General features: G+C 70.6%; 52 protein-coding genes and 1 other RNA gene (2 of these 53 cut by a window edge). 17 read left to right on the forward strand and 36 right to left on the reverse strand.

Annotated elements, in window-relative coordinates; genetic code table 11:
- On the forward strand, positions 1–209 hold the 3' portion of the coding sequence (locus CI089_RS13710; protein WP_094262027.1) for an NUDIX domain-containing protein. Its footprint begins 331 nt before the window's first position; only the last 209 of its 540 coding nucleotides appear in the window; its start codon lies beyond the left edge, outside the window; its stop codon occupies positions 207–209.
- Between the two features lie 30 nt (positions 210–239).
- Here the strand turns inward: CI089_RS13710 and thyX are convergent, their stop codons facing one another.
- Positions 240–992, reverse strand: coding sequence for an FAD-dependent thymidylate synthase (gene thyX / locus CI089_RS13715; protein ID WP_094262028.1), 753 nt, complete (start codon positions 990–992; stop codon positions 240–242).
- 74 nt (positions 993–1,066) lie between these two features.
- Between thyX and CI089_RS13720 the strand changes: the two genes are divergently transcribed.
- The 3 genes from CI089_RS13720 (at position 1,067) to CI089_RS13730 (ending at position 2,955) form a co-directional block, all read left to right on the forward strand.
- A complete protein-coding gene (locus tag CI089_RS13720) occupies positions 1,067–1,501 on the forward strand; it encodes a TlpA family protein disulfide reductase (RefSeq protein ID WP_179223362.1) in 435 nt (144 codons plus the stop codon).
- 121 nt (positions 1,502–1,622) lie between these two features.
- Positions 1,623–2,048 carry an OsmC family peroxiredoxin gene (locus CI089_RS13725; protein WP_023951786.1) on the forward strand — a complete coding sequence of 142 codons (426 nt, stop codon included), beginning with the start codon at positions 1,623–1,625 and terminating at the stop codon, positions 2,046–2,048.
- Complete coding sequence (locus tag CI089_RS13730; RefSeq protein WP_094262030.1) at positions 2,041–2,955, forward strand: TIGR01777 family oxidoreductase; 915 nt, start codon at positions 2,041–2,043, stop codon at positions 2,953–2,955. The genes CI089_RS13725 and CI089_RS13730 overlap by 8 nt, the downstream gene beginning before the upstream one ends.
- A gap of 1 nt (position 2,956) precedes the next feature.
- Here CI089_RS13730 and CI089_RS13735 read toward each other — a convergent pair whose 3' ends face one another.
- From CI089_RS13735 to CI089_RS13765, 7 genes are all read right to left on the reverse strand, one after another.
- The gene (locus CI089_RS13735; protein ID WP_094262031.1) at positions 2,957–3,406 is read right to left on the reverse strand and encodes a tetratricopeptide repeat protein; all 450 of its coding nucleotides are present in this window, start codon (positions 3,404–3,406) and stop codon (positions 2,957–2,959) included.
- The gene (dapB, locus tag CI089_RS13740) at positions 3,403–4,218 is read right to left on the reverse strand and encodes a 4-hydroxy-tetrahydrodipicolinate reductase (RefSeq protein ID WP_094262032.1); all 816 of its coding nucleotides are present in this window, start codon (positions 4,216–4,218) and stop codon (positions 3,403–3,405) included. The genes CI089_RS13735 and dapB overlap by 4 nt, the downstream gene beginning before the upstream one ends.
- A gap of 10 nt (positions 4,219–4,228) precedes the next feature.
- Complete coding sequence (locus CI089_RS13745; RefSeq protein WP_094262502.1) at positions 4,229–5,050, reverse strand: sulfite exporter TauE/SafE family protein; 822 nt, start codon at positions 5,048–5,050, stop codon at positions 4,229–4,231.
- Between the two features lie 63 nt (positions 5,051–5,113).
- Entirely contained in the window at positions 5,114–5,689 is a 576-nt protein-coding gene (locus CI089_RS13750; protein WP_094262033.1) for a GrpB family protein, read from the reverse strand.
- A gap of 4 nt (positions 5,690–5,693) precedes the next feature.
- Positions 5,694–6,293 carry a histidine phosphatase family protein gene (locus CI089_RS13755; protein ID WP_094262034.1) on the reverse strand — a complete coding sequence of 200 codons (600 nt, stop codon included), beginning with the start codon at positions 6,291–6,293 and terminating at the stop codon, positions 5,694–5,696.
- Between the two features lie 85 nt (positions 6,294–6,378).
- On the reverse strand, positions 6,379–7,392 hold the full coding sequence (locus CI089_RS13760) for an aldo/keto reductase (protein WP_094262035.1): 1,014 nt from the start codon (positions 7,390–7,392) through the stop codon (positions 6,379–6,381).
- Positions 7,393–7,591: 199 nt separating this feature from the next.
- A complete protein-coding gene (locus tag CI089_RS13765; RefSeq protein ID WP_071918366.1) occupies positions 7,592–9,871 on the reverse strand; it encodes a polyribonucleotide nucleotidyltransferase in 2,280 nt (759 codons plus the stop codon).
- A gap of 289 nt (positions 9,872–10,160) precedes the next feature.
- Between CI089_RS13765 and CI089_RS13770 the strand changes: the two genes are divergently transcribed.
- Positions 10,161–10,343 carry a DUF5302 domain-containing protein gene (locus tag CI089_RS13770; RefSeq protein WP_036304634.1) on the forward strand — a complete coding sequence of 61 codons (183 nt, stop codon included), beginning with the start codon at positions 10,161–10,163 and terminating at the stop codon, positions 10,341–10,343.
- A gap of 125 nt (positions 10,344–10,468) precedes the next feature.
- Positions 10,469–11,917: an HNH endonuclease signature motif containing protein gene (locus CI089_RS13775; protein WP_094262036.1), complete on the forward strand. Its 1,449-nt coding sequence runs from the start codon at positions 10,469–10,471 to the stop codon at positions 11,915–11,917.
- A gap of 134 nt (positions 11,918–12,051) precedes the next feature.
- Here CI089_RS13775 and CI089_RS13780 read toward each other — a convergent pair whose 3' ends face one another.
- Complete coding sequence (locus CI089_RS13780) at positions 12,052–13,500, reverse strand: cation:dicarboxylate symporter family transporter (protein WP_094262037.1); 1,449 nt, start codon at positions 13,498–13,500, stop codon at positions 12,052–12,054.
- Between the two features lie 156 nt (positions 13,501–13,656).
- Here CI089_RS13780 and CI089_RS13785 point away from each other — a divergent pair, with 156 nt between their 5' ends.
- Both CI089_RS13785 and CI089_RS13790 read left to right on the forward strand, forming a co-directional pair.
- A complete protein-coding gene (locus CI089_RS13785; RefSeq protein ID WP_094262503.1) occupies positions 13,657–14,919 on the forward strand; it encodes a sensor histidine kinase in 1,263 nt (420 codons plus the stop codon).
- Complete coding sequence (locus tag CI089_RS13790) at positions 14,916–15,596, forward strand: response regulator (protein WP_094262038.1); 681 nt, start codon at positions 14,916–14,918, stop codon at positions 15,594–15,596. The genes CI089_RS13785 and CI089_RS13790 overlap by 4 nt, the downstream gene beginning before the upstream one ends.
- Before the next feature lie 104 nt (positions 15,597–15,700).
- On the opposite strand, the gene CI089_RS13795 is transcribed toward CI089_RS13790, so the two are convergent.
- A complete protein-coding gene (locus CI089_RS13795; protein WP_094262039.1) occupies positions 15,701–17,689 on the reverse strand; it encodes a GDSL-type esterase/lipase family protein in 1,989 nt (662 codons plus the stop codon).
- A gap of 150 nt (positions 17,690–17,839) precedes the next feature.
- Here CI089_RS13795 and CI089_RS13800 point away from each other — a divergent pair, with 150 nt between their 5' ends.
- Positions 17,840–18,523 carry a DedA family protein gene (locus CI089_RS13800; protein WP_094262040.1) on the forward strand — a complete coding sequence of 228 codons (684 nt, stop codon included), beginning with the start codon at positions 17,840–17,842 and terminating at the stop codon, positions 18,521–18,523.
- Here CI089_RS13800 and CI089_RS13805 read toward each other — a convergent pair.
- Positions 18,435–19,079 carry a CE1759 family FMN reductase gene (locus CI089_RS13805; protein WP_023951815.1) on the reverse strand — a complete coding sequence of 215 codons (645 nt, stop codon included), beginning with the start codon at positions 19,077–19,079 and terminating at the stop codon, positions 18,435–18,437. The two genes, CI089_RS13800 and CI089_RS13805, sit on opposite strands and share 89 nt — an antisense overlap.
- Positions 19,076–20,272: an LLM class flavin-dependent oxidoreductase gene (locus CI089_RS13810; protein WP_036305013.1), complete on the reverse strand. Its 1,197-nt coding sequence runs from the start codon at positions 20,270–20,272 to the stop codon at positions 19,076–19,078. The genes CI089_RS13805 and CI089_RS13810 overlap by 4 nt, the downstream gene beginning before the upstream one ends.
- 147 nt (positions 20,273–20,419) lie before the next feature.
- Between CI089_RS13810 and CI089_RS13815 the strand changes: the two genes are divergently transcribed.
- Together CI089_RS13815 and CI089_RS13820 are read left to right on the forward strand one after the other, a co-directional pair.
- Positions 20,420–21,583 (forward strand): acyltransferase family protein, encoded by a 1,164-nt coding sequence (locus CI089_RS13815; RefSeq protein ID WP_094262041.1) that lies wholly within the window; start codon positions 20,420–20,422, stop codon positions 21,581–21,583.
- A gap of 9 nt (positions 21,584–21,592) precedes the next feature.
- Positions 21,593–22,606, forward strand: a complete 1,014-nt coding sequence (locus CI089_RS13820; protein WP_094262042.1) for an isopenicillin N synthase family dioxygenase — start codon at positions 21,593–21,595, stop codon at positions 22,604–22,606.
- 190 nt (positions 22,607–22,796) lie between these two features.
- On the opposite strand, the gene rpsO is transcribed toward CI089_RS13820, so the two are convergent.
- Complete coding sequence (gene rpsO, locus CI089_RS13825; protein WP_023951820.1) at positions 22,797–23,066, reverse strand: 30S ribosomal protein S15; 270 nt, start codon at positions 23,064–23,066, stop codon at positions 22,797–22,799.
- Positions 23,067–23,184: 118 nt separating this feature from the next.
- Between rpsO and CI089_RS13830 the strand changes: the two genes are divergently transcribed.
- Positions 23,185–24,489 (forward strand): MFS transporter, encoded by a 1,305-nt coding sequence (locus CI089_RS13830; RefSeq protein WP_094262043.1) that lies wholly within the window; start codon positions 23,185–23,187, stop codon positions 24,487–24,489.
- Positions 24,490–24,563: 74 nt separating this feature from the next.
- On the opposite strand, the gene CI089_RS13835 is transcribed toward CI089_RS13830, so the two are convergent.
- The 6 genes from CI089_RS13835 to CI089_RS13860 form a co-directional block, all read right to left on the reverse strand.
- Positions 24,564–25,118: a YceI family protein gene (locus CI089_RS13835; RefSeq protein WP_094262044.1), complete on the reverse strand. Its 555-nt coding sequence runs from the start codon at positions 25,116–25,118 to the stop codon at positions 24,564–24,566.
- Positions 25,119–25,280: 162 nt separating this feature from the next.
- A complete protein-coding gene (locus tag CI089_RS13840) occupies positions 25,281–25,649 on the reverse strand; it encodes an FKBP-type peptidyl-prolyl cis-trans isomerase (RefSeq protein ID WP_023951826.1) in 369 nt (122 codons plus the stop codon).
- A gap of 202 nt (positions 25,650–25,851) precedes the next feature.
- Positions 25,852–27,021, reverse strand: coding sequence for a PrsW family intramembrane metalloprotease (locus CI089_RS13845; RefSeq protein ID WP_094262045.1), 1,170 nt, complete (start codon positions 27,019–27,021; stop codon positions 25,852–25,854).
- 57 nt (positions 27,022–27,078) lie between these two features.
- On the reverse strand, positions 27,079–28,017 hold the full coding sequence (locus CI089_RS13850; RefSeq protein ID WP_094262046.1) for a TAXI family TRAP transporter solute-binding subunit: 939 nt from the start codon (positions 28,015–28,017) through the stop codon (positions 27,079–27,081).
- Positions 28,008–29,378, reverse strand: a complete 1,371-nt coding sequence (locus tag CI089_RS13855; protein WP_094262047.1) for a sensor histidine kinase — start codon at positions 29,376–29,378, stop codon at positions 28,008–28,010. The genes CI089_RS13850 and CI089_RS13855 overlap by 10 nt, the downstream gene beginning before the upstream one ends.
- On the reverse strand, positions 29,375–30,034 hold the full coding sequence (locus CI089_RS13860) for a response regulator transcription factor (protein WP_094262048.1): 660 nt from the start codon (positions 30,032–30,034) through the stop codon (positions 29,375–29,377). The genes CI089_RS13855 and CI089_RS13860 overlap by 4 nt, the downstream gene beginning before the upstream one ends.
- A 173-nt stretch (positions 30,035–30,207) precedes the next feature.
- On the opposite strand from CI089_RS13860, the gene CI089_RS13865 reads away from it, so the two are divergent.
- Positions 30,208–31,572 (forward strand): MFS transporter, encoded by a 1,365-nt coding sequence (locus tag CI089_RS13865; RefSeq protein WP_094262049.1) that lies wholly within the window; start codon positions 30,208–30,210, stop codon positions 31,570–31,572.
- Positions 31,573–31,581: 9 nt separating this feature from the next.
- Positions 31,582–32,451, forward strand: coding sequence for a fumarylacetoacetate hydrolase family protein (locus CI089_RS13870; RefSeq protein ID WP_094262050.1), 870 nt, complete (start codon positions 31,582–31,584; stop codon positions 32,449–32,451).
- On the opposite strand, the gene CI089_RS13875 is transcribed toward CI089_RS13870, so the two are convergent.
- From CI089_RS13875 to CI089_RS13920, 10 genes are all read right to left on the reverse strand, one after another.
- The gene (locus tag CI089_RS13875; RefSeq protein WP_094262051.1) at positions 32,441–33,595 is read right to left on the reverse strand and encodes a LacI family DNA-binding transcriptional regulator; all 1,155 of its coding nucleotides are present in this window, start codon (positions 33,593–33,595) and stop codon (positions 32,441–32,443) included. The two genes, CI089_RS13870 and CI089_RS13875, sit on opposite strands and share 11 nt — an antisense overlap.
- A gap of 37 nt (positions 33,596–33,632) precedes the next feature.
- Positions 33,633–35,477 (reverse strand): glycoside hydrolase family 3 protein, encoded by a 1,845-nt coding sequence (locus CI089_RS13880; protein WP_094262052.1) that lies wholly within the window; start codon positions 35,475–35,477, stop codon positions 33,633–33,635.
- Between the two features lie 56 nt (positions 35,478–35,533).
- Complete coding sequence (locus tag CI089_RS13885; RefSeq protein WP_094262053.1) at positions 35,534–36,418, reverse strand: carbohydrate ABC transporter permease; 885 nt, start codon at positions 36,416–36,418, stop codon at positions 35,534–35,536.
- 4 nt (positions 36,419–36,422) lie between these two features.
- Complete coding sequence (locus tag CI089_RS13890) at positions 36,423–37,373, reverse strand: carbohydrate ABC transporter permease (protein WP_036305017.1); 951 nt, start codon at positions 37,371–37,373, stop codon at positions 36,423–36,425.
- A gap of 5 nt (positions 37,374–37,378) precedes the next feature.
- Positions 37,379–38,644, reverse strand: a complete 1,266-nt coding sequence (locus CI089_RS13895; RefSeq protein ID WP_094262504.1) for a sugar ABC transporter substrate-binding protein — start codon at positions 38,642–38,644, stop codon at positions 37,379–37,381.
- Positions 38,645–38,818: 174 nt separating this feature from the next.
- Positions 38,819–39,226 carry a DUF4190 domain-containing protein gene (locus tag CI089_RS13900; RefSeq protein WP_094262054.1) on the reverse strand — a complete coding sequence of 136 codons (408 nt, stop codon included), beginning with the start codon at positions 39,224–39,226 and terminating at the stop codon, positions 38,819–38,821.
- Between the two features lie 77 nt (positions 39,227–39,303).
- Positions 39,304–40,764 carry an aspartate ammonia-lyase gene (locus CI089_RS13905; RefSeq protein ID WP_094262505.1) on the reverse strand — a complete coding sequence of 487 codons (1,461 nt, stop codon included), beginning with the start codon at positions 40,762–40,764 and terminating at the stop codon, positions 39,304–39,306.
- A gap of 54 nt (positions 40,765–40,818) precedes the next feature.
- Positions 40,819–41,766, reverse strand: a complete 948-nt coding sequence (locus CI089_RS13910) for a phosphodiesterase (protein ID WP_094262055.1) — start codon at positions 41,764–41,766, stop codon at positions 40,819–40,821.
- A gap of 23 nt (positions 41,767–41,789) precedes the next feature.
- On the reverse strand, positions 41,790–42,125 hold the full coding sequence (locus tag CI089_RS13915; RefSeq protein ID WP_094262056.1) for a peptidase: 336 nt from the start codon (positions 42,123–42,125) through the stop codon (positions 41,790–41,792).
- The gene (locus tag CI089_RS13920; RefSeq protein WP_094262057.1) at positions 42,122–43,366 is read right to left on the reverse strand and encodes an inorganic phosphate transporter; all 1,245 of its coding nucleotides are present in this window, start codon (positions 43,364–43,366) and stop codon (positions 42,122–42,124) included. Before CI089_RS13920 ends, CI089_RS13915 begins: the two co-directional genes overlap by 4 nt.
- A gap of 200 nt (positions 43,367–43,566) precedes the next feature.
- Between CI089_RS13920 and CI089_RS13925 the strand changes: the two genes are divergently transcribed.
- A complete protein-coding gene (locus CI089_RS13925; RefSeq protein ID WP_373441600.1) occupies positions 43,567–45,726 on the forward strand; it encodes a S9 family peptidase in 2,160 nt (719 codons plus the stop codon).
- A gap of 21 nt (positions 45,727–45,747) precedes the next feature.
- Here the strand turns inward: CI089_RS13925 and recR are convergent, their stop codons facing one another.
- Both recR and CI089_RS13935 read right to left on the reverse strand, forming a co-directional pair.
- Positions 45,748–46,341 (reverse strand): recombination mediator RecR, encoded by a 594-nt coding sequence (gene recR / locus CI089_RS13930; protein ID WP_094262058.1) that lies wholly within the window; start codon positions 46,339–46,341, stop codon positions 45,748–45,750.
- 3 nt (positions 46,342–46,344) lie between these two features.
- Complete coding sequence (locus CI089_RS13935; protein ID WP_094262059.1) at positions 46,345–48,639, reverse strand: DNA polymerase III subunit gamma and tau; 2,295 nt, start codon at positions 48,637–48,639, stop codon at positions 46,345–46,347.
- Between the two features lie 89 nt (positions 48,640–48,728).
- Between CI089_RS13935 and CI089_RS13940 the strand changes: the two genes are divergently transcribed.
- Positions 48,729–49,868: an NAD(P)-binding domain-containing protein gene (locus CI089_RS13940; RefSeq protein WP_094262060.1), complete on the forward strand. Its 1,140-nt coding sequence runs from the start codon at positions 48,729–48,731 to the stop codon at positions 49,866–49,868.
- Between the two features lie 30 nt (positions 49,869–49,898).
- On the opposite strand, the gene CI089_RS13945 is transcribed toward CI089_RS13940, so the two are convergent.
- From CI089_RS13945 to ffs, 5 genes are all read right to left on the reverse strand, one after another.
- Positions 49,899–52,478, reverse strand: coding sequence for a glycoside hydrolase family 65 protein (locus CI089_RS13945; RefSeq protein ID WP_094262061.1), 2,580 nt, complete (start codon positions 52,476–52,478; stop codon positions 49,899–49,901).
- A gap of 65 nt (positions 52,479–52,543) precedes the next feature.
- Positions 52,544–53,272, reverse strand: a complete 729-nt coding sequence (locus tag CI089_RS13950) for an HAD family hydrolase (RefSeq protein WP_094262062.1) — start codon at positions 53,270–53,272, stop codon at positions 52,544–52,546.
- A 26-nt stretch (positions 53,273–53,298) separates the two neighbouring features.
- Positions 53,299–54,528, reverse strand: a complete 1,230-nt coding sequence (locus CI089_RS13955; RefSeq protein WP_094262063.1) for an acetate/propionate family kinase — start codon at positions 54,526–54,528, stop codon at positions 53,299–53,301.
- Complete coding sequence (gene pta, locus CI089_RS13960) at positions 54,525–56,642, reverse strand: phosphate acetyltransferase (protein ID WP_094262064.1); 2,118 nt, start codon at positions 56,640–56,642, stop codon at positions 54,525–54,527. The genes CI089_RS13955 and pta overlap by 4 nt, the downstream gene beginning before the upstream one ends.
- A gap of 92 nt (positions 56,643–56,734) precedes the next feature.
- Positions 56,735–56,831, reverse strand: an RNA gene (gene ffs / locus CI089_RS13965) — signal recognition particle sRNA small type.
- A gap of 107 nt (positions 56,832–56,938) precedes the next feature.
- Here ffs and CI089_RS13970 point away from each other — a divergent pair.
- Positions 56,939–57,170: the start of an AAA family ATPase gene (locus CI089_RS13970; RefSeq protein ID WP_094262065.1), read on the forward strand. The gene runs 761 nt beyond the window's last position; the window shows 232 of its 993 coding nt (coding positions 1–232); it begins with the start codon at positions 56,939–56,941; its stop codon lies off the right edge, out of view.

Here is a 57,170-nt window from a genome sequence, read left to right on the forward strand (position 1 = left end):
TCGCGGTAGCGCCCGAGCACGTCTTTCTCGCGCGCGGCCTCGCGCCGGCGGAGGATGCCACGACGTCTCAGCTCGAAGAGGGCATCGAGCGCGTCGTGTGGATCCCGTTCGCCGAGGCGCTGCGTCAGGTCGCCGAGGGGCGGATCGACGACGGCGAGACGGTCGCCGCCCTCGCCTATGCAGGCATCAGCCTCGGCAGGTTCGTCTGAGTCGAGCCCGGGCCGCCGCCCTCCGACGTGTCAGGGGGCGACGCGGCCGTTGGCGTTGAACGCCGCGTGCGTCAGCGGCATGAGCTCACGCCAGAAGGTCTCCATCTTCTCGGCGCACATCTCGATCTCGCGCTGCGGGAACGAGGGGAAGTGCGTTCCCTCGACCTTGGTCCGCAGCGACAGGAAGTTCATCAGCGAACGGGCGTTGACCGTGACGTACATCGACGAGTAGATGTTCAGCGGCAGCACGATGCGTGCGACCTCGCGGGCGACCCCGGCGTCCAGCATCCGCCGGTAGGCCTCGTACGCCTGGATCGACGCCTGCCGCGTGCTCTCGTCGACGACGGCGAACTGCTCGTCGGTGCCGGGGAGGAACTCGTACGCGCCGGGCTTGCCGACCTGGTTGAGGTTGCGCTCACGGGCGGGAACGTAGAACACCGGGCGCAGCTCGCGGTAGCGGCCCGACTCCTCGTTGTACGAGGCCATGCGGTGCCGCATGAACTCGCGGAACACGAAGATGGGCGCCTGCACGTAGAAGGTCATCGAGTTGTGCTCGAAGGGCGAGCCGTGTCGGTCGCGCATGAGGTAGTTGATGAGGCCGCGGTCGCGACCGGATGCCTCGGTGCCGGCGGCAGCGGCGTCCAGGGTCTGCTCTCCCTGCGTCGACACGCGAGCCGCGAACAGGACGTCCGAGTCGGCGGCGCTCGAGCGGATGAGCTCGACCGTCACATCGCTGCGGAACTCGATCTCGGGATTGGTCGGGGTCTGCTCGGCGTCGCTCACAGCTTCAGATTACCCCCGGCGCCCGAGTGCTCCCGGCCGCTCGCGACGGTCTACTGTGGGCTGTTGTGGAACTCATGGCGGTGGCGGTCGTCCTGGCCTGCCTGTTAGCGGTAACAGGTGGGATCGGAGTCTTCCTGCGGTGGCGTGCCTCGCAGCCCTACCCCATCCCCCGTTTCGACGTCGTCGACCCGCGTCGGCTCGGCGCTGCTCCCGATGCGCTGGGCCGGACCGCGACGCTCCTGCAGTTCAGCACCGAGACCTGTCATCGCTGCCCGGCCGTGCACCGCACGCTCGCGGAGATGGCGCGCGACTGCGACGACGTCGTCCACCTCGACATCGACGTGACCGACCGCCCCGACATCGCGCGTCGGTTCCAGATCGCGCAGACGCCCACGACGCTGGTCCTCGACGGGCGAGGCGTCGTGCGCACGCGTTTCGGCGGTGCACCTCGCCGGGATGTCGTGCAGCTCGAGATCCTGAGGCTGCGAGCCGACTCCGCCTCGGTCTGAGCGCGCGGACGGAAGCTGTCAAGACGTTCCGGCGAGGGGCGGGCCGACCTAGGCTCGACGCAAGCGCACACCGCGCCGTCTCGATGCGGCACCTCAGCTGCCGCCTGTGAAGAGGAGAGTCATGAGCGTCACGAGCGAAGCAACCACCAGCTGGAAGGGCAGCCTCACGGAGGGGTCCGGTCAGATCGCCCTGGAGAGCTCGAACCAGGGACCGTTCGAGGTCAACTGGAAGGCACGCAGCGAAGGCTCCAGCGCAGTGACCACTCCCGAGGAGCTGATCGCCGCCGCGCACTCCTCGTGCTTCTCGATGGCGCTCTCCCACGCCCTGGCCGAGAACGGCACGCCGCCCGAGTCGGTCGAGACCACGGCATCGGTGACCTTCATCCCGGGCACGGGCATCACCGGTTCCCACCTCAACGTCAACGCCGTCGTCCCGGGACTGTCCGCCGAGGACTTCGACCGGCTGGCGCAGGAGGCCAAGAGCGGATGCCCCGTCTCGGCCGCCCTCGCCGGCATCGAGATCACCCTCGAGGCCACGCTTGGCTGATCAGGGCTCCGCGGGCCGCGTCGTCGTCGCGGGTGCGTCCGGTCTCATCGGACGCGCCCTCGTCGACGCGCTGCGCGAGGACGGGATCGAGGTCACGCGCCTCGTCCGCCGCTCCCCCGTCGCGGCCGACGAGGTCCAGTGGTTCCCCGGGGAGCGTCCGCTCGACCCCGGCGTCCTCGACGGCGCCCGCGCCGTGGTGGGACTCAACGGCGCGAGCATCGGCCGCTTCCCGTGGACCCGTTCGTACAAGCACGAGCTCGTGTGGTCGCGCCTGCTCCCGACGGAGACCCTCGCGACGGCCGTCCGCGCGCTCGGGTCGGATGCTCCGGCGTTCCTGTCGTCATCGGCCGTCGGCTACTATCCGACCCGTCCCGGGGTCCGCATGACCGAGACCGCGCCGCGCGGCGATTCCTTCCTCGCCGATCTGTGCGGCGAGTGGGAGACGGCCGCCCTGACCGCGCGCGAGCGCGCGCGGGTCGTGCTGCTGCGGACGGCGCCGGTCGTGCATCCCGAGGGCGTGCTGAAGCCGCTCATGCTGCTGACCCGCGCCGGCTTGTCGGGGCCGATCGGCCGAGGCACGCAGGTGTGGCCCTGGATCTCGCTCGTGGACGAGGTCGCGGCCATCCGCCACCTCATCGACGCCGACGTCGCCGGCCCGGTGAACCTCACGGGGCCGACGCGCGCGACGGCCAACGACCTGGGCTTCTCCCTGGCCATGAGGATGAACCGCCCGTACCTGGTCCGCGCTCCCGAGTGGGGGCTGCGGCTCGTGCTCGGGCGCGATGCCACCGAGGCGTTGCTGACCAACGACACCGACGTCGCTCCGGCGGTGCTGCAGAAGTCGGGCTTCGTCTTCACGCACGAGCGCGTCGAGGACGCCATCCGCGCCGTCGTCCCGCCCCGCTGAGTCAGACGCGCCGCTCGGCGCGCTCGAGAGAGATCGCCGTGCGCACCGCCTGACGCGCGCGTCGCCGGTCGCCCGCGCCGTCATAGGCGAGCCCGAGCCGGAACCAGGCGCGCCAGTCCTCGGGCGCCTCCTCGACGGCTTCGCGGTACCGCGGGAAGAGAGCGTCGGCCTCGACGCGATCGGGGCGACCGCTCGGTGACAGGTCGATGCTCTCCTCCGGCAGCGCCGACTCCTGCTCGAGGCGCCGGCCGAGCCGCGACGCGCTCGCGCCGAACGCCAGCTCGCGCCAGAGCGCCCAGGCCGCGATGACCGGCAGCACGATGAGCGCCACGCCCATCACGACCCCCATGGGCTCGCCCGTCATGACCAGCAGCACGGCGCGCTGCGCGACGAAGACGATGTACAGCGCGAGGAGCGCTGCCATGATCAGCGTCAGGATGCGAGTGCTCATGCTCCGGTGACGCGCGCGACCTGGCCGGGGACGTCGCCTTCGTCGCCCGGACCCGGCGCCGCCGCCGCCGACGGCGGACGGATGCCGATGTCGATGAAGCTGTCGAGACCGACCGTGATCCCCCGAGCCTCTCGTGCGGCATCGAGAGCGATACGGATGCCGGGCTCGTACGCACGGGCGGGATCGATCGTGTCGTGCACGATCGACAGCGCCTCGCCCGGGCCCGAGAGGATGGTCTCCTGGCGGGCGACGACGCCGGGCCGGCGCAGCGAGTGGATCGGGACGCTCGCGACCTTCTGTCCGCGGGCGCGCTGGTCGGCGTGCGGCGACTCGACGGGGCCGACCCCGGCGCGGGCTGCGGCGATGAGCTCGGCCGTGCGGACCGCGGTGCCACTGGGCGAGTCGACCTTCGTCTCGCGATGGGCCTCGATGATCTCGATCGACGGGAAGAGCGCGGCTGCCGCGGCGGCGAGAGCGCTGCCGACGACCGAGCCGAGCGAGAAGTTGGGGATGAAGACGACGCCGACGCCGGCAGCCTCGACCGCGGGCCGGACCTGGGCGATGCGTTCCTGGGACCAGCCCGATGTGCCGACGAGCACGTTGATGCCGCGCTCGACGGCCGCTCGGACGACATCCGTCGACACGGCGGGGGTCGACGCGTCGACGACGAGGTCGGCGCCTTCGAGCTCGTCGAGACTGCTGCGACTGGTCAGGACCGCGGAGATCTCGAAGCCGTCGGATGCCTCGATGACGTCTCGGATGATGCCGCCGAGCTTTCCGGTGCCGCCCACGAGGGCCACGCGCGTGGTCATGACCACCAGCCTACGCGGGCGCGAACTGCACGAACGTGTCCCAGGCGAGCTTGACGACCAGGATCGACAGGACGACGAGGAACACGATGCGCACGAAGCCGCTGCCGTTCCTCGTCGCCATGCGCGCGCCGATGAACCCGCCCGTCATGTTCGCCGCGGCCATCACGACGGCCAGGAGCAGCAGGATCTCGCCGTGCACCCCGTAGACGAGGAGCGCCGCGAGGTTCGTGGTGAGGTTGGCGATCTTCGCGTTGACGCTCGCCTGCAGGAAGCCGTACCCGAGCACGGCGACGAGGAGGATGACGAAGAACGAACCGGTGCCGGGACCGAGGATGCCGTCGTAAAAGCCGACGACGAGTCCAATGAGTGCCGAGCGCCACACGATCGCCGCCCGGGACTCGTGGCGCGGCTCGTGATGCAGGCCCATCTTGGGCTTGAGCAGCGTATAGATCGCGACCGCGACGACCGCGACGAGGACGATCGGGGTCAGGAGCTCCCGGGGGACGTAGCGCGACAGCGCGGCCCCCACGGCCGATCCGGCGAAAGCTCCGGCCACGAGCGGCACGAGCAGCACCAGCTGCACCCGGATGCGACGCAGGTAGACCCAGCTCGCCGAGAGCGTGCCCGCGAAGGACGACAGCTTGTTCGTCCCGAGGATGAACGGCGTCGCGACATCCTTCGGCACGCCGATGACGAGCGCGGGAAGCTGGATCAGCCCTCCCCCGCCGACGACCGCGTCGACCCATCCAGCCACCCCGGCTGCGACGACGAGGAAGATCAGCGCTGAGACGGAGACGGGGAGCCAGTCGGCGAGCAGAGGACCATCGAGCACCGATCGATTCTCCGGTTCGGTGAGCGCCGCGTCCAATCGGCGGAGCCGGGCTCGCGCCGCGGCTCAGCCGCGCATGTCGCTGAAGAACGCCGTCTTGGCTCGGGTGTAGTCGTCGTAATCGGCCTTGCCCGCGTTCGCGGCCGACAGGCGACGCTTGAGGTCCTGATACCGAGCGCGGAGCACGGAGTCGGAACAAAGCGCGTCGCGGAATCGCACCGTCTCGCGTGCCCACGGCGAATCCGAGCGGCGCACGTGCAGGATCACGTCGGCGCCGGGCGCGACGTAGAGCCGCTTCTCCCAGACCTCGTCGGGGACGTCGTCGACGCCCCGTGGGATGTCGCGGCTGACGCCGGGCGAATCGGGGCGGGATCCCCACTCGCGGCGGAAGCCCGCGGGCCGGAGTCGCGCGCTGAGCTCGTCTTCGGCCGGCAGCGGGAGGATGGCGACCTGGAGGTCGATGACGGGCTTGGCGTCGAGTCCCGGAACCGCCGTCGACCCGATGTGGTCGAAGCGAGCGGCATCCGCCCCCGGCAGCCCGTCGAGCGCTGCTCGGATGCGATCGAGAATCGCGCGGGCCTCGACGATCCACACCGGATCGTGCGGCTGGAGCTGCGCGGGGTTGCGGGGCTCTTCGGCCATCGGCTCAGACGGGAAGGATGTCGGGAAGGCCCGTGCGCAGTTCGACCGGGAGGTGCGAGAGGTCGTTGTGCGACACCATCGTCCAGGGGCGGCCGGGGCGCTGCGCGAGCACGGTCAGCCCGCAGTGCGCCTGGTTGATCGTGAGCCAGCGCCAGTCGGGCGCCTGCAACACCTCTCGGACGAACCACGCGATGACGAAGTTATGGGTGATCAGCAGCTCGTGGGTGTCGGGCTTGCGCGCGAGGAACTCCCCGACGGCGTCCGCCATCTGCGCCGCACCGGCCTCGGTCTCGGCCTCGGTGTACGACCCGAAGAAGGGTTCGTAGGCCGCGGGAGTGTCGGGCGTCATCCCGGTCGGGACGCAGTCGAACAGCAGCGACGAAGCCTGCGGCGCCAGGGCGGGGAGGCGCTTGGCGACGGCGCGGGCCGTTTCTTGAGCGCGCTCGAGCGGCGAGTGCCACACCGCGTCGAGCGGCACGCCGGAGATGCGATCGGCCAGCAGCTCGGCTTGACGGCGCCCACGGGGAGACAGCGGACCGTCTTCGAGACCGTGCTCGGCGTCCTGATGCTCTCCGTGGCGCACGAGATAGAGATACTGCGTCACAGAAGCTCGATTCGAAACGATGAACAGGGCGCCATCCACCCTACGTCACCCCTCAGACAGCCGCTCCGAGGGATCACGGATCGGATCACTCAACGGCGCGCGCGATCTCCGCGAGATGCGAGCGGCCGAGCCGGGCGCCGACACCCTGCACGAGCTGGTCGACGTGCGCGGGCCGGCTCGCGTTCACGATCGGCGCCGTGACGACGCGCTGAGCGAGAAGCCACGAGACCGCGATCGCCGCCGTCGAAACCGACAGCTCCTCCGAGATGCGGTCGAGCGCCTTCAGCGTCCGGGCGCCGCGACGGTTCATCCAGGCGGCGAGCTGCGAGCCGCGCACCGATGACGACAGACCCGCACGATCGCGATGACGCCCGGTGAGATAACCGTGCTCGAGAGCCTGGGAGGGCGTGACGGCGAGCCCCTGCGCTCCGGCGATGAGGCGCAGATCGCCGTCGAAGTCCGAGCGGTGCAGGAGGTTGTAGGGAACGTCGAGGGCGGCGAAACGCGGGTAGCCCGCGGAAGACAGGATGCGGGCCTCGACGAGCTGCATCGCCGTGTAGCCGGCGGCCCCCAGGGCGCGGACCTTGCCGCTGTCGACGAGCCACTCCGCCGTCGCGAGCGTGTCTTCGAGCGCCGTGACACCGTCGGTCGCGGCATCCAGGTAGAGAAGATCGATGCGCTCGATGCCGAGGCGCCCGAGCGAAGCTTCCACCGACCGCACGAGGTTGACCGATCCGAGGCCGGGGTTGTCGGGGTTGCCCCCGACCCGCACCGTGACGACGATCTCGTCGCGGTTGCCCCGGCTGGCGAGCCAGCGTCCGATGATGTGCTCGCTGCGACCCGACGCGTAGCCGTCGGAGGTGTGCAGGGCGTTGCCGCCGCGCTGCACGTAGGCGTCGAGCACGGCGTGGCTCGCCGCGAGATCGATCGTCCAGCCGAACTCGGAGCCGCCGAGGATCAGGGGGAAGATCCGCATGCCGCTCTCGCCGAGGTCCACGCGGATGTCGGCCCCGAGGGGCTTGCCGTGGACGGGGATCGGGCTGGATGGATGCACTGCGGCAGCAGCGGCTGCGACCTGAGCCACCCGGTCCCCCGACATCACACACCTCCGTCGACACCGAGGAAACGCGGGGCGCGGCTCCTCGGCGCGCACTTCGAGAGTAGGACACCCCGCACCGGTGGGCGCGTATTGTCGCGAACGGGCCGTGAATTCCAGATAACTGTTTCATCACGGCGTGCTCCGGGAACGACGGATGCCCGCCCCCGAGGCGGGGACGGGCATCCGGGCGATCCGCGGATCAGCCTTCGGCGGGAGCCTCCGGGCCCTCGCTCGCTGCGGCCGAGCCGTCCTGGTCAGCGGTCTCTTCGAGAACGGGCTCGAGGGAGAGCTTGCCGCGGTCGTCGATCTTCGTGATGCGCACGAGGATCTTCTGGCCGACACCGAGGACGTCCTCGACGTTCTCGACGCGCTTGCCGCCGGCGAGCTTGCGGACCTCGCTGACGTGCAGCAGTCCGTCCTTGCCGGGCAGGAGCGAGATGAACGCGCCGAACGTCGCGATCTTCACGACGGTTCCGAGGAACTGCTCGCCGACCTCCGGGTTGGTGGGGTTGGCGATCGCGTTCACGCGGGCACGGGCGGCCTCGGCCGAGGGGCCGTCGGTCGCTCCGATGTAGACGGTGCCGTCCTCCTCGATCGAGATGTCGGCGCCGGTCTCGTCCTGGATCGAGTTGATCGTCTTGCCCTTGGGGCCGATCAGCTCGCCGATCTTGTCGACCGGGATCTGGACGCTGATGACGCGCGGAGCGGTGGGAGCCATCTCGTCGGGGCTGTCGATCGCCGCGTTGAGGACGCCGAGGATCGTCAGACGAGCCTCCTTGGCCTGGGTCAGCGCCGCCGAGAGCACCGACGACGGGATGCCGTCGAGCTTCGTGTCGAGCTGGATGGCCGTGACGAACTCGCTCGTACCGGCGACCTTGAAGTCCATGTCGCCGAGCGCGTCCTCGGCGCCGAGGATGTCGGTCAGCGCCGCGTAACGGGTTTCTCCGTCGACCTGGTCGGAGACGAGACCCATCGCGATGCCGGCGACCGGGGCACGCAGGGGCACACCGGCGTTCAGCAGCGAGAGGGTCGAGGCGCACACCGAGCCCATCGAGGTCGAGCCGTTCGACCCGAGGGCCTCGGAGACCTGACGGATCGCGTACGGGAACTCCTCGCGGCTGGGCAGCACGGGCACGAGGGCGCGCTCGGCGAGGAAGCCGTGCCCGATCTCGCGACGCTTCGGGCTGCCGACGCGGCCGGTCTCACCGGTCGAGTAGGGCGGGAAGTTGTAGTGGTGCAGGTAGCGCTTGCTCGTCGTGGGCGACAGCGAGTCGATCTGCTGCTCCATCTTCAGCATGTTCAGCGTGGTGACGCCCAGGATCTGGGTCTCGCCGCGCTGGAAGATCGCCGAGCCGTGGACGCGCGGGATGACCTGCACCTCGGCGTCGAGCGGACGGATGTCGGCCAGGCCGCGACCGTCGATGCGGACGCCCTCGCTGAGGATGCGGCCGCGGACGATCTTCTTGGTGACCGACTTGTATGCAGCGGAGAACTCCGCGAGCGCGGATGCCGGGAGCTGCTCGGCCTCGACGGCAGCGGCGACCTCGCCCTTGACGCGCTCCTTGATGGCGTCGTCGGCGTTCTGGCGCTCCTGCTTGTCTGCGATCTGGTAGACGCTCGTCAGCTCGCCGTAGGCGCGCTCGGCGACGAAGTCGTAGACCTCGGGGGCGTACGGCGGGAAGACCGGGTAGACGCCCGGCTCACGCGACGCGGATGCCGCCATCGAAGCCTGCGCCTCGACGAGCTGCTTGATGAAGGGCTTCGCGGCCTCGAGGCCCTGTGCGACGACCTCTTCGCTCGGCTTGACGGCGCCGCCCTTGATGAGGTTCCAGCTGCCCTCGGTCGCCTCGGCCTCGACCATCATGATGGCCACTTCGCCGTCGGGGAGGACCCGGCCGGCGACGGTGAGGTCGAAGACGGCCTCTTCGACGACCTTCTGGTTCGGGAAGACGACCCACTGGTCCTCGTGCTCACCATGACCGGGAACGAGCGCCAGGCGGACACCGGCGATCGGGCCGGAGAACGGCAGGCCCGAGATCTGCGTCGAAGCGGATGCCGCGTTGATCGCGAGGGCGTCGTAGTACTCGCCGGGCGCGATCGAGAGGACCGTGATGACGATCTGGACCTCGTTGCGCAGGCCGTCGACGAACGACGGGCGCAGCGGACGGTCGATCAGACGGCAGACGAGGATCGCCTCGGTCGAGGGGCGTCCCTCGCGACGGAAGAACGAGCCGGGGATCTTTCCGGCGGCGTACGAGCGCTCTTCGACGTCGACGGTGAGCGGGAAGAAGTCGAAGCCTTCGCGCGGGTGCTTGCCGGCGCTGGTGGCCGAGAGGAGCATCGTCTCCTCGTCGAGGTAGGCGGCAACGGCGCCCTGCGCCTGCTGTGCCAGGCGTCCGGTCTCGAACCGGACGGTGCGGGTGCCGAAGCGGCCGTTGTCGAGGACGGCTTCGGCTGCGGTGATTTCTGGACCTTCCAAGAGGTCCCTCCTTCTTTGTTTAGACTCGCACGCGCGTTTCGCGCACGAGATCGTGCGAAGGAGCGGGGCAGATATGGGCGCGCGGACGAAACCGCGAGAACCGCCTGCGCTGGTCACCAGTCGAAGATCACCATCTCCGCGACCGGGATTCGATCGGGATGGGAACCCACCACAGGGGACCAGCTTCCTGCCGGATCCGCTCCATGAGCTCAGTGTTGAGTTGAGCGGGTGCCGGACGGCAACCTGCCCCAGCCTACCAGCGAGACCCTCGCCTGCGTATCGTGGCCTCATGAGCGAAGCAGACAAGCCCGCGGGCGCGGCATCCGACGATGTGAAGCGCAAGTTCCGCGAGGCGCTCGAGAAGAAGAACGCCCAGCACCGCACGGGAGAGGCGCACCTCGACGGCGATTCGTCGGTGCACGCGTCGCACGGCGCGATGACCAAGCGGGAGTTCCGCCGCAAGAGCGGGTGAGACCGAACGGCCACCCGTGACGGGGCTCGGATGCTGGCGCGTCCGGGCCCCGTCCGGTTCTCGGGCGCTTCGGGGGCTGTGGAGAGTGACGACGCGATGTCGGAGGTCCGTGACATGATTCGAACATGCATTCGAATGGCGGACTCGGCGGCGGGATGGGCAGCGACGGTGACGTCGACGTCCTCGCTCAACTGGTCGCGGATGCCGAGGGGGTTTCGGATGCCGCGCGGGCGGTCCAGGTCCGGGAGGTTCGGGTGCTCGCGGCGGCCGGGGTACTCGCGGAGAAGCAGGCCGCTGGGGCATCCGAGAAGGTCAAGGCGCGAGAGATGGCGTTACGCGGGATCGCCGCGGAGCTCGCCGGGGTGTTCGTCGCGACCGACCGGACCCTGCAGCGCCGGATAGATGAAGCCCGCGATCTGGTTGAGAACTACCCGGTGACGATGACGGCCTGGGAAGCCGGGCGCATCGTCCGCGGGCACGTGCGGGTCATTCAGGAGGTCGGGTGTCTGGTGCCCGCGGGCGAGCGGGCGGAGTTCGAACGCGTCGCGATCGAACGGTGCGAGGGCGAAAGGCCCAACCGGGTGCTGGAGGCATTGCGGATGATCGCCGAGCGCATGCACCCGCGGACGTTCACCGAGCGGCACGAGGAGGCCGCGGCGGGACGGTGCGTGCGGGTGCAGCCCAGTTCGGATGGGATGTCGGATCTCATCGCGACGCTGCCGACCGTCATCGCCGACGGGATCGTGGACCGGCTCACGCGGCAGGCACGGGAGATCATCAACGCACGGGCGCAGGCTGACGCTGCGAGCGCGGGGGCGGGCGCCGGGGGCGATGCCGCCGCGGGTGCCGACGCGGGGAGAGCTGACGCCCTGTTCGACCCGGACGCGACCGGCGCCGACGGGCTGGTCGCCCCCACCCACGGCGACGTGTCCTCGTTCGTCGACGATGCCCGAACGATCGACCAAGTCCGCGCCGACGTGTTCAGCGACCTCCTCCTCGCCGGGACGCCCACCCTCGACCCGACCGCCACGGGCGACGGGAACGGGACACTCGGGGCGATCCGCGCGCACGTCCAGGTCGCCGTCTCCGCGCTCACGCTCATAGGGCAAGACGACGGGCCCGCCGATCTAGCCGGCCGCTCCCCCATCGACGCCGCCACCGCCCGCGAACTCGCCGGCAACGCGACCTCGTGGGACCGGCTGCTCACCCACCCCGTCACCGGAACCGTGCTCGAGTGCGACAGCTACCGGCCTACCGCCGCCATGGTGCGACTGCTGCGAGCGAGGGACCGGCACTGCCGGTTCCCCGGATGCCGACAACCCGCCATCAGGTGCGAGTTGGACCACACGATCGCCGCCTCAGAGGGCGGAGCCACGCACGTGGGCAACCTCGCCAACCTCTGCAAGAGACACCACGACGTCAAACACCACACCCGATGGCGAGTCCGACAACTCCCGGGCGGGAGGCTGATCTGGACCTCACCGACCGGGCGCATCTACCGCGAAGACGCACCACCACCACTCGTCGCCTTCACCGTCGCCGAGCCACCCGACCCCGGGCCTCCGCCATTCTGAGCAGTCGTCTTCCCGCTTGTCGCTGCTGTGCCTGTCGTCCTGCCCGCCGGCGTGCCGGTTCGTCCTCCGCCGAGCATGCCGGTGGCCGCGGCATCCGATCTCTCGGACCCGCGGCCACCGGACGGGGACAACCGTCAGCGGGTTGCGGCCTCGCGGCGGAAACGAGCGCGCTCCTCCTTCGCCGCGGCCTCATCGAGGGCGGCGTCGCCGAGGCCCTGCGTGTTGACGGCGCCGGTGTCGTTCGACATCCCGTCGTGACCGTGACCGGAGAGCATCGCCTCGTCGAACGGGCGCTCTCCGCTGAGCACGGCGCGGGCCTGGTCGCGGTCGAACTCGCGGGTCCAGGTTCCGATGAGGATCGTGGCGACCGCGTTGCCCGTGAAGTTGGTCAGGGCACGACCCTCCGACATGAAGCGGTCGATGCCGACGATCACGCCGACGCCGTTGACGAGATCGGGACGGTACGCCTGCAGACCGCCGGCGAGGGTCGCGAGGCCCGCACCGGTGACTCCGGCCGCACCCTTCGAGGCGATGATCATGAAGACCAGCAGGCCGATCTGCTCCGGAATCGACATCGGGGCGCCCATGCCCGCGGCGATGAACAGCGACGCCATCGTGAGGTAGATGGCCGTCCCGTCGAGGTTGAACGAGTATCCCGTGGGGACGGTGATGCCCACGACCGGCTTCGAGACGCCGACGTGCTCCATCTTCGCGATGAGCCGGGGCAGCGCGGACTCGCTCGACGACGTCCCGACGATCAGCAGGTACTCGCGGGCGAGGTACTTCATCAGGCTGAAGATGTTGATCCGCGCCACGGCGTAGAGCAGCGTGCCGAGCACCGCGACGATGAACACGATGCACGTGATGTAGAACGCGATCATCAGCACGCCCAGGCTCACGATGGCGGCGACACCGGTCTTGCCCACCACCGCGGCGATCGCACCGAAGGCGCCGATCGGAGCGAGCCACAGGATCATGCCGAGGATGCGGAAGACGAGCGTCTGCAGGTTCTTCACGGCGCTCATGATCGGCGCGCCCTTCTCACCGAGTCCCTGCAGCGCGAATCCGACCAGCAGCGCGATGAACAGCACCTGGAGCACGCTCTCGCCGGTGAACGCCGAGAAGAACGTGATGGGGATGATGCCGAGCAGGAAGTCGGTCGTCGACTTCGCCTCGGCCGCCGCCCCGGCGTCGTAGACCGCGCTCTGCATGTTGAGCCCCTCACCCGGGTGGATGATGTTGCCCACGATGAGACCGATCGCCAGGGCGAACGTCGACATCACCATGAAGTAGAGCAGCGCGAGGCCACCGATGCGTCCGACCGTCGCGGCCTTCGCGATCGAGCCGACGCCCACGACGATCGTGCAGAAGATGATCGGCGCGATCATCATCTTGATGAGGTTGACGAAGCCCTTCCCGAGCGGCTCGAGGCCGACGGCGAAGGTAGGCCACACGAGGCCGACGATCGCGCCCAGCACGACCGCGAGGATGACCGAGACGTAGAGCCAGGTGTGCTTGTCCCAGGCCTGCTTGCCCTTCCGGGCGTTGTACCCCGGCAGGCGGAAAGATGATGTGAGAGCCATGGTCTCCTCCAGCTGAACAGTCGTTGTCCGATGCCGACGTCTCTGTCGGTGCGCTCTCAGCGTCGGCCGGTTCCGCTCGGACGCCGATTTATGGTCGTATTGGTCGCGGCCCGCGACCCGGGCGCACCCGACGATGACGACGAGAGCGAGAGCGGCATGACAACGCGCACCCACAGCGCCGCCTCGCTCGTCTTCGTGGCGGTCGCCGTGGCCGTGGCCGTCCTCACCCTGGCGATCGCCGGCATCCTCATCGCCGACGGGCAGCGGTCCGCGCGGGCCGAGGCCGAGCGCGTCACTCAGGCCGTCGCGCAGACCGTCGCCGACTCGGCGCAGGTCGCCGACCTCCTCGCCGCCGGCGACCGCGACGTCGCGTCCGCGGAGCTGCAGCCCCAAATAGAACAGGTCATCGTCGACGCCCGCGTCGACTTCGTCACGATCATGGATCCCGGCGGCATCCGGATCACGCATCGCGACGCCGAGCGGATCGGCGAGCGCTACCTCGGCTCCATCCCCACCGCATCCCGCGCGCTCACCGAGGAGTTCACGGGCACTCTCGGCCCCTCGATCCGCACGATCGTGCCCGTCGAGAGCAACGGCGCCGTCGTCGGATGGGTCTCGGTCGGCGTGACGATCGGCAGCATCGCGGCGACGCTGGGGCCCCGCATCCTCGTCGTCGTCGGCATCGCGGCCGCGCTCCTCGCAGCCGGTCTCGTCGGAGCCGTCGTCGCGCGGCGGGCGACGCGGCAGGTCACCGGAGACCTGCCCGCCGGCGCTATCCGCGACGCCGTCTCGTCGTTCGAGTCGCTCCGCACCCTCGGGGAAGCCCTGCGGGCGCAGACCCACGAGCACGGCAACCGCATGCACACCGCCATCGCGCTGCTCGAGCTGGGCCGCACCCCCGAGGCGATCGAGATCCTCGCCGAGACCTCGCGGCAGAGCCAGGTGCTGGTCGACGAGGTCGCCGCCCGCCGCGAGGGCGATCCGACCGTCGGAGCGCTGCTGCTCGGCAAGGCCTCGCAGGCCAAGGAACACGGCATCCGGTGGCGCTCCCGCATCGAGCCCGACGCGCCTCGCTCGGTGCTCTCGCCGGTCGACGCCGTCTCAGTCGTCGGTAATCTCATCGACAATGCGCTCGATGCCGCCGCCGGCGGACCCGAACCGCGCTGGGTGGAGATCAGGATGACGCGCACCGAGGAGGACGAGCTCGAGATCGCCGTCTCCGACTCGGGAACCGGCGTTCCTCCCGAGCTTCGGCGCCGGATCTTCGAGCACGGCTTCTCCACGAAGCCGGCCGGCGCCGAGGGTCGCGGTGTGGGGCTCGCCCTCGTCGCAGCGATCGTCGACGACGCCGGCGGTACCCTCACCCTCGATCACGACCCGACGACGTTCCGCGTCATCCTGCCGAGGAGGGAAGCATGATCGGTGTGCTGCTGGTCGACGACGAAGCCCTCACCCTCGACCTGCACCGTCACTACATCGATCGGCTCGAGGGGTTCCGTGTCGTGGCCGAATGCAGCGGGGCGCGCGCGGCGCTGCGGGCACTCCTCGACAGCCCCACCGCCGACGAGATCGACCTCGTCCTGCTCGACATGACGATGCCCGACGGATCGGGACTCGACGTCCTCCGCCATCTGCGGGCACGAGCGCGCGACGTCGACGTCATCGCGATCACCTCCGTGCGCGATGCGGACGTCGTGCGCCAGGTCGTCGGCCTCGGCGCGGTGCAGTACCTCGTGAAGCCATTCACCTTCGCCGACTTCCAGGAGCGGATGTCGCAGTACGCGCGATTCCGCGCACGTGCGAGCCAGACCACGGGCGCAGCGACCCAGGCGGAGATCGACGCACTGCTCGGAGCGCTGCGACCCGTCACCGCTCCGATCCCGAAGGGCCTCGCCCCCGAGACGCTCGAGCGCGTGTCGAATCGGCTCCGCGACGCGGGAGCCCTCTCGGCGCGCGAGGCTGCGGAGGCGCTCGGGATGTCGCGCGTCGCCGCCCGTCGATACCTCGAGCACCTCGCCGACGCCGGCCGCGCCGAACGGGCCCAGCGCTACGGCGCCCCCGGCCGTCCCGAGGCGGAGTACCGCTGGCGCGCCTGACCCCTCCCCCGCCTCGCCGAGAACGCACCGCCACCGCGAGATCGCACCCTCGTCGGTGTGCGCTCGCGGCGACGGTGCGTTCTCGGCGGGAGACGGGAGGCGGGCTATTGCTGCGGGGAGGGCGAGCGGCGCGGGGCCGTGGGGCCGATCCGGACGTAGGCGGGGAGCTTGGGGGCGACGCCGTCGCCGGCTGTGCGGCCACGCAGGCGCCGCCACACCCACGGGAGAGCATCGCGCCGCAGCCATGTCCCCGGCACGACGGGGTCGTCATCGAGGTGGAAGGCCTCGTCGAGACCGGCCAGCGCCTCGGCATGGGGCACCCCGAGCGTCTCCGCGGCGCGATAGGCCACGAGCCGGTGCCCGCGCGAGCGCAGATGCACCTTGTCGTCGGCCCACAGCTCGAGACGGGCGAGCTCCGGCACCGCCTCGAGATCGAGCAGGATCGCACCCGTCGTCGCTGCGACCGTCCGCAGCCGCGCGTTGTAGGCGGCGAAGCGTCGGGCGAAGATGCCCGCGGCGGCCCGGCCGGGAAGGAACACGGTGGCGAGCAGCACGTCGGCGCCGGACTCCCGCAGCCTCCGAACGGCGATCTCGACCTCATCGGCGACGCTCGCGACGTCGACCCGGGCCTGCACGAGATCGTTGGCTCCGATGAGCACCGACACGAGGTCGGGTCGCAGCGCCAGACACGCCGGCACCTGCTCGTCGACGAGGTGGCGCACCCGCTTGCTGCGCACGGCGAGGTTCGCGTACTGGAAGGCGCCCGTTCCCCCACCGACGCGCGGCGCCGCCGAGGCGAGCAGCTGCGCGAGGCGGTCGGCCCAGCCCCGGTGCATCCCCGCGGGCATTCGGGACGTGTCGCAGAGCCCCTCCGTGATCGAATCGCCCAGCGCGACGTAGCGCCGCCAGAGCGGGGGGCCGTCGCCGGCGGCGGGCAGCTCGGCTCGCGGCCACACGCGGGCCCGACGCGCGCGATCGATCGCATGCAGCTCGCCCGCACGCTCGTAGTGGCCGAGCAGGGCGTCGCCGAGGCTCTCCCAGGTCCGCCCGGCCACGGCCGCCCGCGCGGCGGCACCGAACGCTCGTCGTTTGGCGGTATCCCCCGCGAGGTCGGCGACCCGGCTGCGGAGGTCGCCCGGGTCACCGGGCCGGTAGAGCCAACCATCGACGCTGCTGCGGACGAGATCGAGGGGTCCCCCGCGCCCGGTCGCGACGACCGGCACACCGCTCGCCTGCGCCTCCTGGATGGTCTGGCCGAACGTCTCGCTCTCGCCCGGATGCACGAACACGTCGAAGCTCGCCATCGCGGTCGCCAGCGCGTCGCCCTGCAGATGCCCGAGGAACACGGCATCCGGCAGCAGGCGCTCGAGCCCCGCCCGCGAGGGGCCGTCGCCCACGATGACCAGTCGCACCCCGGGCAGCGAGCTCAGGGCAGCGAGGTCCTCGATCTGCTTCTCGGGTGCGAGCCGCCCGACGTAGCCGACCACGACCTCGCCGTTCGCCACCCCCGGCACGACCCGGGCCCGCCACGCGTCGTCGCGCCGGTGCGGTGCGAAGCGGATGCCGTCGACCCCGCGGCCCCAGATCGCCACGCGATCCACGCCGAGCCCGGCGAGCTGGCGTCGAGCCGCATCGGCGGGAGCGAGCGTCAGCGTCGCGCGGCGATGCAGTCGCCGCACGTGGGCTGCTGTGAGCGCGGTGGCGTGCGGCAGGCCGTAGCGCTCGGTGTACGCGATGACGTCGGTCTGGTAGACGGCGACGCTCGGCACACCGAGGCTTTCGGCCGCGAGCAGGCCCTGCCACCCGAGGAGGAAGGGCGACGCCAGGTGCACGACGTCGGGCCGGAACGAACGCAGGGCGCGGGTGACCGACGCCACGGGCGGAGCGGCGACGCGCACCGCCGGGTACCGGGGCATCGGGATCGACCGCACCGACCGGCCCGGAACAGCGAGCGGATGCCGGCGTCCCGCGCCCGGCGCGACGACGAAGGCCTCGTGCCCGCGACGCTCGAGATGCTCGAGCACCCGCAGCACGGAACCGGTCACCCCGTTCATGTGGGGCAGGAAGGACTCGGTGACCACCGCGACTCTCACGAGACCAGGGTGTCGCCCGAGACGCGCCCGCGTGCGCCGATGCGGCAGGTATCGCGTACTGTTCACGCGTTCCTCGGCGGCCGGTCACCTCGCGGACGCCTGACCGTCGCCGTTCCCGCACCGTTCATCCCCGGCTGATAGAGATGCCGCGTGCTGGCCGACCTGCTGACCGCGATCTCCGGCGGGCCGTGGCTCCTCGTCGCGGTCTTCGGGCTCGTCCTGCTCGATTCCGTCCTGGTCGTCGTCCCCGGCGAAGTCGCGGTGACGGCGGCGGGCGCGCTCGCGGCGTCGACCGGCGATCCCCCGCTGGCGGCCGTCATCGGTGCCGCCGCGGGCGCCGCGTTCTGCGGCGACGCCCTCTGCTACACCGTGGGGCGTCGGATCGGCCTCCGCCGATGGCGATGGATGCGGCGTCCGCGCGTACAGCGCGCGTTCACATGGGCGGACGCTCGGCTGCGGCGGGGAACGGCGACGGTCGTCTTCACCGCCCGCTTCATCCCCTTCGCGCGCCTCGCGGTCAATCTCACCGCCGGCGCCACGCGGGTATCGGCCGTGCGGTTCCTCGCCATCGGCGCAGGCGCGGCGACGGCCTGGGCCTCCTATCAGAGCGTCATCGGCGCGGCGATCGGTGCCCTCCTGCCCGATGCCCCGCTGCTCGCGGTGCTCCTGTCGGTGGCCGCGGCGCTCGCGCTGGGCGCCGCGATCGATCTGATCACGGCCGCCGTCGCGCGGCGCCGCGGACGGGTCACTCCCCCGCGAGACCTCCGAGCAGATGACCGAACGACTTGCCCTCGCCCAGGTACGAGGCCGGATCGAACGGATCCGCATCGGTGACCGGCGTGCGTGCCACGACGGCGGCAGCGAGCTCACGCGCGCCGCGCTCGACCCGGGCGCTCAACGGAGCGACCTCGTCGGCCTTGCTCCCCCAGTCGCTCGACGCCGCGAAGACGCCGGTCGAGACGGGCGCCGCGTGCAGGTAGGCGAACAGCGGGCGGATGGCGTAGTCGATCGCGAGCGAGTGACGGGCCGTGCCCGCGTTGGCCCCGATGAGCACCGGCTTCCCGGTGAGCGAGTCGGGGTCGAGCACGTCGATGAACGACTTGAACAGCCCCGAGTAGCTCGTCGAGAAGATCGGCGTCACCGCGATGAGCGCGTCGGCCGAGACGACGGAGTTGATCGCCGACTCGAGCGCGGGCGGCGCGAAGCCGGTCAGCAGGTTGTTGGTGATGTCGTGCGCGAGATCGCGCAGCTCGATGACGTCGGCGGTCGCGGTGATGTCGGATGCCGCGAGCTCCGCGATCGTCGCGGTCGCCAGCCGATCGGCCAGCATCCGCGTCGACGACGGGTTCGACAGCCCCGCCGACACGACGGCGATACGGCGCGCGCTCATCGTGCCGCCGCCACGCCGAAGGCCGAACCCGCGGGCGCCGGGGCGTCCTGGTAGGGCGAAGGGCCGCTGAGGTTGTCGCCGCGGTTGGCGCGGGGACGCGCCTCGCGTGCGGGGCCGTCACCGTACACCTCGCGGACGCGCGCAGCGTGCGTCGGGGCGTCGGGCACCGCGGCGCCGCGTCCCTGCGCGAGCTCCTTGCGCAGCACGGGAACGACCTCGCCGCCCAGGATGTCGAGCTGCTCGAGAACCGTCTTCAACGGCAGCCCCGCGTGGTCGATGAGGAACAGCTGACGCTGGTAGTCGCCGAACGTCTCGCGCATGGCGGCGTATCGGTCGATGACCTGCTGCGGCGATCCCACCGTCAGCGGCGTCATCTCGCTGAAGTCCTCGAGGGAGGGGCCGTGACCGTAGACGGGGGCGTTGTCGAAGTACGGGCGGAACTGCCGGACGGCATCCTGCGAGTTCGCACTCATGAACACCTGGCCGCCGAGGCCGACGATCGCCTGCTCGGGCGTGCCGTGGCCGTAGTGCGCGAAGCGCTGACGGTACAGGTCGATCAGGCGCTGGTAGTGCTCCTTGGGCCAGAAGATGTTGTTCGCGAAGAAGCCGTCGCCGTAGTAGGCGGCCTGCTCGGCGATCTCGGGGGTGCGGATCGAGCCGTGCCAGACGAACGGCGCGACACCGTCGAGCGGGCGGGGCGTCGAGGTGAAGCCCTGCAGCGGGGTGCGGAACTTGCCCTCCCAGTCGACGACGTCCTCACGCCACAGCTTGTGCAGCAGGGCGTAGTTCTCGATCGCGAGCGGCAGGCCCTGACGGATGTCCTTGCCGAACCACGGGTACACGGGGCCGGTGTTGCCGCGCCCCATGATGAGGTCGACGCGGCCGCCCGACAGGTGCTGCAGCATCGCGTAATCCTCGGCGATCTTCACCGGGTCGTTCGTCGTGATGAGCGTCGTCGCCGTGGAGAGGATGAGGCGCTCGGTCTGCGCCGCGATGTAGGCGAGCGTCGTGGTGGGCGAGGACGACCAGAACGGCGGGTTGTGGTGCTCGCCGATCGCGTAGACGTCGAGCCCGACCTCCTCGGCGTGCTTGGCGATGGTCACGGCTGCGCGGATCTTCTCCGCCTCGCTCGGGGTGTGGCCGGTCGTCGGGTCAGCCGTGATGTCGCTCACGGAGAAGATGCCGAACTGCATCCCCGACCAGCCGGTGTGTTCGCTCGTGTGCGTGTTCACGTCGGTCCGCCTTCCCGGATGCCGCAGCATCCGTTTCATGCAAATGAATATAAACCATGCAACGCCGTCGCGCTCGGACTATTCCCGCGGGATAGTGTTTCATCCACGATGACGCATCCCGCCACCGGCACGACCGGAACGCGCCCGAAGCGGCGTGTGCCCTTCTGGGACAACGCTCGCTTCGCCTGCATCGTGCTGGTGGTGCTGGGACACGCGATCCAGCGCCTGACGTACGACTCCGACATCGCGATGGCGATGTACCTCGTGATCTACGCGTTCCACATGCCCGCGTTCGCGATCATCTCGGGCTACTTCTCGAAGTCCGATCCGCCGTCGCGGCGACAGATGGCCCGCGTCATCACCGACATCATCGTGCCGTACGCGATCTTCGAGGGCCTGTGGACGCTCACGAAGTTCCTCGTCGAGGGGCACGCGAACCCCAACCCGACGCAGCCCTCGTGGACGCTGTGGTTCCTGCTGGCTCTCGGCATCTTCCGTCTCGTGCTCCCCTATCTCGCGCTCCTGCGGTGGCCGCTGCTGTGGGCCTTCGCGATCTCGATCGTCTCGGGCTACCTCCCGAACATCGACTCGACCCTGTCGCTGTCGCGCACCCTCGGATTCCTGCCCTTCTTCGTGCTGGGCTGGTGGCTGCGCGACCGCGACGTGGTCGACCGGCTCGACCTGCTGCGACGCAATCCCGCGACCGTGACGGCCGCCGTCGCAACACTCGGGCTCACCGGCTGGGCGGCGTGGGCCTTCATCGGCACGTGGCGCGACATCAACCTCGGCAAGTGGATGTTCTACGACGCGAGCTACTCCGACGCGGGCAGCTCCGAGTGGTGGGCGGGAGCGGTGCGGGTCGCCCTCGTGCTCGTGGCGCTGGCCCTCACGGCATCCTTCTTCGCTCTCATCCCCCGCGGCTCGCACCGCTGGACCCGCCTCGGGCAGTACACGATGTACGTCTACCTGCTGCACTCGTTCGTGCTCTACCCGTTCCGGGAATCGGGCGTGCTGCGCGATGCCGAGCCGACGTGGGTGTGGCTGCCGCTCGTCATCGTCGCGTCGGTCCTCATCGCGCTCGGGCTCGCCACTGCGCCGGTGCGACGCGTGTTCCGGCGGCTCGTCGAGCCGCGCCCCGCCTGGCTGTTCCGCGACCCGGAGCTCGCCGGACGCGAGGGCCGGCGCAACGATCCCACGGGCTCGCGTCGTCCGCGAGATCCCGGCGCGGTCATCCCGCGCAACAATCGAGCAGACGCCCCGGACGGCTCGTAACCTCGCTGCATGAGCGAGCTCTCCCTCCCCGTTCTCGACTTCTCTCAGCTCGACGGCGACGCCGACGACATCGCGCGCTTCCGCGACGAGCTGCGCGCCGCGACGCACGACGTCGGCTTCTTCTACCTCACCGGCACCGGCATCCCCGCGGGTCTCGAGGACCGCCTGCACCGTGTCGCGCGGGAGTTCTTCGCTCTCCCCGAGGCCGACAAACTCGCGATCGAGAACGTCAACAGCCCGCACTTCCGCGGCTACACGCGCGTGGGCGGCGAGCTCACCCAGGGCAGGGTCGACTGGCGCGAGCAGATCGACATCGGGCCCGAACGGCCCGAGGTGACGGATCCCGAAGCCCCCGACTACGCGCGCCTCATCGGGCCGAACCTCTGGCCCGCGGCGCAGCCCGAACTGCGTGAGGTCGCCGACGCCTGGGTCGCCCACCTCTCGGACGTCGCGCGGCGCCTGCTCCGCGCCTGGGCCGAGGCCCTCGGCGCGCCCGCGACGTACTTCGACGACCACTTCGGCGAACCCCAGACGCTGCTGAAGATCGTCCGGTATCCGGGCAAGGACGACCCGACGCCGCAGCAGGGCGTCGGGGCGCACAAGGACTCGGGCGCCTTGACGCTGCTGTGGGTCGAGCCCGGGAAGGGCGGCCTGCAGGTGCAGCGCAACGGCGAATGGGTCGACGCTCCGCCGGTGCCGGGAGCCTTCGTCGTCAACATCGGCGAACTGCTCGAGTACGCGACCGACGGCTATCTCATCGCGACGAACCACCGCGTCGTGTCGCCGCGCTACCCCGACGACCGCATCTCGGTGCCGTTCTTCTTCAACCCCGCCCTCGACGCCCGATTCCCGCTCATCGACCTGCCCGCCGAACTCGCCGCCGAGGCGAGAGGCGTCACGAAGGACCCGAGCAACCCCATCCACGGGGTGCACGGCGAGAACGCACTGAAGTCGCGCCTGCGGGCCCACCCCGACGTCGCCGAGCGCTGGCACGCCGACCTGCTCGCCGCGGCTCGCCACTGACCGCCGGCCGCCGAGAACGCACCCTCGTGCCGAGCGCGCACCATCCGGGGTGCGTGCTCGCGGCGAGGGTGCGTTCTCGGCGTGCTCGGGCGTGCTCGGGCGTCGTCGGCCGAGAAAGCCGAAGGCCGCCCCACACCTGGGACGGCCTTCGCAAGAATGTTTTGCGCGATTGTGCGCGGGGTCGCTCTCCTTAGCGGCGGAGACCGAGGCGCTCGATCAGCGTACGGTAACGCTGGATGTCGAGCTCCTGGAGGTAGCCGAGCAGTCGACGGCGCTGACCGACGAGCAGGAAGAGCCCACGGCGCGAGTGGTGGTCGTGCTTGTGGGTCTTGAGGTGCTCGGTGAGGTCCTTGATACGCTGCGACATGAGCGCGACCTGCACCTCGGGGGATCCGGTGTCACCGGGGTGCGTCGCGTACTCTTCGATGATCGCCTTCTTGACGTCTGCTTCGAGTGCCATAGATGGGATCCCCTTCCTTCTCATTGCGCGGCGCTCGTCACCCGATGTGCGAGCTCTCTTTATCCGCGGCCGATCGAACGGCAACCGCTCTACTGTACCAGTCATCTAGGCTCGTCTGATGCGCCTGCGTCGGGATCACCTCATCGACCTGCGGCCGTTGACCACCTCCCCGGCCTTCGCGCGCATGTGGGTCGGGTCGACCCTCGCCGGGCTCGGCGGGCAGCTGACGATCGTCGCGATCATGCTCCACATGTACGACCTGACGGCGTCGACGTTCGCCGTCGCGATGATCGCGGTCGCCGGACTCGTGCCGATGATCATCGCCGGCCTCTACGGAGGCATGCTCGCCGACGCGTTCGACCGGCGGCGGGTCGCCATCATCGCGGCATCCGTGACGTTCGTCTCGACGGCGGTCCTGATGGTGCTCACGTGGAGCGGCGGCGAGACGGTCGCGTGGCTGTACGCCATCGCGGTCGTGAACTCCGCGGCCAACTCCGTCGTGATGGCCGCGCGTCAGGCGATCGTGCCGCGCCTGATCCCCCGCGAGCTGCTGCCCGCGGCCTCGGCGCTCGGGGGCATCACGATGGGCATCATGGTCTCGGTCGGGCCCGCCGCCGCCGGACTGCTCGTGGCCTTCACCGGGTACGGCTGGACCTACACGATCGACCTCGTGCTGATGAGCGCCCTCTTCCTCGGGCTCTGGTCGCTGCCCAGCATCCGTCCCGAGGGCACCGTCGTGCGCCCGGGGCTGCGCTCGCTCGCGGACGGCTGGCGCTTCATCAAGCAGGCCAAGAACATCCGGCTGCAGTTCATCCTCGACATCATCGCGATGACCTTCGGCCAGCCCACCGCGCTCTTCCCGGCGATCGGCGCCGTCCTCCTCGGCGGCGGTGCGATCACGACGGGGCTGCTGACGGCCGCCATCGCCGTCGGGGCGTTCTTCTCGAGCCTCTTCTCGGGTCCGATCGCCCGCTATCCCTTGCACGGCCGTGGCATCGAGAGGGCGATCATCGCCTACGGCGTCACGATGGCCCTGTTCGGCGGCGTGCTGCTCGCGGGGTCGTTCGGTGCGCTCTCCCCCGGGACCGTGGGCGAGGAGTCCGCGAACGTCGCCCTCATCGCCCTCGCGGCCCTCGCGCTGGCCGGGTCCGGCGCTGCCGACAACGTCAGCTCGATCTACCGGAACACGATGGTGCAGGCCGCCGTCCCGGATGCGATCCGGGGCCGCCTGCAGGGCCTGTTCATCGTCGTCGTGGCGGGCGGTCCGCGTCTGGGCGCGCTGTACGCCGGCACGCTCGCGACGGTCACGGCGCTGTGGTTCCCGCCGCTGCTCGGCGGGTTCATCATCGTCGGGCTGGTGGCGCTGCTCGTGCGCCTCGCCCCCGCGTTCCGCGCCTACGACGCGACACACCCGACGCCCTGAGCCGGCCGAACCGGGCCGATGACACGACGAGGGGCGGATGCCGCAGCATCCGCCCCTCGTGGTTATCCGGGCGATCAGGCCTGGATGGAGCCCTGCAGGTCGAGCTCGATCGTGACGTCCTTGCCGACGAGCACGCCGCCGGTCTCGAGTGCGGCGTTCCAGGTGAGGCCGAACTCCTCGCGGTTGATGACGGTCTTCGCGGTCGCGCCGGCCTTGTAGTTGCCCCACGGGTCGGTACCGAAGCCGCCGAACTCGACCTCGAAGGTCACCGGCTTGGTGACGTCCTTGATGGTGAGGTCGCCGTCGACGAGGAAGTCGCCGCCCTGCTGACGCACGCCGGTCGAGACGAACGTGATGTTCGGGTAGTTCTCGACGTCGAAGAAGTCGGCGCTGCGCAGGTGGTTGTCGCGCCCCTCGTCCTTCGTGTTGATCGAGGCGACGTCGACCTTGGCGTCGAGCGTCAGCTCGAGCGGGTTCTCGGGGGCGACGATGGTCGCCTCGGCGACGGCGAAGGTGCCGCGCACCTTCGAGATCATCATGTGGCGGACGCTGAAGCCCACCTCGCTGTGGGAGGCGTCGAGCACCCAGGTGCCAGACTTGTAACCGGGGATGTCGGTGGTCGTGGTCATGATCGTCCTTCGTCGTAGGGGTCCGGGAGGGGTCCGGCGTACAGGGGCGGCAACGCGACCCTCGCACAGCCTATTCCCGCGAATGTAAATTTCCGGTGGCCGGATGACGACGGGCGGATGCCGCGTCGCGCAGCATCCGCCCGTCGAGAGGTGTTCGCCCGGTCAGCCGACCGCGAGCAGGTCGATGATGAAGATCAGGGTCTTGCCGCCGAGGAAGTGGCCGCCGGCGGGGCCGTAAGCGAGGTGCGGCGGGATCACGAGCTCGCGGCGTCCGCCGACCTTCATGCCCGGGATGCCGTCCTGCCAGCCCTGGATGAGGCCGCGGAGCGGGAACTGGATGCTCTCCCCGCGGTTCCACGACGAGTCGAACTCCTCGCCGGAGGTGTACTCGACGCCGACGTAGTGGACGGTGACGGTGTCGCCGGGCTTGGCCTCGGCGCCGTCGCCGACGATCAGGTCGCGAACGACGAGGTCATCGGGCGCGGGGCCCTCGGGGGCGTCGATCTCGGGCTTGGTGCGGTCGTCAGTCATGGTGTCCATCCAACCCGAGGGCGCGGGCCGGTGCAACGCGGCGCCCACCCGAGCGCACCTCTTGACGCGACGCGGCGGCGGGAGGATCATGAGGGCAGGCCAACTCAGCGCCCGGGAGACATGCAGGCATCGCCGCAGCACCGGGCGCTGAGTCTTTCACCGGGCTGGGTCTTTTATCGGGCGGTACCGTCCCGGAGGCGCGTCACGGGCGCAACAGCGTCTGGCGCAGGCGCGTGGCCCGGGCGAGGTGCTCGCGCTCGTCGGCGAGGGCCTCATCGTCGCGGCCGGTCAGCGCTCGCTGGCGCGCCGCAGCCAGACGTGTGGCCTCGGCTATGAACGCCCGCATCGTCTCGCTGCGGTCGCCGGGAAGCGTCCGCGCCCAGGCGAGAGCGCGCCGCCGGCCTCCCCCGGTGGCGAGCAGATCGACTTCGACGGGGGTGAACCATCCCGCCGCGGCGTAGTCGTCGAGGCGCTCGCGCGTGAGCCGCGCCTCCTCGCGGCGCAGCAGCAGCACACCGAGCACGAACCCGATGAACAGGGGCACCTGCAGCGTGACGTAGAGAGCGAAGAAGTCGGCGAAGGCGGCCGAGCCGTTCCAGAGCGCGTGGAGGAGGATCGCGACGGCGAGGCCCGTCGCCCAGGGCCCGAAGACGGCGCCGCCGCGCGCGCCGCGGCGCACCGCGAGTCCGACCGCGAAGCCGGTGGCGGCCGTGAACATGACGTGGGCGAAGGGCGAGAGGATGCCGCGCAGCACGAAGGTCACCGACACCTGCGCGAGGCCGCCGGTGATGAGGCTGTCGGCGAAGTAGAGGATGTTCTCGGTGAAGGCGAAGCCGGCACCGATCATGGCGCCGTAGACCACGCCGTCGACGGGGCCGTCGAAGTACCGGCGCCCGATGCGGAGCATGAGGAGGATGCCGACGCCCTTCGCGATCTCCTCCACGATCGGCGCCTGCACGACGCTCCCCATCGCCTGCGCGATCGGGTCGCGTGCGGGACCCGCCACGATCGTCACCAGCAGGTCCACCCCCAGCGCGATGACCACCGAGGCGACGGCTCCCCACCCGAGGGCGAGCCACAGCAGCCGCGGCGGCTCGGGCTCCCACCGATCGACGAGGCGGACCGCCCAGAGCACGCCGAGCAGCGGAAGCAGGGCCAGCACCGCACCCACGATCGCCGCGAACCACCCCAGGAAGGAGACGAGGTAGGCGACGAGTCCGAGCAGCAGCAGCACGAGAACGGCACCCACCCAGAGCGCGGCCCACCCGCCGGGGCGTGCCCGTACCGGCACGATGGGCGGCGAGGTCGGCGCGGCCGGGATGGGACCGGGGTGGCCGGGTTGCGGCTGCGAGAGAGGCGACGGGAACGACACGCCCCCACCCTAGGGGGCGGGCGGGCTCGGAGAGCCCGCCGAGCTCGTGCGCGGCGCTCAGCCGTACCGGTCGCGATAGGCAGCGAGTGCATCCGGATGCAGGGCGATGGGGGCGGTGTCGATGAGCGACGACTCGGTGAGGTATTGCACGCCGAGGGTGCCCGGCGGCACGAGCCGCGGGGCCTCGTCGAGCAGTACGTCCACGAGGCGTCGCACCGCGTCGGAGTCGACCTCGGGTCGGACGAGGAGGAGGTTGGGGATGCCGACGGTCGTGACATCCCGTTGGCCGGGGTAGACGCCGGCGGTGATCTCGGCCGTTCGATAGAATTCCGGCCAGGTCCGCCGCAGGTCCTCCGCCGGCGCCGAGAGATCGAGCAGACGGACACCGGAGCGCGGAGGATGATCCACGAGCTCGGGGATCGGCACTCCTCCCGAGAAGAACACCGCGTCGAGCTCTCGGGCCTCGAGCGCGTCGAGGGCGGACCGCAACGGCAGCTGCCGCGCACTGGCTGCTCCCCCGTGGGCCGTGACGGCGTCGAGCATCCGGCGCGCGGCCAGCGTCGCTCCCGATCCCGGTGCCCCCACTGAGACGGCGCATCCCGACAGGTCGGCGGCGACAGCCAGATCGGAGTCGGAGCGGACGAGGCATTGGAGATAGTTCTGATAGACGCGGCCGACAGCCAGCAGGTCCCCCGCCCGCTCCGCGGCGAGGTCGGCGAGGCAGAGCCCGAGATCGGCTCGAGCCGCACGAAGCAATGCGACGTTGGCGTCGCTCCCTTCGGTCTCGACGACCGTCAGCCCGCCGGGCCCGCGAGCCACGACGCGATCGCGGAGATTCTCGGCGAACTGCAGGTACGTGCCGCCGCGCTCGCCGCTCGCGAGACGCAGCGGGGAGTCCGCGTCCGTCGGCCCGCAGCCGGTCATGGCCGTGAGCGCGAGAGCTCCTCCCCCGAGCCCGAGCCCCAAGCCGAGAAGCTCGCGCCGCGTCAGCTCCACGTCGACCCCGCGAGCGTGACGGTGACGACGAGGCCGCTCGGCTGCGCACGAGAGACCGAGACGGTGCCGCTGTTGGCGTGCACGATCGCGGCGAGCACGGCGTGCCCGAGCCCGGTGCCGGGCAGCGAGCGATGCGCCTCAGCGCGCCAGAACCGGGTTCCCAGACGCGCGAGGTCTTCGTCCGCCAGTCCGGGCCCGTCGTCGGCGACGCGTAGCACGGCGCGACCGTCTTCGGCCCACAGCGCGATGGCAGCGCGCGGCGAGGTGCCACCGTACTTCCGGACGTTCTCGAGGAGGATGAACGCGATGTCCTCGAGATCGCTCCGGCGGCACCCAACGAGCACCTCGCCCCGTGTCGTCGGGTCGATCCGGATGCCCTCGAGGTCACGCCGCTGACGGAAGAGCGCCGCGAGCGCGGCGGCCGAGGTGACGTGCTCGCCGACCGCGGCCTCGCCCTCGGGGCTGGCCCGCTGCTCGACCTCGGCGATCGCGAGCAGCCGGTCGAGGGTGGCGCTCAGCCGCTCCAGGTCTCCGTCCAGAGCCGTGATCGCCTCGGAGCCGGGGTCGTCGGCCAGCAGATCGTCGACGCGGTAGCGCATGGCCGTGAGCGGGTTCCGCAGCTGATGGGAGACGTCGGCGACGAGCCCGCGCTGACGCTGCAGCGCTTCCTCGCGCGCCTGCGTCATGCGGGCCACCGATCGGGAGAGCCGTTGGATCTCCGGCGGCCCCAGCGGTACCGCCGGCAGCACGCCGGTGTCGGCGGCACCCTCGGCGGCCGCCGCGTCGAGGATGCGGACCGGGCGGAGGACCCAGTCGGCGAAGCGCAGCGACAGCACGACCAGGACGCCGAGGAGCAGCAGCGCGGCACCCACCGCGATCAGCCATGACCGGGTCACGTCGGCGCGCGCGTCGGCCACGTCGACGACGAGCAGGGCCCCGCCCTGCGCGACCTCGGAGCCGCGACGCACGGGAGCGGCGATGGGCTGGGCGTCAGGCGACCACGGGAACACCACCGGGAGGTCGTACTGCGGCAGATTGCGTTGCGCCGACAGCAGCATCCGATCGGCACCTTCCGGGTCGGGGACCTCGCCCACCGCGGCGACGGGGCGGCCCTCGCCGTCGACGACGAGGACGGGTTCGCCGTGCACGTCGAAGAATCGGTCGAGGTAGCGCTGTAACGTGACCGGCTCGTCGTCGCCGGTGGTCGTGGCGACCGCGACGATCTCGTCGAGCGCGGCTCCCCGCTGCAGCAGAAGCGCCTGCGTGCGCGCGGACGCGAGCGCGCCGAGCAGCGGAACGAGCACGGCAACGAGACTGACCCCTCCCAGCAGCAACAGCCCGATGAGCATCCGCGCCTTCATGAACCCGTCTCGAGGCGGTAGCCGTACCCGCGGATCGTCGTGATGGTTGCGCCGGGAAGCTTCTGCCGCAGCGCCGTCAGGTGGACGTCGAACGATCGCGACGACGCAGCATACGCGTCGCCCCACACCACATCGAGGAGGCGATGACGGCTCACGGCACGGCCGGCGGATCGCGCGAGCTCGGCGAGCATCGCGAACTCCGTCGGGGTGAGATGCACGTCGCCCGTGTCGCTCGTCACGCGGTGGGCGTCGAGGTCGACGTCGATGCCCCCACCGATGCGCACCCGCTCGACGCGCGGGGCGTCGAGTCGACGGCGCGCGACGGCCTCGACGCGCGCGAGCAGCTCCGGGATGCGGACGGGCTTCACGACGTAGTCGTCGGCCCCTGCTCGCAGGGCACGCACGGTGGACTCCTCATCACCGCGCGCGGTGACGACGATGAGCGGCACCTCGGTCATCCGTCGCAGCCGCCGGAGCGCCTCGATGCCGTCGAGATCCGGCAGCCCGAGATCGAGCAGCACGACGTCGTGGTCGTGATGGCGCAGCAGCAGGTCGCTCGCACGTGCGACACGGGTCGCGGCATGCGGCGACCGCCGCAGCGCCGCGAGGAGGGCCGCCGCGACCGAGTCGTCGTCCTCCACGATGAGCAAACGCATACTGCAGGTTACGACGGATCGGACGGTGCCCCTCGGGCGTCCGCGCGCGCCGGCGCCCCGACTGTAAAGGCGAGGTAAAGATCGGCACTGCTCAGGGCAGGCCGCCGACATCCTGGGTCACGGACGATCCGGCGAACGCATCGGCGCGCTCGCCGCACAGAGAGGAACGACTCATGTCGACGGCGACTGCATCACCGCCACGGAGCGTCAAGCGCTCCGTGCTCAACACCCTCAAAGGCTCCGCTGGAAACCTCGTCGAGTGGTACGACGTCTACGTCTATTCCGTGTTCCTGACGTACTTCGAATCGCAGTTCTTCAGCGCCGACGACCAGAACTCGACGCTGTACGCGTGGGCGATCTTCGCGGTGACGTTCCTCATGCGCCCGCTCGGCTCGTGGTACTTCGGGCGCCTCGCCGACCGTCGCGGACGACGGTTCGCCCTCACCGTCTCGGTGACCGTCATGGCCGCCTGCTCGGCCCTCATCGCCCTCGCCCCGACGGCCGCGACGATCGGGGCCGGGGCCGCCGTCATCCTCCTCATCGCGCGGCTCGCTCAGGGATTCGCGACCGGCGGCGAGTACGGCGCGAGCGCCACCTACATGTCAGAGGCCGCCGTCCCCGGACACCGGGGATTCCTGTCGTCGTTCCACTACGTGACCCTCGTCGGCGGGCATGTGCTCGCGCAGACCACGCTGCTCGTCATGGTGCTCACCCTCACGCCGGCGCAGATCAGCGAGTGGGGCTGGCGCGTCGCGTTCGGGATCGGCGGATTGGCGGCCGTCGTGGTGTTCTGGCTGCGGCGGACGATGGACGAATCGCTCAGCGACGAGGCCCTCGAGGCCGTCCGCACGGGACAGTTCACCCGCGCCGGCTCGATGCGCGACCTGCTCGTCGTGCAGTGGCGCCCCCTGCTGCTGTGCTTCCTGGTGACGATGGGCGGCACCGTCGCGTTCTACACGTACTCCGTGACCGGACCGAACATCGTCAAGAACGCCTTCGCCGGGGGCGACGTGATCGCCGGCACCGTGATCAATCTCATCGCGCTGACGGTGCTCATGCTGCTCCAGCCGATCGGCGGCTGGATTTCAGACCGGGTCGGCCGACGTGCCCTGCTGATCTTCTTCGGGATCGGCGGCGTGCTCTACACCTGGTTCTTCCTCACCTATCTCCCCCAGCAGACCGACCCGGTGATCGCCTTCGCCCTCCTCATCGGCGCATTCGTCATCCTGACGGGCTACACGTCGATCAACGCCATCGTGAAGGCCGAGCTGTTCCCGACGTACATCCGCGCTCTCGGCGTCGGATTCGGCTACGCGATGGCGAACTCGATCTTCGGCGGCACCGCCCCGCTGCTCTTCAGCGCGGCCAATGCGAGCTCGCAGGTGCCCCTCTTCATCGCCTATGCGACAGTCGTGATCGCCCTCTCGCTCGTCGTCTACGTGAGGTTCCTCAAGACCGACACGACGAATTGGTTGGACCCCGACAAGCAGCCCGAGTCGTCGCGCGAGCGCGCCGCGACCGAGTCGCGAGCCGGGTAGCCTGACAGTATGCGCTTTGCCCACGTGATGACCGCGGGGGCCGACGATCCCCGCCTCGTGCTCGTCGAAGACGACCGGGCCACCTTCGTCGGCGACCTGTTCGCCGGCGCACCCGAACGACTGCAGCAGCTCATCGAGCTCGGCGACGACGGGCTCGCGCGCGTCGCCGACGCGTCGACGGGCGACGGCGTCGCGTGGCACGGCATCGACGGGTCCACGTTCGCGTCGGCCGTCCTGGCCCCGCCGATCGTTCTCGCCGTCGGCCTGAACTACGCCGCGCACTCGAGCGAGCTGGGCCTGAAGGCCGACACCGCGCCCACCGTCTTCACCCTGTGGCCGAACTCGCTCACGGCGCACGATGCGATCACGTCGTGGCCGCGGAGCCTCAGCGAGTCCGTCGACTACGAGGCCGAGCTGGGCGTCATCATCGGAACGGCGGCGAAGGATGTCGCCGCCGACGCGGCTCTCGACCACGTCTGGGGCTACACCGTCGTCAACGACATCACCGCCCGCGACATCCAGTTCTCCGAGGCGCAGTGGTCGCGCTGCAAGTCGTTCGACGGTTTCACCCCGACGGGGCCGTACGTGGTGACCGCCGACGAGATCCCCGACCCGCAGGATCTGCACATCTGGGCCGTCGTCGACGGCCAGACGGTGCAGGACGCCTCGACGGGACAGATGATCCGATCGGTGGCCACGCTCGTCGCGCACCTCTCGACGGCGGCCACGCTGCTGCCCGGCACGCTCATCTCGACCGGGAGCCCGGGCGGCGCCGGCTATTCGCGCGACCCGCAGATCTTCCTGCGCGACCGCTCCGTCGTCACCGTCGGGATCGACGGGATCGGCGAGCTGCGGACGCACTGCCGCATCACGGACTGACCGCGCACCCGCAGCTTCCGCCGACCCGGAGTCCGACCTCGACGCGCACGCTTCGGCGCGCTGACCCGTCGCCCGGGTCGTTCAGCAGCAGGTGGGCGGCGATGCGCCCCATGAGTTCCATCGGCTGACGTACGGTCGTGAGCGGCGGCGAGGACATCCCCGCCGCCTGGATGCCGTCGAAGCCCGCCAGGCGGACGTCGCTCGGCACCCGCACGCCGCGGGCGTGCAGCACATCGAGCGCGGCGAGCGCGATCTGATCCGTCGCGCACAGGACCGCGTCGGGCAGCGCGCCCGCGTGCGCCCGTGAGCTGAGCCCCGGGAACACCGGCGCGCGCTCGAGCTCGACGGTGTCGATGATCTCAGCACTCGCGCCGGGATGGGCCGCGACGGCATCGAAGAAGGCGGCGCGGCGCTCATCGGTGTCGAAACCGGCGGGTGCGTCGATCCACCCGAAGGTGGAGACGCCGTGGACCTCGACGAAATGATCGACGAGCATCCGCTCGCCGCCCGCGTTGTCGGCGAGGACGTGGTGCGCGTCGCCGAGCGGGGAACTCAGCACGGCGACCGGAAGCGTCGACGACACCGAGCCGAGGGACGCCGTCACCGTCGGCCCCGGGAGGATCGCGAGACCGTCGACCTGACCCGCCGTGTCGGCGATCTCGGACGCCCCCAGCCCCCCGGTACTCAGCAGCACCGCGGTGCCGGCCCGCTTGCACTCGAGCACGAAGCCGCGCTGGATCTCGTCGACGTAGAGCGGGAACGTCCGCGGAGCACTCCGACGGACGTCCTCGTCGGCGTCCCACCCGATCAGGTCGACGTCGAGGTCGAGCTCGGCGAGATCGGTGAGCCCGGGTGGCGGCGTCGCTCCCGCGGATGGCGCTCCCGCCGTCAGCCCCGTCTCGACGGGCGGCGCCGATTCGACCAGCAGGTCGAACAGGTGCAGCCCGAGCACACCGGTGCGGCCGCGCGCGAGGTTCCGGGCCGATCCGCTCGGGACGTATCCGAGCTCGCGCGCCACGCGCAGCACTGTGTCGCGCGTCTCGGTGCGCACCTTGTCGGGGCGCCGGAACGCGAAGGAGACCGTCGCGATCGACACCCCGGCCCGTTCCGCGACGTCGTACACCGTGGGCCGTCCGACCACCATGACTACCTCGATTCCCCGGGGAGTCTACCGACGCGCCTCACGCCGGCACGATCGACAGCCCGGTCCCCCGCGGGAAGATCGGCTCGTCGGTGTCGCCCGGGACGTCGGTCCGGGCGCGACGCACGGCCTCCATGGATCGCGGGATCTCGACCGGCAGCTTTCCGCGCGGCGGCACCGCACCGGTGAGAGCGGCGAGCACCGCGGCATCCGAGCTGCCGTAGTCGGCGACGATCGCCGAGGCGATGGGGACGAAGGGGGTGAGGACGGCGGGCCGGTCGAGACCGACGACCAGCACCAGCGGGGCGTGGGCCGCGACACGGCCCAACCGCGATACGAGTCCGGGCCCGAAGTCGAGAGAACCCTGGTGGAACCACTTCTCGAGGAACAGGTCGTCGCGGGGCTCGAAGGGCGCTCCGACGCGGACGATCGCGACGTCGGCGTCCTCGGGCCGCTCGACGCGGTCGCCGTACGCGGCGAGTGCGCTGTCGCCGACGTTCTCGGCGTAGATCCTCGGCCGGGACTCCGAGCGGATGGGCAGCACGTCGTCGCGGTTCTGCAGGACGGTCAGCGACTCCGCCTGTGCGCGGGTCCCGAGCGCCCGGAAATCGGCGTTGCCGACGATGCGCTCGGCTGCGTCCTCGTCGACGTACGGGTCATCGAAGAGACCCAGCCGGAACTTCACGAGCAGGATGCGGCGGGCCGACACGTCGATGCGCTCGATGGGCACGGTGCCGGACTCGACGAGGTCGACCAGCAGCTCCGTGCACTCCTCACCGCCGAACTGATCGACACCGGCATCCAGAAGCCGCAGCATCCGCTCGGTCGGGTCGAGCTCCTCGACCCCCCACGCGCGCGCGGGCAGCACCTGATCGCCGACGTGATTGTCGTTGACGAGCTCCCAGTCCGTGACGACGACGCCGTCGTAGCCGAGCTCGTCGCGCAGGAGGTCGGTCACGATCTGGCGGTTGTAGGCGAACCCGACCTCGGCGATCGGCACCCCGTTCCGCTCGAGCCCGACGGGCATGCCGTAGTACGGCATCATGCCGGCCGTCCCGCGCCGGATCGCCTCGCGGAAGGGCTCCAGGTGGTAGTCGAACATGCCGCCGGGGTAGACCTGCTCGCGTCCGTACGGGAAGTGCGCGTCCTCGCCGTCGAGCTGCGGCCCGCCGCCGGGGAAGTGCTTCGTCGTGCACGCGACGCTCTCGGCACCGAGCTCGTCGCCCTGGAAGCCCCGGAGGTAGGCGGCGGTGATCTGCGAGACCCGCTCGGCGTCGAAGCCGAAGGTCTGCGCCTGCCGCCCCCAGCGAGCCTCGGTGGGCAGGTCGATCTGCGGGTGCAGCGCGGCTCGGATGCCGACCGCGCAGTATTCGCGTCGGGCGACGTCGGCGAACTGCTCGATGACCTCGAGGTCGTCGAGGGCGGCGAGGCCCAGCGGCTCGGGCCACTGCGAGAACGGTCCCGCGGAGAAGGCGACCCCGGTGTTCTCGACGAACGCGTGCCGCGGATCCGTGCTGATCGTGACCGGGACGCCGTGCGGCGTGCGCTCGGCGAGACGCTGGAGGTTGTTGTTCCACCGCGCGCCCTCACGGGCGGTCCGGATGGCGTGCACGTTGAAGTGCGTCATGTTCTTGCCGACCACGACGTCGGTCGTGGGCGACTTCGAGATGGCCCCCGGCGTCTCGAGGAGCTCGCCGTCGGGGCCGATCTCGATGACGGTCTGGAACATCAGGCCGATCTTCTCGGCCGGCGACATCCGGCCGAGAAGATCGTCGGTGCGTTCCTCGGGGGTCAGGCGCGGGTCCTCGTACGGGTCGAGGATGCCGTTGCCGTTGAGGTCGCGGAAGCGGGTTCCGTCGGGGGCGGTGTGGAATTCGGGTCGCATGAGGGGCTTTCGATCGTGGGGGGACGGATGCGGCGACGCGGAGGTCCGCGCGAGGGTCACTTCAGGCCGGTGGTGGCAACGCCCCGGATGAACCAGCGCTGCAGGAACACGAACAGCACGATGATGGGCGCGATGACGAGCACCGAGCCAGCCAGGAGCAGTCCGTAGTTGGTCGCGTTCTGCCCCGTCGAGTAGAGCGACAGCGCGACGGGGAGCGTGTACATCTCCTCGGTCTGGGCTGCCACGAGCGGCCACAGGAAGTTGTTCCACGACGCGAGGAACGTCAGGATGCCGAGGGTCGCGAGCGGCGGCCCGCACAGCGGCATCACGATGCGCGAGAAGATGCGCCACTCCCCCGCCCCGTCGAGGCGGGCCGCCTCGAGCAGCGCGTCGGGGATGCCCATGATGAACTGCCGCATGAGGAACACGCCGATGGGGGCGGTGATGAAGGGGAGGATGAGCGCGGGATAGGTGTTGACGAGCCCGAGCGAGGAGACCATCACGAACAGGGGCACGAAGGTGACGACTCCCGGCACCATGAGCGTCACCATGACGAGGACGAAGAGCACCTTCTTGCCGGGGAACTCCATCTTCGCCAGGGCGTAGCCCACCATCGAGCAGAACACGATGTTGCCGAGGACGGTGACGACCGCGACGATGAGGCTGTTGCCGAAGAAGTGACCGAAGTCGAGGGGGCCGAACCACCGCGCGAAGTTCTCGCCCGTCGGATTCTCCGGGAACCACGTCGGCGGACGCCGCAGGATCTCGCCCTGCGTCTTGACCGACCCCAGCACCATCCACAGGAACGGGATGAGCCAGAGGGCGAGTCCGACCGTCAGGACGGTGTAGGTGATCGCGCGCGGGCCGAACCGACGACGGCGGCGCCGGGGAGCGGGCGGCGGCGTGACGGTGTCCACCACGGGAGCGGGGATGGTTGTCATCGGGTCAGTCCTTCGAACGGAGCAGCCGGAACTGCAGCAGGCTCAGCAGTGCGATGGCCAGGAACAGGACGTAGCTCGCGGCTGACGCCAGTCCGTACTCGCCGAAGCCGAACTGCTGGAAGGTGTAGTACGCGACCGACAGGGTGGAGTCGAGCGGCCCGCCCTTGGTCATGACGAACGCCTCCTCGAAGAACTGCAGGTAGCCGACGGAGATGAGCACCGCGCCGAGGAGGATCGTGGGGCGCAGCAGCGGCAGGGTGACCGAGGTCAGACGCCGCCAGGCTGACGCGCCGTCCATCGTCGCGGCCTCGTTGACGTCCTGCGGCACGGCCTGCAGGCCCGCGAGGAAGATGACCATGAGCGTGCCGACGTTGCGCCACACCGCCATCATGATCAGCGAGGGCAGGGCGAAAGCGGGATCGTTCAGCCAGTTGGGGCCGTCGATACCGACGAGCGCGAGGGCCGAGTTGAGCAGGCCGTCCGGCTGGAGGATGTAGCGCCAGACGACCGCGACCGCGACGATGCTCGTGACCACCGGCGCATAGAAGCCGACCCGGAAGAACGCGACGATGCGGCCGCCGCCGCTGTTGAGTGCGAGGGCGAGGGCGAGCGCCAGCACCATCGTGACCGGGATGCCGACCACGACGAAGATCGCGGTGACGCCGAGGGACGTGAGGAAGCGCGGGTCGCCGAAGAGGGTCGCGAACTGGTCGAACCAGACGAAGTTCACCGCGAACGGCGAGGTGATGTCGCGCGCCGTGAAGTCGGTGAACGACATCGCGAACGACCCGACGATCGGGAACAGCATGAAGACGGCGAAGACCGCGACGAAGGGCAGGCAGAACGCCCAGGCGATGAGGGCCTGGCGCTTGCGCTGCCTCGCGTGCAGCCCGCCGGGGCGGGAGGCCCCGCGGCCGGAGTCGACTCCGGCCGCGGGGAGGGTGGTGGTGGACATCGAGGTCACTCGAGTCCGATCGCGTCGGCGTCGGCCTGCAGCTTCTGCAGCACCGCGGGAACGTCGGCGCCACCGCGACGCAGCTGCTCGAGGGCCTGGTCGCCCTTCGCGGCGACCTGCACCCAGCTGGTCGTCACGGGCGGAGCCTTCGCGGTCTGGAGCTGTTCGCCGAAGGTCGTCAGGCTCGCATCGTCGGCCAGCGCAGGAGCGTCCCACGCGGCCTGGAGAGCGGGCAGGTCACCCGTCGTCTCGTAGAACGCCGCCTGAGTCTCCGGCTCGCTCAGCCAGCGGACGAGCTTCCACGCCGATTCGGCGTTCTTGCTCTGGTTGAACACGACGAGGTTCGCGCCGCCGCTGAACGAGACCGACCCGGTGTCGGCGGGCAGGACGGCGGTGGCGTACTTCGAGGCGAAGTCCGCACCGCCCAGCAGCTCGAGCTGACCACGCAGGAACGGGCCCTCGACGACCATCGGGGTGGTCCCCGCCACGAACTCCGCCTCCGTCGCTCCGGACGAGATGTCGGCGTTCGCGTCGGCGAGGCCCTTGTCGAAGAAGCTCTTGTAGTACTCCAGCCCCCTGGTCATCTCGGGGGTGTCGAGCGTCCAGGCGTCGCCGTCGGTGAGCTCGGCGCCGGCGGACCACGGCATCCACATCGCGCCCTGGAACGAGTCGTTGCCACCGGGCATCCGGATGCCGTACTGGGCGCCCGCCTTCTCCTTCATGTCGGCGGCGAGCTGCTGCAGCTCATCCCACGTCGTGGGCGCCTGCGTCCAGCCCGCCTGCTGCGCGAGGTCGGTCCGGTAGTAGAGCACGCGGGTGTCGACGTACCAGGGCACTCCGGCGGCACGATCGTCGAACTCGGTCGTGCTGAGAGCGCCGGGGAAGAAGCCGTCGGTCGCGATCTCGGCCGGGACGGTGGCGAACGCGTCGCCGAAGTCGGCCATCCAGGTCGAGCCCACCATGGCGACGTCGGGGGTGTTGCCGCCGGCGATCGCCGTCTGGAACTTGTTGTGCGCCGCGTCCCAGGGGATGGCGGTGACGTCGATCTTCACGTCGGGGTTGGCTTCCTGGAACTCTTCAACGAACTCCGGCAGCGCCTCGCCCTCTGCACCCATCGCCCACACGCTGATCGTGCCCGTGGCGGGGCTGTCGTCGATCGTGGTGACCTCGGCCGGCCCGGCGGCCGACTCGTCCGCACGGCCGCAGCCGGTCAGGATGAGCGACACCGCAGCGAGGGTGGCGATGCCACCTGCCACTGTCTTGAACTTCACGTCTTCCTCCTTGAATCGCGGGACCGCCGCGGCGATCAAAGCGCTTAACCTTTGCGCCGTCGTCGAGTTTAAGCGCTTTGAGCGAGAGACGCAATCGCACCCGGGAGTCCTGAGCCAGGCATGAGAAAACCCCCGCGGATCGGATCCGCGGGGGTTCTCGGTGCTGACGTCGGCTCAGTACCGCGCGGACGAGCAGGGCTGGGTCTGGCCCCAGACCGTCACGGTGTCGGCACCCTCCACGACGCAGGTCTGGTAGATCTCGTTCGCCATGTTGCCGAAGACGGTGAACAGCACGATCGCGACGACGACGCCGATGACCAGGAGCACGGAGCTGATGATGATCGCGGCGAGCGCGAACCCGTTCTTGTGCCCCGCCTTCTTGCTCTGGACGAGGGCGACGATGCCCAGGATGAGACCGATGAGCTGCGCGAAGAACGACAGGACGAAGGCGACGATACCGAGGGTCTTGCCCGGAATCGGGGCGTTGGGGTTGCCGTACGAGGCGTCGGAGGATGACGTCGGGTATGCCGGGGGCTGGTAGGCCGGAGGCTGGGGCGCGGACGGGTTGTTCGGGTCGGTCATGGGATCCCCCGGTCGGTCGGAAAAGAGGTGGACTTCTCGACGTTAGCGAGAGCCCACCCCCGGGCACAAAGGGGTGGTCAGCCCGACACGCTCTCCTCGGCGTCGGCGAGGACGATCGGGATGGCCGCCGTCACGGCCTGCAGACCCGACAGCCGCGCCGGCGAGAGCTGCTTGTCGACCTCCTCGCGCGACATCAATCCCGCCTCGACGACGAGGTCGCCCACGTTGCGGTGGGTCAGCAGTGCCGTCTTGGCCAGCGCCGCCGCCGCCGCATAACCGATGAAGGGGGTGAGCGCCGTGACCACGCCCACCGACGAACCGACCATCGCGCCCAGCCGCTCGCGGTTGGCGGTGATGCCGTCGACGCAGTTGACGCGCAGCGTCCGCATGGCCCGCCGCATCCACGTGATCGATTGGAAGATCGAGTGGGCGATGATCGGTTCGAATGCGTTGAGCTGCAGCTGTCCGCCCTCGACCGCCATCGTCACCGTCAGGTCGGCGCCGGCGACGGCGAACGCGACCTGGTTGACGACCTCCGGGATCACCGGGTTCACCTTGCCGGGCATGATGCTCGACCCCGCTTGGCGCGCCGGGAGGTTGATCTCGCCCAGGCCCGCCTGGGGGCCGCTCGAGAGCAGCCGCAGGTCGTTGCTGATCTTCGAGAGCTTGATGGCGTTGCGCTTCAGCGACGAGGAGAACGACATGAACGAGCCCGTGTCGCTCGTCGACTCGACGAGGTCGACGGCGCTGGAGAGGTCGAGGCCGGTGATCTCGCGCAGGTGGCGGACGACCGCGGGACGGTACTCCGGATGCGTCGTGATGCCCGTGCCGATGGCCGTCGCACCCATGTTGATCTCGTAGAGCAGCGATGCGTTCTCGCCGAGGCGGGAGTGGTCCTCCCCCAGGGTCGTGGCGAAGCCGTGGAACTCCTGTCCGAGCGTCATCGGAACGGCATCCTGGAGCTGCGTGCGCCCGACCTTGAGGACGTCGTGGAACTCGACGGCCTTCGCCAGGAACGATTCGCGCAGCAGCGCCAGCTCGTCGAGCAGTCCCTGCAGGTCGAGGGCGAGCCCGACCTTGATCGCCGTCGGGTAGACGTCGTTGGTGGACTGGCTGCGGTTGGTGTGGTCGATCGGCGAGAGGAAGCCGTAGTCGCCCTTGGAGCGGCCCGCCAGCTCGAGGGCGATGTTGGTGATGACCTCGTTGGCGTTCATGTTCGTCGAGGTGCCGGCACCGCCCTGGACGACGCCGACGACGAACTGGTCGTGGTACTCGCCGTCGATGACGAGTTGCGCGGCCCGGTCGATCAGCTCGGCGCGCTCCGCATCGAGCACACCGATCTCGCGGTTCGCGCGTGCCGAGGCCTGCTTGACCATCGCGAGCGCTCGGACCAGGTCGCGGTAGACGGAGATCGGCCGCTGCGAGATCGGGAAGTTCTCGAGCGCGCGAGCGGTGTGCACGCCCCAGTAGGCGTCGGCGGGGATCTCGAGCGAGCCGAGCGAATCGGTCTCGGTACGGGTGGCAGAAGTGGACGACATCATGCACGGGTCCTTGTGGGTCTCACGGCGATGGGAGGGACGATCCCAGCCTAGTCAGCGCTTGCGGGAAAACGCCTCGAGACGCTCCTGCGGCGACAGCTTCGCCATCTCGGCGACCCACTCGGCGGAGAAGTAATCGCCCGTCGGAGCCTCGACGACGGGCACGACGGTGTGAGTGACCACGTCGTCGTACACGTGGACGAGCTGGAAGGCCTGGCCGGCATCCATGCCGTTGACCGCCTGCGGGGGACGCTGGAGGTTCATCGTGTAGCAGGTGGCCGATGCGACCGAGACCGGGATGCCCGCGAACGTCCCGGAGGTGGAGTAGTGCAGGTGACCGGCGAGGATGCCGCGCACGTCGGTCCCCGCGATGGTCTCTGCCAGCGCCTCCTGATGACGCAGCTCGAGGATGTCGAAGAACGGCACGTGGCTCGGCAGCGGCGGATGGTGCATCGCGAGCATCGTGCCGTGGGGCGCGGGCTCGGCGAGGACCTCGCGGAGCCAGTCGCGCTGATCCGCGTCGATGTCGCCGTGGTGCCAGCCCGGAACCGTGGAGTCGAGGGCGATGAGCCGCAGTCCCGACAGGTCCCACACCCCGGTCAGCGGCTCCTGGCTCGGCGGTCCGCCGAACAGGCCGACGCGCATCGCGTCGCGCTCGTCGTGGTTGCCCGCCACCCAGACGATCGGCGCCGCCAGCCGCTCCGCCACGGGCTCGACCGCTTCGCGGAGGCGGCGATACGCGTCCGGCTCGCCGAGGTCGGTGAGGTCACCGGTGAAGACCAGGGCGTCGGGTCTGACGCCGGTGCGCTCGACGGCCGCGAGGGTGGCTTCGAGGTTCGCCTCGACGTCGTAGCGCCCGCCGAGCGCAGCGCCACCCGCCAGCAGGTGGGTGTCGCTGACGTGGACGAGGACGTGACCGGCGGGCTCATGACGGCCGAACCGCACGGATGCCGCGGGGTCGCGGTGCTGCGTGGAACCGTCCGACGGCGCTGCTGAGGTCATGGCCACAGCCTATGCCGGGGGTCCTACCGTCCCGCCACGATGAGGACGATGCCTCCGAGGACGGCGAGACCGCAGAGGGTGAACGCACCGTAGGCGGCCACGAGCGCGACCCTCTTCTGCGCTGCCGTCAGCGGGTTCTTCTTCGCCGCCTTGGCCGCGGCCTTCGCGTGACGGCGCGCCTGCTTCTCGCTGATGACCGCGATCGCGTCGGTGAACTCCGCGGGAGTCACCACCGGCACGCGGCCCGCGCGCACCAGCATCCGCAGGCCGAACGCGTAGAAGCCGACGACGAGCACGGCGCCGGTGATGGCCGCCGCGAACACCTGGACGAAGGCGAACCAGTCGATCGAGACGTTCATCGCTCGCCCTCCGTCTGCTCCGAGCCCGACTTCTTCGCCGCGGCCGCCGCCTTCGCGCGCCGCTGCCGCCGTGTGGGCGGCGGATCGGCCGGCACCTCGACGGCGAGACCGGAATCGGCGACTTCGCTCATCGCGTTGCCCGCGTGCACCTCGTTGCGACGCGACCGGAGGAACAGGGCGAGGACGATCGCGACGGCGGCGATCGCGTCGACGACGATGCCGACGGGGCCGAACCACACCACGAGCAGAGCGGCGACGGCCCCCACGGCCCCGGAGGCGGGAAGGGTCAGCAGCCAGCCGACCGCGATGCGGCCCACCGTGGCCCAGCGGACCGTCGAGCCGCGGCGTCCGAGCCCGGAGCCGATCACCGAGCCCGACGCGACCTGCGTCGTCGACAGCGCGAAACCGAGGGCGCTCGAGGCGAGGATCGTCGACGCCGTCGACGCCTCGGCCGAGAACCCCTGTGCGGGCTTGACGTCGGTGAGCCCCTTGCCGAGGGTGCGGATGATGCGCCATCCCCCCATGTAGGTGCCCAGCGCGATCGTGACGGCGCACGCCACGATGACCCACAGCTGAGGCTCGGCGTGCTCGGCGCTCTGCCAGCCGGCCGCGATGAGGGCGAGGGTGATGACGCCCATGGTCTTCTGCGCATCGTTGGTGCCGTGCGCGAGCGCGACGAGAGAGGAGGTGAAGATCTGCCCCCAGCGGAAGCCGTCGCGACCGTCGGGCTTGCCGTCGTGGCGACGGGTCACGGCGTAGGCGACCTTCGTGACGGTGAACGCGATGACGCCGGCCGTCACGGGCGCGATCAGCGCGGGCAGGATGATCTTGCTCAGCACGACGCCGAAGTCGATCGCCATCGCCCCGACGCCCACGAGAGTCGCGCCGATGAGGCCGCCGAAGAGGGCGTGCGACGAGCTCGACGGCAGTCCCAGCAGCCACGTGAGCATGTTCCACGTGATGGCGCCGATCAGCCCCGCGAAGATCAGCGGCAGCAGCGCGGTCGCGGCGAGCTGATCCTCGTGGATGATCCCGTGCGAGACGGTCTTGGCGACCTCCGTCGACAGGAATGCTCCGACGAGGTTGAGGCCGGCGGCCAGGAGGACGGCGACCTTGGGCTTGAGCGCCCCCGTCGCGATCGGCGTCGCCATCGCGTTCGCGGTGTCGTGGAAGCCGTTGGTGAAGTCGAAGAAGAGTGCCAGTCCGATGACCAGCAGAAGAATGAGTACAGCGGTCTCCACTGTGCGCTCTCTGTGCGTGCGGGCCCGCGAACGCGGGTCCTCGATTACGGGATCGGGATGCCGCGGCAGCGGCGGGCGCGAACGAAGAGTTCACCGTCTGTTCAGGGTCCGGCAACCGGACCATCGAATCCTGCCACACCATCGCCGTCACCGTGAATCCGAGCGGCCGGATCAGGCGGTCACGGCGCTAGCGTGGAACGGTGACCGACACCCGCGACATCCGCACCCCTTCCTCCTCCGACGCTCCCGCGGCCCCTGTAGCGGCCGTGCGCGAGCACCGCCGCACCCACCACGGCGACGAGTTCGTCGACCGCTACGAGTGGCTGCGCGAGAAGGACGACGCCGAGGTGATCGCGCACCTCGAGGCCGAGAACGCCTACACCGACGCCCGCACGGCGCACCTGAGCGGGCTGCGCGAGCGGATCTTCGAGGAGATCAAGGGGCGCACGCTCGAGACCGACCTGTCCGTTCCGAGCCGCCGCGGCGACTGGTGGTACTACAGCCGCACGGTCGAGGGCAGCCAGTACGGAATTCACTGCCGCGCTCCCCTCACGTCGCCCGACGACTGGACACCGCCGCAGCTCGAGCCCGGCGTCGATGTGCCCGGCGAGCAGGTGCTTCTCGACGGCAACATCGAGGCCGAGGGCGCGGAGTTCTTCTCGCTCGGGAGCTTCGAGGTCTCGGCCGACGGTTCCCTGCTGCTGTACGGCGTCGACACCGAGGGCGACGAGCGATACACGCTGCGCCTTCGCGACATCGCCACCGGCGAGAACCTGCCCGACGAGATCACCGGGACCTTCGCGGGAGCCTCGCTGTCGCCCGACGGCCGGTTCGTCGTCTACTCCACGGTGGATGACGCGTGGCGGCCGGACTCGGTCTGGCTGCACGAGATCGGCACCGACACGACCTCCGACGAGCGTCTGTTCCACGAGCCCGACGAACGCTACTGGGTGGGTGCGGGCTTCACGCGCAGCGACCGGTACCTGGTGATCGAGGTCGGCTCGTCGATCACGAGCGAGGAGTTCCTCGTGCCGGCCGACGATCTGCGGGCGGAACCGCGCTCGGTGTGGCCGCGCCGGGAGGGTGTGGAGTACTCCGTCTCCCACGCGATCGTGGACGGCGAGGATGTGCTCTACGTCCTGCACAACGACGGCGCGCTCGACTTCGAGCTCGTCCGGGTCTCGGCCGACGACCCGACGGGTGCGCGCCAGGTCGTGCTCCCCCACGAGCCGGGACGCCGCCTCGAAGGCCTCTCGACGTTCCGCGACTGGGCGCTGCTCGGCTACCGGCGCGACGGACTGCAGCGTCTGGGCATCTTCGACTACGGCTCGGCCTCGGTCACCGAGCTCGAGTTCGACGAGCCGCTCTACACCGTGGGCTCGGGCGGCAACCCCGAGTGGGCGCCGCCCGTCCTGCGTCTCGGCTACGGCTCGTTCGTCACCCCCGGCACCGTCTACGACTACGTCGTCGCGACCGGGGAGCTGCTGCTGCGCAAGCGCCAGCCGGTGCTGGGCGGGTACGACCCCGCGGACTACGAGCAGCGACGGGTGTGGGCGACGGCCGACGATGGGACGCGCATCCCGGTCTCGGTCGTGTGGAAGCGGTCGTTCGGCGACCCCGCCGACAGCGGGGCCGGGCAGCCGCGCGCGCTGCACCTGTACGGCTACGGGTCGTACGAGCACTCGATCGACCCCGCGATGTCGGTGGCGCGCCTGTCGCTCCTCGACCGCGGCGTCGTGTTCGCCGTCGCCCACGTGCGAGGCGGCGGCGAGATGGGGCGGCAGTGGTATGAGGACGGGAAGCTGCTGCACAAGCGCAACACGTTCACCGACTTCGTCGCCGTCGCGCGCCACCTCGTCGAGACCGGCTACACCTCGCCCGACCGGATGACCGCCGAGGGCGGGTCGGCCGGCGGCCTCCTCATGGGCGCCGTCACGAACCTCGCCCCCGAGCTGTTCTCCGGTGTGCTGGCCGCGGTGCCCTTCGTCGATGCGCTCACGACGATCCTCGACCCGTCGCTGCCGCTGACCGTCATCGAGTGGGACGAATGGGGCGACCCGCTGCACGACCCGGACGTGTACGCGTACATGAAGTCGTACTCGCCGTACGAGAACGTGCGCGAGGACGTGACGTACCCGCGCATCCTCGCGGTCACCTCACTCAACGACACTCGCGTGATGTACGTCGAGCCCGCGAAGTGGGTCGCCCGTCTGCGAGAGGTCGGGGCCGACGCGTTGCTGAAGTGCGAGATGGTGGCCGGTCACGGTGGCGTGAGCGGCCGGTACAACTCCTGGCGCGAGCGCGCGTTCGAGCTCGCGTGGCTGCTCGACGTCGTCGGCCTCGCTGACCAGCCGGCCTGACGCCGCACCCGAGGGGCGCTGTCAGAGCTGGCGGCGCCCCTCGAACGCGCGGCCGAGGGTGACCTCGTCGGCGTACTCGAGGTCGCCTCCGACGGGGAGGCCCGACGCCAGCCGCGTCACGCGGATCTCGAGAGCCGTCAGGAGGCGACTGAGGTAGGTCGCAGTGGCCTCTCCCTCGAGGTTCGGGTTGGTCGCGAGGATGACCTCCTGCACGGTGCCGTCGGCCAGACGCTGCATGAGCTGCGCGATGCGGAGGTCGTCGGGGCCGATGCCGCCGATGGGACTGATCGCGCCGCCGAGCACGTGGTACAGGCCGCGGAACTCGCGCGTGCGCTCGATCGCGGCGACGTCCTTGGCGTCTTCGACGACGCAGATGAACGTGCCGTCACGCCGCGGGTCGCGGCAGATCGCGCAGCGCTCGTGCTCGGACACGTTGCCGCAGACCTCGCAGAAGCGCACGCGCTCGCGCAGCTCGCCGAGCAGGTGCGAGAGCTTGGAGACGTCGAAGGTGGGAGTCTGCAGGATGTGGAACGCGATGCGCTGCGCCGACTTCGGCCCGATGCCGGGCAGGCGGCCGAACTCGTCGATGAGGTCCTGGACGATGCCGTCGTACATGGCTTAGCCGAATCTCGTGGGTGAGGTGAAGGGTTCTTCGCGAACGAAGGTGGCTCCGAGCATCTGGCGGACGACCGCCTCGCCGTAGCGCTCGATACCGCCCCGGGCGGGTGCCGCGTTCGAGCGGCCGTTCGACGGCGCCGGGGCGGCGACGGCAGCCTCCGGCGATGCCGGTGCGGGGCCTGTCGTCGCCGGGGCGGTGGTCATTGGCCGTTCGACGGCGACCGGCGCGCGCGGGGGCAGGGGCGCGTAGTCGTCGACGGGAGGCGGCGGGTAGTCGCGGTCCTCCTCGTCGATGGGCGGCAGGGGCTCGGGGTAGGGGTCGACGTCACCGTCGTGGGGCGCCGTGAGCGTGCGCACGGGGGCGGCGACGGCATCCTCCGGCTCGTCGTCCACCGCGAACTGCGGCGCCGGGTCGCCCTGCGGGATGGGCGCGACGGCCCACTCGGTGACGGGGCCGGCGGAGGAAGCGGAGCCGGATGGTGACGCGGATGCGGCCGGACGGGCGCCCGCCGACGCCGAGGGTGCGCCCGCGGTGCGCTGACCGCCGGGAGCCGGCTGCGACGACGGGGCGGGCGCGGACTGCCGGTGATCCCCCGCGGGATGCTGCCGTGGTGCGCCACCCGACTGCCCGCCCGGCTGCGGGGCCGGAGGCCCCCCGGGTGCGGGGCCGCCGCCGGGGTCGGAGTCGTGGCGGGCGACGTACTTGACGCGCACGCCGAGGACGCTCAGAATCGCGCCACGCAGATCTTCGCTCGGGCCCTTGCCCGCGTTGAGCTTCTTGAACTGCAGGACGTCGGACTGGCTCTGGAAGGACAGCGTCAGCACACCCGTCTCGGAGAACGCGACAGGCGTGGCGACGGAGGCGATCATCCACGAGGTGCGGCTGATCGACTCGAGACGCTGCAGCACCTCGGGCCACGCATCGCGCATCTGCGCGAGCGTGACGGTCGACGGATCGCGCGGTTCGGCCGGGGCCGGGGCCGGGGCCGGGGCCGGGGCCGCGGGAGGCTGCGCGGCGGGGGCGGGGGCAGAGGACGGCGCGGACGCGGTGCGCTCGGGCTGCGCGGGGGCCGGAACCTGCGCCGGGGCGGGCGTGACGATGCGCGGCGGAGCTGCGGGCGCGGCCGCGGGAGACGAGGCGTGCGACGCGGGAGCGGCGGCGACCGGGGCCTGGTCGGCGGCGGGAACGCTGTGCTGCGCGGCGGCGAGGACGCGCGCCACCAGCAGCTCCAGCTGAAGCCGCGGCGACGTGGCGCCCGACATCTCGTCGAGGGCGGTGACGACGAGGTCGGCCGTGCGCGAGAGACGGTCGGTACCGAAGAGCGAGGCCTGCCGCCCCATCCGCTCGAGCTCTTCCGCGGACACGCCGCGCAGCACGGCGGATGCGCCCTGGCCGGTCGCCGACACGATGATGAGATCGCGGAGGCGCTCGAGCAGGTCGTCGACGAAACGGCGCGGGTCCTGACCGGTCTGGATGACCCGGTCGACCGCCGCGAAGGCCGCTGCGGCGTCGACGGCGCCGAACGCCCCGACGACCTCGTCGAGCAGCTCGGCGTGGGTGTAGCCGAGGAGGGCCACGGCGCGCTCGTACGCGACGGCGCCGTCGTCGGACCCGGCGATCAGCTGGTCGAGCAGCGAGAGCGTGTCTCGCGGCGACCCGCCCCCGGCCCGCACGACGAGCGGCAGCACGCCGGCCTCGACCTGCACGCCCTCCTGGGTGCACAGCTGCTCGACGTACTCGAGCATCGCGGCGGGCGCCACCAGCCGGAACGGGTAGTGGTGGGTTCGCGAGCGGATCGTGCCGATGACCTTCTCGGGCTCGGTCGTCGCGAAGATGAACTTCACGTGGGCCGGCGGCTCTTCGACGAGCTTCAGCAGAGCGTTGAAGCCCTGCGCCGTCACCATGTGCGCCTCGTCGAGGATGAAGATCTTGAAGCGGTCGCGGGCCGGGGCGAAGACGGCGCGCTCGCGCAGGTCGCGGGCGTCGTCGACACCGTTGTGGGAGGCCGCGTCGATCTCGACGACGTCGAGTGAGCCGCCGCCGCCACGGCTCAGCTCGACGCAGCTGTCGCACGTGCCGCACGGGGTGTCGGTTGGTCCCTGCGCGCAGTTCAGACAGCGGGCGAGGATGCGGGCCGAGGTGGTCTTGCCGCAGCCGCGGGGACCGGAGAAGAGGTACGCGTGACCGACGCGGTCGGAGCGGAGCGCCGTCATCAGGGGTTCGGTCACCTGCGACTGGCCGATCATCTCGCCGAACGCTTCGGGACGGTAGCGGCGGTAGAGGGCGGTGGTCACCCAGACAGACTACGGCGTACCGCTGACACCGGCCCTGTCGGCATCCCCACGTCGGGAACAGTGCGCACCCGCGCACGGTTGCACGGGGCATGGAAGCCGCACGCGTCGACGTCGTCGTCATCGGCGCCGGGCAGGCCGGGCTCTCGGCCGCCTACCATCTGCGCCGCCGCGGGTTCGTTCCCTTCTCCCCCGGCGACATCCCCTCCGACACGTCGGCGCGGACGTTCGTCGTCCTCGACGCCGAGGACGCTCCCGGCGGCGCCTGGCAGCACCGGTGGGAATCGCTGCGCATGGAGACGGTCAACGGCATCCATGAGCTGCCCGGTTTCGCGGTGCCGCCGGCTGATCCGGCTGCTCCGGCCCGTGCCGTGCTTCCCGCCTATTTCGACGACTACGAGCGTCGCTTCGACCTCCGGGTGCACCGCCCCGTGGAGGTGCGGCGCGTCGAACGCGAGGACGCCGACCCGCACGGTCGCTTGCGGGTGGTCACCGGAACCGGGTCGTGGTCGGCGCGCTGGGTGGTCAATGCCACGGGGACGTGGCGCCGCCCGTTCTGGCCGCGCTACCCGGGAGCCGACACCTTCGTGGGGCGCCAGCTCCACGTGCACGACTACGTCTCGGCCGACGAGTTCTCGGGGCAGCGGGTCGTCATCGTCGGCGCCGGGATCTCGGCCATCCAGCTGCTCGACGAGATCTCCCGCGTCGCCGACACCTTCTGGGTGACGCGCGACGAGCTGCGGTGGGACGCCGGCGGGTTCGACACCGCCGTGCGCATCGCGGCGATCGCCGGGGTCGAGGAGCGCGTGCGGCAGGGGCTCCCGCCCGGCAGCGTCATCTCGGTCACCGGCCTGCACTGGAACCGCTGGGCGGAGTCGGCTCAGCAGCGCGGCGTACTGGTCCGGCATTCGATGTTCGAGCGGATCGAGCCGACCGGCGTGCGCATGCCGGACGGCCGGCTCGAGCCCGCCGACGCGATCCTGTGGGCGACCGGCTTCCGCGCCGACATCCCGCACCTGGCCCCGCTGGGCCTGCGCACCGCCGCCGGCGGCATCCGGGTCGCGAACGGGCGAGCGATCGACGAGCCGCGGCTCTTCCTCATCGGCTACGGACCGTCGCAGTCGACGGTCGGCGCCAACCGCGCGGGCCGCGACGCCGTGCGCGCGATCATGTCCGAGCTCGCCGTGCCCACGGGGTCCGCGCCTGCGACCGTCGCGGCGGCGCTGCCCTGAGCTGGCCCGCCAGGAGCGACCCCCGCGACGTCAGGAGTCGGTGCCCACCTGCTGGTCGGCGAAGGTCTGCGCGTAGTCCTCGACGACGGGAACCTCGCCGGTGATGATGGGAACCTCGGTCGTCACCGTCGGGATCGACGTCGTGACCGTCGCGTCGGGGATCGAGGCCGACAGCAGCGACCCGTCCTCGCGGCGCGACTGCGCGAGCTGGCGCAGCGACGGCCGGCCCGACAGGAGCGGCCCCTGACCGGCGAGCGGGATGCGGACGGTCTCGCCGCCCGCGACCCGGAACTCGCGACCGCGCACCGAGAAGTCCACCGCATCGCCCGGCCCCGCGGCGACGGTCATAGCCTCGGCGGTCAGCGTGATGTCCAGGCGCGTGCCCTGCCAGTGCAGGGTGTACTCCAGCGACGGCCAGTCGCGCGGCAGGCGCGGGTCGAAGCTCAGGGCGCCGTAGTGGTCGCGCATGCCGCCGAATCCGGAGACGAGAGCGGTCCACACGCCGCCGGCGGAGGCGACGTGCACGCCGTCCGAGGCGTTGCTGTGGAGGTCGCCGAGATCGACGTAGATCGACTCGAGGAAGTACTCCAGCGCGAGGTCCTGGTAGCCGACCTCGGCCGCGAGAATCGACTGCACGACACCGGACAGCGTCGAGTCGCCGGTCGTGAGCGGGTCGTAGTACTCGAAGTCGGCCAGCTTCTCCTCGTCGGTGAAGTGGTTGCCCTGGAGGAACAGCGCCAGCACCACGTCGGCCTGCTTGAGCACCTGGTAGCGGTAGATCACGAGCGGGTGGAAGTGCAGCAGCAGCGGCCGCTGGCTGTCGGGGGTGTTCTCCAGGTCCCACACCTCGCGGTCGAGGAACACCGCGTCCTGCGGGTGGATGCGCAGCGACTCGCTGAACGGGATGAGCAGCGCCTCGGCCGCCCGCTCCCACCCGTCGGCCTCTGCGGGGTCGAGGTCGAGACGCTCGATGAGCGCGCGATACGCCTCGGGCGCCTCCTCGGCCATGTCGCGCACCGTCCGCGCGGCGAACCGCAGGTTGAACCGAGCCATCACGTTCGTGAAGAGGTTGTCGTTGACGACCGTCGTGTATTCGTCGGGTCCGGTGACGCCGTGGATGTGGAACGACTCCGCGGCACCGTCCTCGCCGAAGCGCCAGAACCCGAGCGTCGACCACAGCCGTGCCGTCTCGACGGCGATGTCGACGGCCTCGCGGTAGAGGAAATCGACGTCGCCCGTGGCCCGCACGTACTTCGCGAGGGCGAAGCTGACGTCGGCGTTGATGTGGTACTGCGCGGTGCCGGCGGCGTAGTAGGCGGAGGCCTCTTCGCCGTTGATCGTGCGCCACGGGAACAGGGCGCCGGCCTCGTTGAGCTGACGCGCCCGGCGGCGCGCGGCGGGGAGCATGAGGTAGCGCATGCGCAGCGCGTTCCGGGCCCACAGCGGAGTCGTGTAGGCCAGGAAGGGCAGGACGTAGACCTCGGTGTCCCAGAAGTAGTGGCCGCTGTATCCCGACCCGGTGACGCCCTTGGCGGGCACGCCCTGCCCGTCGGCTCGGGCGGCCGCCTGCGCGAGCTGGAACAGGCACCAGCGGGTCGCCTGCTGCAGGTCCTCGTGGCCGCCGATGCGCACGTCGGAACGACGCCAGAAGTCGGCGCACCACGCCGCCTGCCGCTCGAACTGAACCGCGACTCCCTCCTCGCGGACCCGGTCGAGCACCCGGCGACTGCGCTCGACGAGCTCGCGAGCCGGCACGCCGCGCGACGTGTGGTAGCTCACGAGCTTGGTGACGGTGATGGGGACACCCTGCCGCGCGTTCACCCGGAAGACGTTCTTGGCGATGTCGGGCTCGATGAGGCGACGGGAGGAGTACTCGTTCTCGGTCTCGACGAGGTGGTCGGCGACGACCGACACCGTCATCCCGGAGTTGGTGGACTTGTACGACAGGACCGACCGGCCGTCCTCGTCCTGCCAGTACTCCTGCGGCTGGAGGACCCGCTCCTCGATCTTCTCGGTCTTCCGCGGGTCGAAGCCCGCGGTGGCGCGGCCCGGCGCCGATCCCCCGTAGACGTCCTCGCCGTCCTGGCGGTTGACGATCTGGCTGCTCACCGAGACCGGGGCGTCGGAGTTCAGCACCGTCACCGTCAGGCGCATGATCGCGAGGTGCTTCTGCTCGAACGACACGAGGCGCTCGAAGTCGACCTGCACCTCCTTGCCGCTCGGGGTGACCCACAGCAGCTTCCGGGTGAGCACGCCGGTGCGCATGTCGAGGACCCGCTCGTAGTCGCGGATGTCGGCGACGTCGAGCGAGAGCGGCTCGTCGTCGACGTAGACACGCATGACCTTCGCGTCGGGCGCGTTGATGATCGTCTGGCCGACCTCGGCGAAGCCGAAGGCCTGCTCGGCGTGGCGGATCGGGAAGATCTCGTGGAAGCCGTTGATGAAGGTGCCGTGCTCGTGCGCGTAGCGTCCCTCCGGGTGGTTGCCGCGCAACCCGAGGTAGCCGTTGCCGACCGCGAACAGCGTCTCGGTCACGCCGATGTCCTCGACCGAGAACCTCTTCTCGACGAGACGCCAGGGGTCGACGGGGAAGCGATCGCGATCGATCATGAGGGCCTTCCGGAGGACGGGCCCCGCCGCTGGAGGCGGGCGATGCGGGCGGGTGTTGACGTTGGTCAGACGAAAGCGTCGAGATCGTCGACGACGACGTGGGCTCCGAGCGCGCGGAGCGCGTCGGCGCCGGCGCCGCGATCGACGCCGACCACGAGAGCGTAGCCTGCCGCGACCGCCGACTCGACACCCGAGTGGGCGTCCTCGATCGCGACGGAACGGGCCGGGTCGACGCCGAGCATGCGCGCGCCCTCCGCGAAGACGTCAGGCGCGGGCTTGGAGGGCAGGTGGCGCTCCTCGGCGATCACGCCGTCCATGACGACGGGGAACCTGTCCAGAAGCCCGGCGACCGCGAGGACCTCGCGCGCGTTCTTCGAGCTGGAGACCACGGCGATCGAAACCCCGGCGGCCTGGAGCTTGTCGACCAGGGCCAGCGATCCGGGGTACGGCGCGATGCCCTCGGCTCGCAGGACGCGCTCGAACACCGCGTTCTTGCGGTTGCCGATGCCGCAGATGGTGTCGGCCGACGGGTCGTCGCCGGGGTCGCCCCACGGCACCTCGACGTCGCGTGAGCGCAGCAGGCTCGCGACGCCGTCGTAGCGCTTCTTGCCGTCGAGATGACGGAAGTAGTCGTCCGCGGTGTACTCCGGCGTGATCCCCCAGGCCGTGAACAGCTCGGTGAACATGGTCTGCCACGCGTGCATGTGCACGTCGGCGGTCGGGGTGAGCACGCCGTCGAGGTCGAACAGAACGCCGTCGTAGGTGGTCAGGTCGGGAAGCTGAGCCGAGGTCACGGAACCAGCGTAATGAGGTCCGGCGGTCACGCCGTCACGGCGATGGTCTGCCGCGCGATCTCCAGCTCCTCGTTCGTCGGGACGACGAGCACCTCGACCCGGGAGGCATCCGTGGAGATCCGGCGGATGCCGCGCCCGCGCTGCTCGTTTCGGGCCGGATCGATCTCGACACCCGCGAACCCGAGCGTCTCGAGGGCCGCGGCGCGCACCAGCGGGGAGTTCTCCCCCACGCCGGCGGTGAAGGAGATGACGTCGACCCCGCCGAGCTCTGCGAGGTACGCACCGGCGTAGGCGCGCAGCCGGTGGGCGTACACCTCGAACGCCAGCGTGGCCGCCTCGTCGCCGCGCTCGACCCCGTCCTCGATGTCGCGCATGTCGGAGACCCCCGCCAGGCCCAGCATGCCGCTCCGCTTGTTCAGGAGATCGTCGAGCTGCGGGATGGTCATCTCGGCGCGGCGGGCGAGGTGGAAGATGACGGCGGGGTCGATGTCGCCCGACCGCGTGCCCATGACCAGGCCCTCCAGCGGCGTCATCCCCATCGACGTGTCGACCGAACGACCGCTGTCGATCGCCGTGACGGATGCGCCGTTGCCGAGGTGGAAGACGATCTGGCGCAGCTCGGCGAGCGGACGGCCGAGGTGAGCCGCGGCCGCCTCCGAGACGAACTTGTGCGAGGTGCCGTGGAAGCCGTAGCGGCGGACGCGGTGCGCCTCGGCGAGCGCCGTGTCGATCGCGTAGGTGTAGGCGGCGGGCGGCATCGTCTGGTGGAAGGCGGTGTCGAAGACCGCGACGTGCGGCAGGTCGGCGAAGGCGGCCTTGGCCGCGCGGATGCCTTGCAGTGCGCCGGGGTTGTGGAGGGGCGCGAGCACCGACAGCTCGTCGATGTTGATCTCGACGAGGGGCGTGATGAGCGTGGGTTCGAAGAACCGCGCGCCGCCGTGGACGACGCGGTGGCCGACGGCGACGGGCGCGTGCTGCTCGAGCGACGGGCCGTTCTCGGCGAACGCGTCGAGCATGAGCTGGAAGCCGGCGGTGTGGTCGGCGATCGGGAGCTCGCGCTCGTAGGTGGCGTCGGTGGCGGTGACGGCGGCCTCCCCGGCAGCGGCCGGCGGGAAGAACACGGTGTGTTTGACCCGGCCCTGCTCCTGCCCGATGCGCTCGACGAGGCCCGACGCGTGAGGGAGCCCGGTCTCGGCGTCGATCAGCTGGTACTTGAACGACGACGAGCCGCTGTTGATGACGAGCACGATGCTCATGCGGATGCCCCTCCCTGGGCCTGGATCGCGGTGATGGCGATCGTGTTGACGATGTCTTCGACGAGGGCTCCGCGGGAGAGGTCGTTGATCGGCTTGTTGAGGCCCTGCAGGACGGGGCCGATGGCGACGGCGCCGGCCGAGCGCTGGACGGCCTTGTACGTGTTGTTCCCGGTGTTCAGGTCGGGGAAGACGAACACCGTCGCCTTGCCCGCGACGGACGATCCGGGCATCTTCTTCGCCGCGACGGCCGCGTCGGTCGCCGCGTCGTACTGGATGGGGCCCTCGACCAGTAGCTCGGGGGCGCGCTCGCGCACGAGCGCGGTGGCCGCCCGCACCTTGTCGACGTCGGCGCCGGACCCCGACTCCCCCGTCGAGTACGACAGCATCGCCACGCGCGGGTCGATGCCGAACTGGCGCGCCGTCTCGGCCGACGACACGGCGATGTCGGCGAGCTGCTCGCTCGTGGGGTCGGGGATGACGGCGCAGTCGCCGTAGACGAGGACGCGGTCGGCGAGCGCCATGAGGAAGACGCTCGAGACGACCGAGACGCCCGGCTTGGTCTTGATGATCTCGAAGGCCGGACGGATCGTGTGCGCCGTCGTGTGGGCGGCACCCGAGACCATGCCGTCGGCGAGACCGAGGTGCACCATGAGCGTGCCGAAGTACGACACGTCGGTGACGGTGTCGGCCGCCTGGCCGTACGTCATGCCCTTGTGGGCGCGCAGACGCTCGTACTCGCGGGCGAACTTGTCGACGTGGACGGCGTCGAAGGGCGAGAGGATCTCGGCTCCGCGCAGGTCGAGACCGAGCTCCAGCGCGCGCGAGCGCACCTCGATCTCCTCGCCCAGCAGCGTGATGTCGGCGATGCCGCGCGCGAGCACGATCGAGGCGGCGTGCAGCACGCGGTCATCGTCGGCTTCGGGCAGGACGATGCGGCGGCGGTCGGTGCGGGCCCGCTCGACCAGGCCGTATGCGAACATCAGCGGGGTCACGACGGTGGACCGCGCGAGCCCGAGCGCCTCGGTGAGCTCGTTGGTGTCGATGTGCCGCTCGAAGAGCGCCGCGGCGGCCTCGTAGTGCCGCCGCGAATCGGCCGCGAGGCGCCCCCGCGTGCCCATGATGCGGGCCGCGGTCTCGTAGGTGTCGAGATCGGTGGCGATGATCGGCAGCGTCTCGCCGACGCCGTCGATCAGCCGGTCGACCGCCTCGGGCAGCGGGAACCCGCCGTTGATGACGATCGCCGAGAGCGAGGGGAAGGTGCCCGACGCGTGTGCGAGCAGCGTGGCCAGGAGCACCTCGGCCCGGTCGGACGGGATGACCACGACCGAGCGCTCGCTGAGCCGCGGGAGCACGTTGACCATCGACATCGCACCGATGACGACCCCGAGCACCTCGCGCCCCAGCAGGTCGGCGTCGCCCTTGACGAGCGACCCCTCGACGGCGGCGAGGACGGTGCTCACCGACGGCGACACGAGGAAGCGGTCCTCCGGCACGGCCCAGACCGGGACGTTCTGCGGCACCGCACCGCGCACGGCCTCGATGATCTCGTCGAGACGATCGCCGTCCGCGCGGTTGGCCACGACGGCGAACAGCTCGGCTCGGTCGTCGCGCAGCTCCGACACCGCCAGCGATGCGATCTGTCCCATCTCGTCGGGGGTGCGTGCCGGGGCGGACCCGAGCTTCTCGCCGCCGCCCTGCCCCGCTCGTCCGCCGAGCACCAGCAGCACCGGTGCCCCGAGGTTCACCGCGATGCGGCCGTTGTAGCTCAGCTCCGCGGGGGAACCGACATCCGTGTAGTCGCTGCCCATGATGACGACGGCGTCGCACTTGGCCTCGACCGACTTGTAACGCTCCACGATGCGAGAGAGCGCCCCGTCGGGGTCGCGCCGCATGTCGTCGTAGGTGACGCCGATGCACTCGTCGTACGCGAGGTCGACGCCGTCGTGGTCGAGCAGCATCTCGAGGACGTAGTCGCGTTCCTCCGTCGACCGGGCGATCGGCCGGAACACTCCGACGCGGGGCGCGACACGGCTGAACGCCTCGAGCACCCCCAGCGCGATGATCGACTTCGCGGAATGGCCTTCTGCGGACGTGATGTAGATGCTCTGAGCCACGGGTTCAGCCTAAGAGGGAGAGGCCTGACCACGAGCCGTGAATATCGCCACGGTCGTGGCGGCGGATGCCGCAGGCCACGACGGTGGGGAAAAAGTAAGACTCTCCGCGAACCCGGCAGAGCCCGGTTACCCTTGCTACGTTTCCGTCCTGGGGGAGTTGGCCTGGATGCCGCCTCGCGGAGAGCTGACACCAGTCTAACCCGGAACCTGAGTCCTCCCGTCACCGGGGCCGGTTAGGCTCTCGCCAGACGGGCGCGACGCGGCGGGACACGCGGCGCGGAGAACGAGGGGATCGCATGACCAACGACGGCAGCCAGGCAGCTTTGGGTCCCGACCGGTTCGCCGCCACCACCGATGCGATCTCGGCGAGCATCGCCCGCGTCATCGACGGCAAGCCCGAGGCGGTGCGCTCCGCGCTCGTCTGCCTCCTCGCCGAGGGGCACCTTCTCATCGAGGACGTGCCGGGCGTCGGCAAGACGATGCTCGCGCGTGCGCTCGCCGCGACCGTGGATGCCACGGTGCGCCGCA

The sequence above is a fragment of the Microbacterium sp. Yaish 1 genome, from assembly GCF_002245215.1.
Classification (GTDB): Bacteria; Actinomycetota; Actinomycetes; order Actinomycetales; family Microbacteriaceae; genus Microbacterium.

Bases quoted from the DNA above. Each gene is read 5' to 3' on its own strand.
- CI089_RS13855 (WP_094262047.1), bottom strand. From the start codon at position 29,378: ATGAAGGCGCGGATGCTCATCGGGCTGTTGCTGCTGGGAGGGGTCAGT.
- CI089_RS13720 (WP_179223362.1), top strand. From the start codon at position 1,067: ATGGCGGTGGCGGTCGTCCTGGCCTGCCTGTTAGCGGTAACAGGTGGG.
- CI089_RS13840 (WP_023951826.1), bottom strand. From the start codon at position 25,649: ATGACTGACGACCGCACCAAGCCCGAGATCGACGCCCCCGAGGGCCCC.
- CI089_RS13750 (WP_094262033.1), bottom strand. From the start codon at position 5,689: ATGGCCGAAGAGCCCCGCAACCCCGCGCAGCTCCAGCCGCACGATCCG.
- CI089_RS13770 (WP_036304634.1), top strand. From the start codon at position 10,161: ATGAGCGAAGCAGACAAGCCCGCGGGCGCGGCATCCGACGATGTGAAG.
- CI089_RS13885 (WP_094262053.1), bottom strand. From the start codon at position 36,418: ATGACAACCATCCCCGCTCCCGTGGTGGACACCGTCACGCCGCCGCCC.
- CI089_RS13820 (WP_094262042.1), top strand. From the start codon at position 21,593: ATGAGCGAGCTCTCCCTCCCCGTTCTCGACTTCTCTCAGCTCGACGGC.
- rpsO (WP_023951820.1), bottom strand. From the start codon at position 23,066: ATGGCACTCGAAGCAGACGTCAAGAAGGCGATCATCGAAGAGTACGCG.
- CI089_RS13940 (WP_094262060.1), top strand. From the start codon at position 48,729: ATGGAAGCCGCACGCGTCGACGTCGTCGTCATCGGCGCCGGGCAGGCC.
- CI089_RS13955 (WP_094262063.1), bottom strand. From the start codon at position 54,528: ATGAGCATCGTGCTCGTCATCAACAGCGGCTCGTCGTCGTTCAAGTAC.
- CI089_RS13890 (WP_036305017.1), bottom strand. From the start codon at position 37,373: ATGTCCACCACCACCCTCCCCGCGGCCGGAGTCGACTCCGGCCGCGGG.
- CI089_RS13915 (WP_094262056.1), bottom strand. From the start codon at position 42,125: ATGAACGTCTCGATCGACTGGTTCGCCTTCGTCCAGGTGTTCGCGGCG.
- CI089_RS13780 (WP_094262037.1), bottom strand. From the start codon at position 13,500: ATGGCTCTCACATCATCTTTCCGCCTGCCGGGGTACAACGCCCGGAAG.
- CI089_RS13735 (WP_094262031.1), bottom strand. From the start codon at position 3,406: ATGAGCACTCGCATCCTGACGCTGATCATGGCAGCGCTCCTCGCGCTG.
- CI089_RS13865 (WP_094262049.1), top strand. From the start codon at position 30,208: ATGTCGACGGCGACTGCATCACCGCCACGGAGCGTCAAGCGCTCCGTG.
- recR (WP_094262058.1), bottom strand. From the start codon at position 46,341: ATGTACGACGGCATCGTCCAGGACCTCATCGACGAGTTCGGCCGCCTG.
- CI089_RS13725 (WP_023951786.1), top strand. From the start codon at position 1,623: ATGAGCGTCACGAGCGAAGCAACCACCAGCTGGAAGGGCAGCCTCACG.
- CI089_RS13910 (WP_094262055.1), bottom strand. From the start codon at position 41,766: ATGACCTCAGCAGCGCCGTCGGACGGTTCCACGCAGCACCGCGACCCC.
- CI089_RS13805 (WP_023951815.1), bottom strand. From the start codon at position 19,079: ATGAGCGCGCGCCGTATCGCCGTCGTGTCGGCGGGGCTGTCGAACCCG.
- dapB (WP_094262032.1), bottom strand. From the start codon at position 4,218: ATGACCACGCGCGTGGCCCTCGTGGGCGGCACCGGAAAGCTCGGCGGC.
- CI089_RS13830 (WP_094262043.1), top strand. From the start codon at position 23,185: ATGCGCCTGCGTCGGGATCACCTCATCGACCTGCGGCCGTTGACCACC.
- CI089_RS13905 (WP_094262505.1), bottom strand. From the start codon at position 40,764: ATGTCGTCCACTTCTGCCACCCGTACCGAGACCGATTCGCTCGGCTCG.
- CI089_RS13875 (WP_094262051.1), bottom strand. From the start codon at position 33,595: ATGGTGGTCGGACGGCCCACGGTGTACGACGTCGCGGAACGGGCCGGG.
- CI089_RS13760 (WP_094262035.1), bottom strand. From the start codon at position 7,392: ATGTCGGGGGACCGGGTGGCTCAGGTCGCAGCCGCTGCTGCCGCAGTG.
- CI089_RS13870 (WP_094262050.1), top strand. From the start codon at position 31,582: ATGCGCTTTGCCCACGTGATGACCGCGGGGGCCGACGATCCCCGCCTC.
- CI089_RS13775 (WP_094262036.1), top strand. From the start codon at position 10,469: ATGCATTCGAATGGCGGACTCGGCGGCGGGATGGGCAGCGACGGTGAC.
- CI089_RS13945 (WP_094262061.1), bottom strand. From the start codon at position 52,478: ATGATCGATCGCGATCGCTTCCCCGTCGACCCCTGGCGTCTCGTCGAG.
- CI089_RS13860 (WP_094262048.1), bottom strand. From the start codon at position 30,034: ATGCGTTTGCTCATCGTGGAGGACGACGACTCGGTCGCGGCGGCCCTC.
- CI089_RS13785 (WP_094262503.1), top strand. From the start codon at position 13,657: ATGACAACGCGCACCCACAGCGCCGCCTCGCTCGTCTTCGTGGCGGTC.
- CI089_RS13835 (WP_094262044.1), bottom strand. From the start codon at position 25,118: ATGACCACGACCACCGACATCCCCGGTTACAAGTCTGGCACCTGGGTG.
- CI089_RS13790 (WP_094262038.1), top strand. From the start codon at position 14,916: ATGATCGGTGTGCTGCTGGTCGACGACGAAGCCCTCACCCTCGACCTG.
- CI089_RS13810 (WP_036305013.1), bottom strand. From the start codon at position 20,272: ATGCAGTTCGGCATCTTCTCCGTGAGCGACATCACGGCTGACCCGACG.
- CI089_RS13880 (WP_094262052.1), bottom strand. From the start codon at position 35,477: ATGCGACCCGAATTCCACACCGCCCCCGACGGAACCCGCTTCCGCGAC.
- CI089_RS13900 (WP_094262054.1), bottom strand. From the start codon at position 39,226: ATGACCGACCCGAACAACCCGTCCGCGCCCCAGCCTCCGGCCTACCAG.
- CI089_RS13815 (WP_094262041.1), top strand. From the start codon at position 20,420: ATGACGCATCCCGCCACCGGCACGACCGGAACGCGCCCGAAGCGGCGT.